The following is a 57,671-nucleotide window of genomic DNA, read 5'->3' on the forward strand; positions in this document are numbered from 1 at the left end:
CTATATAAAGAAAAAAATGCTGTTGGATCTGAACAATTTTTATTTTTTAATGTTTATCAAATCACAAATCAAACGTATCGACTCAAAATTCTCTAGTAAAAGTTCATCATTATTAAAATTAATGTCAAAGGTGCTTTCTAAGTTAACTATTAATTCAATTGTCTTTAACGAATCCATCCCTTTTGATCTTAAATTCTCCTCTAGTGAAATTTCTTCATGGGTTTGAAGAAGTTTTCTAATTATATCCGTTACTTCATTACTATATCCATTTTGAATTTCATCAATTCTTTCTTGTTTTTTATTCTTTTTGATCACTCCATCGATTTCACACAATAAATCCTGTCTGCATATGTCTCCTATCACGAAGGTGCTGCTAAAATGAGGTATGTTCATTTCCTGCATTACTTGTTGGAAGATTATGTAGTATTCTTCCGATTTAAAGAAACACGTCGATTGAACAAAATCTTTAAATGTAAGATCATGAACACTTAATAAACTTTCAATATTTGTTAAAGTTTTTTGGATCTGTTTATATGGGTCATCTTTAAATACAGTCTCTCCGTTTTGATCTACGCTTGCCGTACCTGAAAGTTGGATTTCAATATGATTATCTGAGTCAATACTTAAGGCTCGGGAGAAAGTGGGTTTGAACAAGTAGCTATCACCTTCTGCCTCATTTAAAAGTGGTGTGTATATTCTATCAATTTTAGCATATGTGCTCATTTTCTTAATGCACATTACATCAATCATAGCAGTTGACCTATTATCTGTTATACCATGTATACATGTACTTGCCGGTAGTACATTAGAAGATGAACTGTAATCTATGTTACTTTGTTCAAAGAAAATCCTGCGTGCTTCATTAAAATTAACATAATTATCTTTAATATCATTTAAGTAGATCCAAGTCCTTACTATGTCACCTTCTGAAAATTGAGAAATATTTAATATACCTTTTAACTGCTCAAACATTACATTAAATTCATTCGTTCCATACCTTGCATCAGATGCTAACCCCATTAGATATAAATATTCTTCGTTTAAATCTATCATTTTTGTCCCAATTATACGGTCTTCAAACTCAATATACTCAATTTTAACTTCTTTATTGAGACTACGTATCCCCATGATAGTTATACTGGACATAAAAGAGTTAAGGGCAGGATTTCCTTCTATGTAGGACAAAGGCCACTGGGGAAATTTTTCTCTTTCTACGCTTCTTTTAATATCAAGCACTTTGTCCTTGAAAGATAACTGTCCAAAACATTTTTCGTAAACTACCTGGATACCATTCTCCGTTAAATACTTATTCAAATTTGAGTATTCTTCATGAACCATTGATTCATTAAGTGCATGATTTAAATCTAATGTAATATAAAATTGTGTGAAATTCGGATATTCAAATAGGTTAATTTTGATATTGTTAAGCATGATAAAACATCCTCCTAAAGATTAATGACTTCTGCATCAGAGATATTAAACAAGCTTTTCTTATCTATTTTCCCGCTTAGTGTTCTCGGAAAATTAGAAATGAAGACTAGTTTGTTCGGTAACTTATAATCTGCAATTTCTAATTTACAGCCACTTAGTATATTTAAGTTATTTCCATCTTGGGTTTTGGCAATATATGCTGTGATCTTCTGGTCAGGATTTATCATAACTAAAACTTCTTCCACTCCATTAATAGTTTTAATTTGATTTTCGATATCAATCAAATAGTATTTTATCCCTCCCTTAATTATCAATGAATCTGATCTTCCTTTAAGGAAAAGTAGACCTGAGTGCTCATTTATTTCTCCCACATCACCGGTTTTTAGCCAACAGTCAGTAAAAACCCCGGTTTCTACACTTGTTAAATAAGGATTTTCCTTCAATTTGACCATTATTGCATTATCTACTATTTTTATTGGGAGCAGTGGTTTACCAACACTAGAAATGTCTTCACCTAAAAAATCTACTGCAATTACTCCAGCTTCAGACATACCATAGAGTTGACCTATGTTAACACCAAACTTCTCATGAAACTTTTCTTTTGTAATGTTTGATAGAGTTTCTCCAGCTGATATAGCCATTCTTATTTTCTTCACAAAAATCACATCACTATAGTTTATGGTCGATTCAATTAGTGAAAAATGATAAGGCACCCCATATACAATAGATACTTTATGAATTTTGATATTTTCAACAATTTCTCTGGTTTTGTAAGAAGTTAACACTATCTTTGCACCAGTAAATATGGAAGGTAATAACCCACTCATTAATCCAAAAGAAAAAGTAATAGGCGAAAGTATCATAACTACATCATCTTTTCTCACACTAATGGAAGGAGCAGTATAACGTATCAATTCTTCTTTTATGGAATCAAAAGACCTCCCAATAATTTTAGGTTTACCAGTAGATCCTGATGTAGATAATATCAAGGGAGGCCATTCATTATGATTCGTATCACTAATAGTATCAAACATGACGTTAAATTCATGTTCGAAAGTCAAGAAGTTAGTCCCTACTGCATATATGTGTGAATTTGGTCGAATTTCATCAAATAAATTCGCCCTCTCTTTATCTTTTATCCTGGCGTCTACAATGAGAACGCTAGCCCCAACTCCCCATATTGCGAATATAAGTTTGATAAACGAAAGGGAGCTAGGGATTTGAAGCGCCACTACATCCCCCTCTTGTATTCTCTTTTCTTTTAATGTGCTCATTGTTTCATTTACTGACTCAAAAAAGTCCGAATAAGAGATTTGGAATTCTAAACCAGAGTAGAAAGCATTCAAATTATTGATATTTTTTTCATATAACAATGTAAATAATTGTTTAGATTGATTACTAATCATGATTCTCTCCTTTTCAATTCCCTGTACTATTGTAATGACGTATAGAATACAACCAAAACAAGAATACTAGGGCAAAAAATAAAATTGATGGTAATATTGTAAATTGACCAATAAATCCGAATCCGTTCTCATCTTTATTTAGAATTGCATTTGCTGGGTAATAACTTATAAATGCTATAGGGAATACAGTGAATATCCATTTCGCCGTTTTGTTAAATACCTCTATAGGATAAGTAAGATAATTAGAATTTAGTGTCCAACCAAAACGCACTAAAGCACTAGTATCAACAATCCAAAAACTTAAAGAAGACCAAAAAAGCAATAAAGATGCTTGTATAATAGAAGCACCAACTATACCTTGAATCAATAAAAAGATATTCTTTAAACTCCACTCAATATGCAAATGATAATTGCACCAAACAAATAATACGATTCCACTTGCTATCTGAGCAATTGATGTAAGTTCTAATCTGCCACATAATACTTGAAATAATGTACTGTGTGGACGAACCAAGAGAATGTCAAAATCTCCGTTACGGACGAAAACTGAAAAATCTCTGAACCCTGCAAAAAAGGTAATCATTATCCCATAAGACAATACAAAGAACATATAAATGAAACTTATCTCATATATATTCCATCCGCGGATGTTATCATAGTGACTTAAAGTAAGCCAAATGGCAAAAAGTTGAACTGCATAATGGAATACAACAGTAAATATGGTTAGAAAATAATTAAATCTGTACTGTTGGCTAGACCTTACCTGTAAGATCATTGATCTAATGTATAATCTTAACCCGCTCATCTCATCCTCCATTTATAGCTAAATTGCTAACTATCTTTTTCCACATCATACTTCCGATAAATGTAGTAATCAGAATCCAAATGATTTGCAACATAAATGCCTCAATGGTTTCGGTAGTAGAAACTTTCCCCAGATAAATATTCAATGGTAAAAAAACAATCCCCGCAAACGGAAGATACTTAGTTATTGAAAAAAGCCAATCCGGGAAAAACCATAATGGAACAATCGCCCCTGAAAGCAAACGAATGGTCTGGTCTTTAAAGACACTTAAACTAAATAATTTAGTGATCCAGAATGCAGCCAATGCAGTTATATAGTTGAGATTGAATAGTAGAATATATGAAAGAAAGATACTAAGAATAAATAATAAAACCGCACTAAAACTTTTTGGCAGATCTATCCCAAACAAGAAATAGATCAACACATAAAGTGGAATCGTTTTAATTAACAGATTGTTAAAATACCTTCCCAGTTCCTGTGCAAACAGGTACGTCCTTAATTTAATGGGTCTAACCAATTCTATAGCTATTTCGCCGCTCAAAATTCTGCTCTGGATATCCCAAACGAATTTCATATCGATCTGTGCTACAATTTTGGTCAGCCCTACATAAGTAATTAAAGTTGCTAGACTAGTGATATTCTGAGAAGGATTATCTTTGAAAATTGTTGTCCAAAGCATTATGCTCAATAAAACAAAAATTAAGTCTACAACAATATCAATAATATAGTTTGTTCTAAAGACCATAGAATTCAAAAAAGTTTGCCGGGCGATTATCAAATTACTTTTTACTGATTTTGAAATCTCCCTCATCTCTTCAACTCCTAATTTCATAAACTTGTCTTACTAAATGTTCAATCTTAGGTTCTTCTAATTGAAAATCAATTACAGGGTACCTTGCGGATAAATCCTGCAGAATTTTTGGTGCTGATACTGCTGATTTTTCAAATAAAATTTTCACTATGTTTCCAGCTTGAGAATGAACTGTACCAAATGGAGTATAAATATTTTGTATAGGCTCTTCAAAATGAACAGTAATAACTCGCTCATTCCCAAAATCATCCATAAATCCCCTGACAAAACCGTCATAAATTAGTTCTCCTGAATTGATTAAAAGCAATCTTTCACACACCTGCTCAATATCATCCATGTCATGCGTAGTTAGTATAATAGTTGTTTTATGTTCTTTATTTATTTCTCTCAGAAATTTCCTTATCTGTTCTTTGGCCACTACGTCAAGCCCAATAGTTGGCTCGTCTAAAAAAACTATTGAAGGACTATGTAGAAAGGCAGCGGCTACCTCAGCTCTCATTCTCTGTCCCAAGCTTAATTGTCTTACTGGAGTTGAATAAAATTCATCCAGTCTCAATAATTCAATCATTTTTTCTTTATTCAGTTTAAATACATTATCAGGAACCCTATATATATGTTTAAAGAGTTCAAATGACTCACGGATGGCTAAATCCCACCATAGTTGAGTACGCTGACCAAATACAACACCTATATTTTTTGCATTTTTCATCCTATCTTTATAGGGTTCAAGTCCGTTGACGAGTACTCTGCCTTCAGTAGGAGTTAAAATACCTGTGAGCATTTTAATTGTAGTTGATTTTCCAGATCCATTTGATCCAATATATCCAACTGAATCTCCCAATTTAATCGAAAAATTTATATTTTTAACAGCATCTTTTTGTACCCAAACCGGTTTAAAAAGGTCTTTTAACCCTCCTAAAGTCCCCTCCCGTTGATCTTTTCTTAAATATGACTTACTTACATTTTCTACTTGTATTATGTCCATCCAATATGCTCTCCTTTACAGTTTTTTTAATTTTTCAAAGACCTCATTTCGATGAATAAATTCCTCTTCAGTGAATGGGGTATTTAGAATTATTTTATTCACGCCTAATTTTTTATACTCATTCAAGTAACATGCTACTTCATCATAGTCTCCTACCAAATAAGGATAAATATTCTTTCCACTCTTAAACACACCAAGCCAGTATACTTTGTCATAAACTTCATGTTCTAATGCTAAATCTGCTAAAAAACTTACCGAATTCATTTTAGAATTCTTTTTCATTAAAAGTTCTACTTCGTTCTTCCTGTTAGTTGGATAGAGTGAGCGAGCAATTTCCCAAGCTTCTTGACTGGTAGAACGAGCAATAATACCAAAGCATACCCCCATAGAACTTATAACTAAATTTTTATATTCATTTTTAAAGAGATCAATAGGCTTTGGAATCGTTAGATATGCATCAGCAGCAGCTTCTGTAGTCGTCTTAAATCCATCCAGTGAGGTTCCTGAAATAAAAAATTCAGCTGTAATTCGTTCAGTTTTAAATGAATGATTTTGAAAATTAGAAAAGTCATAGGACGGTTGGTTATTATACAAATTTTCTTTTATACTATTAATATAATCTTTGAGCCAGGCATATCTATTCGTTTGTTTAACAACTTCAATATTCTCTTCTAATCTTTTGGCAGTTCCATGAATTACATTTATTGCAACTTTTCTCTTATAGAGAACCTCTACACTTTGGATTAAATTAGCTAATGTACTGGCTGGAAGTGTTTCAGGCTGAACAGCAATAAGTAACTCAATGTCTTTCGAGGAATTTATTATGAAATTTATTATTATCCAAGGGTTTAGGCTTGTCGTAGAGTAAGTAACCAGAACGCCTCTGTAACCATACTTTTCTGCCAATGTAGTTAGTCTAGAGATATAATCTTCAAAATTATCTGTGCTTTGGCTATGCGGAGTTTGGGCATAAATTTCCACTTAAATTACCCTCCATAGTTTAAAAATTCTTGTTTTCACTTTTATTTGAGCAAGAAGCGCCACAAGCTTTCTTGATGTTTTTTATCTAATTCAAATTTTTTCACAGTAAGGGTTAAGTAGCTTATTTACTGATGCAGCATTTTTCAGAGTGGTTTAATAGAAATTATTTAGATCAACTAATAACCATTTTTGTAGGCTAGATTGAAACTATGATCTTTGAAATCCAGCCCCCACTCCTCCAAACTGTCTGAACGAGAAGTTTAGTCTCATGGAATTAAAATTATTAATACTTATGTCTGTATTAAGCGAAAAAGTAAGCAAGACCATTTAACTTCGTATGATGAAGTAATAATTTTTGATGTTTATTTGACTTCTGAATACGATTTACTTGTTGGTCTTATTACTTCTGCAACTCTGTAAATGGAGCTGGCCTCTGATTTAAAGGAAAATCCTCCTTATTTCCAGTAAATACATGATGAATCTCTCGAAACTTCAACTCCATATCATTCAATGTTCTCAAAAAATAGTTATTAAAATCAGATTCCGACAACCTTTTAGTCCGTTCATAAACTGTACGATTAACGCTTGTTTTAAAAAATGCTAATGGTGTTGTTAGATGAACAGCAGTGAAACTTGGCATATTAGTTTTTGTAGAAATCTTCATTCTATCTTTTAATGACAAAAAGACTAGGTTCTTTATCGTTCGGCCCTTCCAACTATAGCTTCAAGAATCTCTTTTTCAGTTTCGGTACTGCTAAATAACTTGGAATCAATCCAGTCTAGTATTTTTGTATCCTTTACCAAATTATATTTCAATGCATTATTTCTTATTAGTAACATTTCTTTTTCAATTTTTTTATATTCCTCTACATATGAATGTTCCCTGATAAGATTTTTCTGGTATAAGAATTCTAATCGCAAAGACATAAGTTTTTTATGTTCCCAAAGTAGATGGAATGCTCTAACATCAAGTTTTACTTTAGACTCTTTTCGATCAATCACGTTAAGACGAACCTGATTCAAAGCCTCCTGTCCGTAAACCACATCCACGTTGTATTCTAAATTGTTGGTTTTTCTAGAATCGATAAAATCTTGGAAGGAATTGAAAATCTGCTTAACATCTATTGAAGTGTCCTCAGCTCGCTTTTTCATAATATGAATCCCCGTAAAAAAGTCATTATCAGAATAGACGTTTTCAAATGCAGCAACAAAATCTGTAACATCTATCTCTACAGTTATATACTTTCCATTCGCAAGGTTGTCTGCAAGATAAAATACATTTTTTTCAAGATCAAAGCCAAACACTAAAACCTCATGATAGTTGTGTTCTTTATGGAAAGAAGTTGAACTAGGTAAATAAAATCTGTCGACATAGCAATATATATAATATTCTTCTTCTATTGTTTGTATAAAGAAGTCTTTTTTCTCGTCCCATTTTTCATTAACCAAATTTATAGGGATTCGGTATTTAGCCAACCATGGACAATTATCCAAAAGTTGGTGATGCTTATCAAAGAACAGCGTATTCCAATCATGCACATACTGAATCTGTATAAAATTGTTATAAACCCAATCCAGCATGTTTTGCTCATCCGCAATAATTGAGAATATACTTCCATATATGTTATATGTATTTATTAATGGGTCACCCATTGGTAATATTTTTCTCTTCATGTAACGACCTCCTTTTGAGTAACTCTAATACTATATTATGTAAGCGCATTAAATGTCAATATATGCTTTTTTTATTTTAAATATTTGTAAAATCAAGTGTGGAAGTTCCTTTGTGAATTAAGCAAATTAATACTCAAAAAAACAGCTCGCATCTATTTACTTCGCGCACAAATTTCGCTACGCATACGATCTCTTGAATCGCATCGCTTTTCTAGATGTGCGGAGTTGACGCTTACATTGTTTCCTGGTTTTCCGGGTAAGTTGAAAGAAAAAAAACCGAACAGCCGGCCTTTATTACCTGTTCGGTTTAGTTATTCTTTCAACTTTTATATCTTAAACACTAATTCCTTCGCTTTATTGACCGCTCTTTTTCCGAGAGTTATACAACTCAATTTCCTTTTTTATTCTCATTTGATTAATTGCATCCTTGACACTTAGTTTATGATTATTATCCCATTCAATCAGATTCTCCATAAGGACTCTCACATTTGGATTCATACGATCTAAGTATCCATCTAATCTCATCTCTCCAAACGAAGTATGTCCTCCATAGTTCTGATCTTTCGCTTGAATACTGTAATGGAGAGTCATACGTTCTGTTCCAGCGCTACAACTTCCCCTGTGCAGAGTATGAGCGTTCATAAACAAAATATCTCCTGGCTCACATGTAAGCCTTACCTGATTATCAAAATACTTCGTTCCATCGTTGTCTACTTCTTGTTGCTCTTCGACAGTTAATTGTCTTTTGTGAGAGCCTGCAATTGCAATAAAACAACTATCTTTCACTAGAGGAATGTTAAACTGTACATGGTTCGACTCCCCAGTCGGGTTATAATACGAGTTGTCCCCATAATCTCGATGCCACCTAAGTTCATAATCGCTCTTCTTTGGCGCCCATAACGCATGAGCTCCCCAAAACCTTAATTCATCACCCAATATTGACGTGAGGATTTGCATGACTGTATTGACGTTATAGATTTCACCGAATGACTCCTCATATAAGTTAAAATCAAAAATGTTGTTTACTCCCCAAGTATCCTTGTCAGTCTGTGAATTCAGAGTGTATCTCGTTTTATAACTTATAGGATCATCGTCCACTTTGCTCATGAGTCTAATAAATGAATTCTTTAGTTGAGAAATAGTCTTTTCATCAAGAATATTTTTAACAAGTACAAATCCCTCTTGAACAAAACTGTTTCTCCATCCTTGAATTTCATTTGCGCTAATTAATTGATTGCTCTCCATGTTGGATCTGCAACCTCCTCCCACCTGTTTCTAATATAATGATAAATCTCTTCTGGTAATGCCCCCTCTAGTAGATATGCCTCATTTTCCTTCCATCTTGATGGATTAGTGGTTCCGATAATAGCAATATCAACAGCCGGAATTGATAGCGTGAAACGAAGCGCTATATTGGATAATTCCACTTCATGCTTCATAAGATGACTAAAGTCATAGTTTAGTTTGTTTAATCTATCGTAATATGTGACTACTGCCTTCGGAGGAATATTTAGTTTCTTACCTAACTTAGATGACATATCTAACATCTGCAGATATTTTTTATGTTCATTTTCACCTTTAATCCATGCAACATTGGCTATTGGTCTCTTGGCAATTAATCCAATATTCCGTTCTTCAACTGCAGGCAATAAGAAAGAAACAGATTCCTGATCGGCAATATTAATCGTAGTTTGCAATGTATCAAATACTCCGCTCTGTATTGCATAAAGTGCATCTTCCCCATCACCACTGTAACCAATGTATCTGCACGCACCAGACTCTTTGATCTTTATCAATGAATCTATAATATTCGTCTGCTCCATTACATCTCTAGGACAGCCATGTAGATGCAATATATCAATATAATCCGTTCTTAAATTGTTAAGACTTCTGTATACACTTTGGTTAATTAATTCTGAACTCCAATCAGGATAATCCAAACCGCTCTTATGCCCACACTTCGTAAATAGATAGTATTCTTCCCTCCTGTGTGAGATCGCCTCCCCTATTAAAGCCTCGCTTGATAAATAACATTCTGCTGTATCGATAACGTTCAAACCATCATCCAGAGCACTATTAAGTAAGTCTCTCACTTCATCTACACTTTTATTCTCAAAACCAATTTCGGCACCGCCAAATCCAACTCTTTTTACTTTAAGATCGGTTTTACCTAGTTGTCTATAACTCATACCGCACCTCATTTCTTTATATCTTGTCCTGTTGTTCGGCAATACTCCCGTTTACATTATAGATAATAATGACTCAGAAGTTTCTCGTTAATCTCCACGCTTTCCAACTGTGAAATCAAGTGACTTAATGCATCCTCTTCTACACTTTTAATCATTGTCATTTTTTCTATTATAAAAGTTATAATAGTGGGGTTTTCATTTATGTTGTACATCATAGCCATGTTTCTTAAAATTAATGAATCCGATTTAATTTCAGAATAAATTTTTATAAGCTCGTCATCATCTTCTAAATAATGATGTTTTTTCAGATAATCTAATCTAGATAGCATCACACTCTTATGCTCCCACATTGTATGAAAGATTCGGAAATCGATCTTTTCCTTTAATACACTAATTTGATTATTTAGATATTTAATAATATGATCATAAATTGATAATCCAAATATCCAATTGGAAGGAGTGCTCATCGAACGATAATGATAGGATGAATTAAGACTAAATCTAAGTTCTTTTAAAGATCTAATAACTAAGTTTAGATCAAAGTGGTAGTTATGCTCCTCGTTATAAGACAATAAACATAAATATTCTCTATTTTTAGTTTTATCACAATTGTTGAAAGCTAATAGAAATTCTTCAAAGTCTACCTCGTATTCTCCAAATATGACATTTGAATTATATCCTGACACATGAAATTTCATTGTCTCTTTGTTATACCCAAAAATCAGCATCTCATGAGGCAAAGCATTATTTTTATACGCCTTTTTGTGTGCTATATAACTTTCATCTACATACAAATGAACATATTGATTTTGATCAATAGAATCACAAATAAAGCCTATAATCCCACCTATATATTTTTCCACAAAGCGTTGATTAATTTTCTGATAATTAATGAGAGGACAACTCATAAAGAAATCGTACCAAGGCAAGTTAGATGTATAAAACGAAAAGAATTTACCTTCTGGAAAGTTCCCAGCACAAATCAATTGAATATAATTGCTGTAAAACCAAGCTTCAGATTGACTGTGCTGCATTACAATTGAGAGTGGATAGGCGTTACATAGGTAGCCATGTACAGAAGGTCTTATCATTGGCAATTTTACATCATTCATAGCTTCTACCTCCAAATTACATCCGCAAATTATCAACTTGATCTTACTCTTGTTAATAATGAAACTATAGTATTGATGGTTCCAAAATTATCAAGCAACAGATCATTATTATCAAAAACAATATCAAATTCATTCTCTAAGATAACGATGAGTTCTATCGTCTTTAAGGAATCGAGTCCCCATTTTGATAGACTCTCTTCCGCCATAATTTTTTCTTGAGTATTTAATAGATTCCCTAATACTACTTCCAATTTACCTAAAACAGTTTCATTATTACCCATCAAAATCGCTCCTCTTCAAGAAATTATTTAATTTATCTTTCTCAACAAAAATTTCGGAAACCTGTTCAATTCTATAGTTCATTGATTACGTTTTCAAAAATAGATCAGGAATCTTTGATAAAAATTTCATAAGAAATATGTTATTTTGAGTAACCTGAAAAATCCTACAACTGCTTTCAATTCATTTAATTAATATTTGTATACCCTTGCAATTAGGTGGGGTACTTCATGTTACAATTCATCGCATAAAAATCATTTATTTCTATGATGGTTAATGATTTTTAGAATTAATTCTTGGGATATTTCGGAACTTGCCTTTACTTTATTATTATAATAGGGATTCAATAGTCTGTTTGCTTGTGCAGACTTCATACTCTTATAAGCATAATTAGAATTCAGCTGCTTTATTAAATACGTTTGAAAATCTTTTTGAAAGTTATGCCTCTTAGCCAATTCTATCCTGCTATAAACCCCATCTCCGCGTTTTAATACAATGGCGCTCTTACCAGAGTAACCAAACATACCTGCTCCACCTGTATCTCCAAATAATCTAATGGATATATTTATATCAAGAATGTCACTTTTTGAGCGATCAGAAGATATTAATTTACTAATAGAGAAAGTATACGCTAATCCATTTAATATGTTATGAGAAATGAGCATATCGAGGTGGTGCTTCCTCATAAACAACTTATCTGAAGCTGGTCTTAGTTTCATAATCGCTTCTTCGAGACCCTGAAAACTCTTTGCCGATAACCAACTTATTCTAGATAAGTTTTCTAAAACGGTCTTTTTGTTCAATACACCATGACGCTTTAATAGTTTCGCTGGCGAAGTTTCACCTGTTATTGCCAGATAGAGTTCGTTATACGAATGGTCAATAAGTGCATTCAAGTTAACTATGTACTTCCTCAAACTTGCTTTGTCTGTTGTAGCACCTATAGTAGAAAGTTTTACATTTAACCCCAATGGCAGTCCTTTTTCAATGGTTTGTTCAGGATCAGGTTCCGTAACTTGAATACAAAGATCAGTTGTCTTCAGTAAGTTACTATGTATATCAAATAAAATACTCGCTCCTAGAAAACTAAAAGGATCTACAATTCTCCTTCTTTCATATTTATCTTTTAACTCTCCATAAACGGTAGAATTCTTTTGTATCTGATCTTCAACTTGGTTATTTACAATGTAAAAATGGGTATGAAATCGTTTAACAGGTTGCAATCCATCGCGATCTAGTGTCCAGGGGTCATGATTAAATACAATTCTTGCTGTTGTATCGTTTAGATCATATTTTTCAATGACCTCTTCTTCATGAATAAAGTCAATGAATGATGATAATAAATCAAAATATAGAAGATTTTCCTCTCCTGAAAGTTGATTTATTGTCCTCTTCTCTTTCTTACTGTTTTCAATAACCATGACTTCCAGTAAACTATGAGCAAGTTTTTTATCCATAATTGCCAACTCTCCACCATTCTTTGTCATAAAAACTAGTGGATTAACAATATGAGCCTCAGGCACAGTAGGGACGGTTATACCAACTGCGACTCTCATTTCTCGTAGATTTTCAGGCGAAAGAAAAATATCGTTTGACACTTAAATACTCCTTCCAAAGAATGATGCAAATAAATACAAAGTATAATATATCCCAAATAAATACTTTTTTCAAATACAAACTTAAACTTATCATTTGATTTCCTAAATAAAGTTTCTATTACTTAATTAGTAATAATGACATTATGATAAATAATCATATTATTTTGTTGTCTTTCAAATATGGTATTAAGTTAGCTTGATTGATTTTTCTCTCGTTTTTGAAGGGGCATTAGTGAGCAGCACAAATCAAATCTGATCAGGCATGTAGCAAAATAGATGAGAATCGGATATTCTTCAAGGAATAATTTGCAACGTTCTCCCACTTACGATTCGTCTTCCGAACAGGGAGAGCAATCTTCACCTTTAAGAGCGAAGCGGCTGTTCCAGTGGCCGATAACGACTTCCGTCCGGCTTGCAGCAGAAACATCATATCTACTTTCATAAATTTCAGGCTGGCCAACATACTCTCAAAAGTATTTAGGTTATTCGCTTCCAATCTATTTTTCTTCAAAATGTCTCCCACTCGCGTATACGTCTCGTTGGAGGTGTGATCTTTTCAGTGTAGTACCATTCCTGGTATGTCCCATATCTAGAACATTTTCTGTTGCGCCGCGTCCGCCCGTTTGAACGGTTTCCGTTTCCCCACCTTTGGAAACCAGCAATACCATGCGCGTCGCAGCATCCCAATCAATTTCATAACAACCTACAGCATCTCCAACAATACGGATCGGCGCGAAAGTTGCTTTTCAAAGTAATCGTCTTTCCGTTAACCATGGCCGTAATCGTATCATCTGTTGCTGCCGTGAGCTTCACATCCATTGCGCCCAGCATGGATCGCAGCAGCACAAGTATTGTTCCTTTATCCAAAAGCATATGTTTCCATTTTATTCACATTATGTATTCTCTTTTAAGTATAATAGTAGTTTGAAATTTGTATAATAATAGAAGGTCCCATCTAAATTTAATACAATAAAGATTAAGATTGGGTGACACTCTGTTCCAGCGCAGCAAATCCCTCTTCATTTACTTAATTCCAGCACGCCACAATCTGATACACCACTAATAGAGCCTGTACCCATCAGGGCATCCTTTAACGCAGATCACTTTTGTAACAAACAAGTATCACTGTTGCAATATGTTATTTGTTTTATAGCTGGTACCATGTTAACAAAATACATAAAGCACATTATACAACAGAAAATGCAGTATCACTGTGGATACTGCATTCTGTTGAAAGAACATTACGTAATTATTTATTACTCATTGAATAATTGGAGTTTGCGTGTTTGCTGACAACATAAAATAAAACTACCGACAAAATACTAAAAAGTTACCGACATTATAATATAAAATAAACATCAGTAATTCATCTAGAACGATAAGCTTCCTTATTTCATCGACTCAGACAGCTCTGTGAAAATAACACCTAACGCATATGCGCCAGCGTCAGGGTAGCCCAGACTACGATCGCCGACGGCACCTGCACGTCCCATACGTGCCACGATGTCTTCCGTTTTCTTCGCACCTTCAACGGCTGCTGCTGCACCTTTGGCAAATGCTGTTTTGAAGTCATCGCCAGACTCCGCACTTTGAGTCCAGGAATCGGCACACGGAACGAGTGCATCGATCAAGGTTTTATCACCTACAACGGCGCCACGTCCGAAGGAACGTTCTCCTGTAGACTGAATCCCTTGCACCGCTGCATGGATCATCTCGGCGAATTCAGCAACGTTTAATTGCTGTTTATCCCCTACTGCTTTGCCAGCCGCACGGAATGCCGAACCCCAGATTGGGCCGGATGCGCCGCCACAATATTCCATGATGACCAAGGAACATGCATCGAGGAATGATCCGATGTCTTTTTTATCTTCGTTAATGATGTGATTCCATTCGCGTTTCAACTGGCGGAAGCCTTTTGCAACACTCATACCGAAATCGCCATCACCGGCATGGGAATCCAATTCACAGAATGGTACTTCATTCTTGATGATGATCTCACCCATTTTATCGATCAGATAGACGACATTGTCCAGTGAAAATTGATTGCCTTCGATGACCGCAGCTGATGCATCCGTCTCCACTTCGTAAGATACGGGAGCGTCTTCACCCACAACAGCTTCCAGCGCTTCGGAATACGCCACTTGTGCTGCTGGAGGGCCGGATACTTTAAATGCAGGTGTATCACTTTCCTTGAACAACAGCGTTTTTAGTTCCTCATCCAATTTCAGGATCGTAACCGATGCACCCGCCATATCGATACTTGTCATGTAGTTGCCAACAAACGTAGTAGCGACCTTCAGACCTGCATGTCCAGCAAGCTCACGCTGAACGGAATTGTTGAGCAGGTACAGTTCTTGTAGTGGCGTTGCACCAAAACCATTCACGAGCACCGCAATCTCAGCGGATGCATCCTTATCCAACTTCATGTCTGCGAGCAATGCTTCGACCATACGTCCTGCCAATTCATCAGCCGATACGATTTTCTCCCGGCGAATCCCTGGCTCACCATGAATCCCTACGCCGAATTCCATCTCATCTTCAGCAATTTCGAATGTAGGCGTGCCTTTGGCGGGTACGGTACAGGATGTGAATCCAAAACCAATACTGCGCACGTTCTGAGCTGCTTTCTCGGCAACGGATTTCACATCTGCCAGACTGCGGCCTTCTTCGGCTGCTGCTCCGGCGATCTTGTGAACCAGTACAGTTCCGGCAACGCCGCGACGCCCAACGGTATACAAACTGTCTTGTACAGCGATGTCATCCTCAACACGTACATACTGTACGTTGATGCCATCTTCTTCAGCCAGATGTGCTGCATTCTTGAAATTCATCATGTCGCCGCTGTAGTTCTTGATGATCAGGAGTGTACCCTTGTTGCTGGCTGTTGCCTTGATCGCTTGATACACCTGGATTTGGGAAGGAGATGCGAATACATCTCCACACACCGCTGCATCCAGCATGCCTTTACCCACATAACCAGCGTGAGCCGGTTCATGTCCGCTGCCTCCGCCACTGATCAGGCTGACTTTATCGGCCTGAACCTCTCTGCGTTTGATGACTTTATATTTTTTCAGAAATTCAAGCTCCGGGTGGGCAAGCGCAATCCCGTTGCACATTTCCATAACAACATGTTCGGCCTGGTTAATAATTTTCTTCATTATTTTACCTCCCTGCGAGCTGCTTTGTACTCACGGCCCATGCGATCAGCCGCTGCAATGGCAGCAGCCACTTCAGGAACGGTGATTGGGAATGGCATCGCGTGAATGGATTCTTCCGGAATACAAGCGATCTCTGCCACTTTCAACAACTCTTCCTGACTAATCGTGTCTACACCGATATCCGCCAAGCTGATCGGCAGTCCCACTTCAAGACAGAAGTCCATGACTTCATGCAGCTCTTCGGTTGGTGCATTTTCCAGTACAAGTTGTGCAATCGTACCGAATGATACTTTTTCACCGTGGAAGAAATGATGTGTGCCTTCCAGAACAGTCAAACCGTTGTGGATTGCATGTGCTGCGGCCAGACCTCCACTTTCGAATCCAAGACCTGACAACAGAATGTTGGTCTCAACGATGTTTTCCAGCGCTTGTGTCACGACGTTACTGTCACTTGCTACTTTTGCTTTTGCACCGTCAGTCAGCAGCATTTCATAACACAGTTTTGCCAGTGCAAGTGCCGCATTGGTACCTACTGCAGATGGGGTATACCCTTCGCGGGAACCCATTGGCAGACTTGCGTTTACACGGGAATAAGATTTCGCTGTTGCTCTTGCTTCGAAGTATGTAGAGAGCGCATCTCCCATACCGGATACGAGGAAACGGGTTGGTGCATTAGCAATTACCGTTGTATCAACGAGAACCACACTTGGGCTTTGTTTGAAGTAAGCATAGTCATCGAAAGAACCGTCCGGTGTGTACAATACAGCCGAGTGACTTGTCGGTGCGTCTGTTGCCGCAATCGTTGGACAGATGATCAGTGCTTCGCCTTCTGCTACACATTTTGCCGCATCAATGGCTTTACCGCCACCAAGACCGATCGTAGAGTCACATCCCTTTTCCTTTGCGATCGCTTGCAGACGAGCAACTTCCTCACGGGAACATTCCCCTTTAAAACCGCTTTCAACAAACGTAATATTAAATTTCTCGGCTGTTGCATCCAGCTTTGCTTTGACACGCTGTACATCATCGGGATGTGCAATCAGCAAAGCAGATTCTCCGAAGGATTTAACAAAGTACCCTAGGTTCAACAACTCGTCTTCGCCTTGTACATATTTGGTTGGGCTGATAAATGCTTTTCTCATAATATTATATGCCTCCTAAGGATATGAAATAGTGTAGTGATTACATCAAATTTTAATTTCTTACAATTGACCTTAATATAACGCATGAGCAGCAGGTTTACAGTGGACTTTGATAACAAATTATTATAATTTACAATCGTAATTTTTTGCTTTTTGGCACAATCATGGTATGTTATTGTCATGAGATGGTTGAATTTTGACCTCCCATTATACATTACCCGTCATCATTACATCTTAATATGTACAACTTGCTAACTTTTAACGGCCTAAATTATGAATCAGGTTAGCCTATGGAGGTTGCACCAATGATTAAAGAATATCTGCATATCAACAAAATTCTCGACCTTAATAAATGGAAGCGTCTACAAGATTCTCTCGCAACAGTAACCAAACTTGCGATCCTCACCGTTGATTATAAAGGCATTCCCGTAACCAGTCACAGCAGCTGTCAGGCTTTCTGCCAGAATGTACGTAAAGACCCCGAGCTGCTCCCCTACTGCCAAAAATGTGATTCACGCGGTGGTCTGGAAGCGGTCCGGTTGAATGAACCTTATGTATATTTATGCCATTTCAATATTATTGATATCGCGATTCCAATCACGATTGATGGCAAATATATCGGCGCCGTCATGGCAGGACAAGTGAAACTCGCCGATCCGGAAAAGGGTAGCGACTTGGAGCAAATTGTCACGTCCAAAAACGTACCCATGCATGCAGCCAAACTGGAGGAATTAAAGGATGATTACGCCCAACTGCCTGTGATGACCTATGAAGAGATTGTGAAAATCTCCAACATGTTATCCCTGCTCTGCAACTACATTGTAGAAGAAGCGCTCAACAAAAATCTGTTAGTGGAAATGTTCGAGAAAGCTTCAGGCAATCAAGAGACTCTAAACCTCTCCACCATTCTGCCGGGTTACTCCATTCGTAATATCGAGTCGATCAAAAAAGAGATGACCAATGCGATAGCGGATGCTTATCTGAAGAACAGCCCAAGTGACACGGAAAGCTCCAGCCCGGTGCTTCAGCCTGCTTTTGAATACATTCACAGTCACAAGAGTGAGCAGGTTTCGCTCAAACAAATGGCCGATCTGTGCCACCTAAGTCCGAGTTATTTCAGCAGACTGTTTGCCAAGGAAACGGGTGAGAACTTCACAACCTACTTGGCAAAACTCAAGATAAAGTGGGCCAAGCAATTGCTTGAGGTTACCGACATGCCTGTCTCACAGATCAGTGATGAGTTGGGATTTAATGAATCGGGATATTTTATCAAAATATTCAAAAAGTTTGAGGAGATTACGCCTGCCCTCTATCGCAAATACATCCAGGAGAAAATGTAGGTCCACTGATACTTTTTTCGTATCAAAGATGAGGTTAAAAGATATTTCACCTATTAATCTACCATTGCTACAATGGAGTCCAGATGACTTAGGGAGGCGACATGAATGGAATATCGCAAATTAGGAAACAGTGGATTAACCGTCAGTGAGATTTCACTCGGCAACTGGATTACGCATGGAGCGCAAGTCGAGGATGGTATAGCAGAAGCTTGTGTTCAGGCTGCATTGGAGGCAGGCATTACTACATTTGATACCGCAGACGTGTACTCCAATACCAAGGCAGAAACCGTACTGGGACAGGCTCTTAAGGATGTAAGAAGAGAAAGTATTGAACTGTGCACCAAAGTCTGTCACCCAACCGGCACAGGTCATAATGACCGCGGACTTTCACGTAAACACATCATGGAAGCCTGCAATGGTTCATTACAACGTTTACAGACGGATTATATCGATGTCTATTACGCTCACCGTTATGACTACAATACTCCGCTGGAAGAGACGTTTCTGGCATTCTCCGATCTGGTGCGTCAGGGCAAAGTTCATTACATTGGCGTAAGTGAATGGAACGCGGATCAGATTGCACGAGCAGCCGCTTTGGCGAAGGAACTTCATATACCCTTCATTGCAAGTCAGCCCCAATATTCGATGTTGTGGCGTGTGATTGAGCAAGAAGTCGTACCTGCAAGCGATCAAGCAGGACTGGGACAGATCACATGGTCTCCTCTTGCTCAGGGTATACTATCAGGAAAATATGCGCCTAACGCAGCATTGCCCACCGGATCACGCGCAGCTGCTGAGGCAGGAGCACCCTTTTTCAATAAACTGGCTGGACAGTGGTTACGTGAAGATGTTCTTACCGCTGTGCAACAGCTTGTTCCACTCGCTAAAGAGATTGGTCTAACTCTTCCTCAACTCGCTGTGGCTTGGGTTCTACAACATTCGTATGTCAGTTCCGTCATTATCGGCGCATCCCGGCCGGAGCAGGTATTGGAGAATGTGAAAGCTTCTGGTGTGAAACTGGACCCTGCGATCATGACTCGTATTGATGAAATATTGAATCCATGGATTGAGCGTGATCCAGCCAAGACGGGATAGTTTCTTTTTTTACTACTCACAACATAACTAAGTTGTACTAATCATTTACACGAGAACGGAGAGGACAGAAAAAACCTGAAAAAGCGGAGCGTTCGCCTTTATCACCAGATTTTCCCCTTGAGAAAAGGGATCGAAAAAAATCTGGGGATAACAGCGATTGGAAGGTTGTTCTGTCATCGCAGTGTAAGTGTAAATAACCTTTAGCGCAACTCATATTCCCCATCAACAAAGTTCATAAAACGTGATACCACTTCCTGATTCATATCCGTCCGCCATGCCGTGTACAACGGTACGGAGGGCGGATTTTCTTGTAATGGAAGAAAGACTACACCCTTTCGCTGGAACACATCCACCGATGACGGAACAATGGAAATGCCCATGCCCGCCGCAACGAGATTCACAATCGTATACATCTGGATCGCTTCCTGCGTAATTCGAGGATCTACGCCATGCTCCCTGCAATAATCCAGAACGAGACGATGGAACGGAGAACCCAGATGCCGTGGGAATAAAATAAAATCTTCATCCGCCAGTTCTCGAATTGAAACTTGAGTCTGAGAAGCCAACGGGTGATGATCTGGCAATACGGCAATCAACGTTTCCATCTGACAGGGGCGGAACGAGACATGACGAGTATCTTCCTGATATCGCAAAAATCCAATATGGATCTGTCCGTCTTCCAGAGCCTGCAATTGTTGGGACGAAGTCATCTCACGCAGCGTCAATTCAATCTGCGGATACGCAGCGCGAAATTTCCTAAGGACATCCACCATAATGCTCCCCGAAGCCGAATCCACAAAGGCTATGGTTATATGCCCGATGATGCCCTGATCTGCCTTTTGCGTAAGCTGAATGGATCGTTCGAGTTGGGCCATGATCAGTCTGGCCTGTTCCAGAAATACGGCACCTGCCGGGGTGAGACGAACCATTTTTCTGGTGCGCTCCAACAACTTCACGCCAAGCTCATCCTCTAAATTCTGAATCTGCTGGCTCAGCGGTGGTTGCGTCATATTTAATTTTTCCGCTGCACGGTGGAAATGAAGTTCTTCTGCCACCGTGATAAAGTATCTTAACTTTCGAATATCCATAAGCCGATTGCGCATCCTTCCGTCTACCTTGTTAATTCATTTGTTCCTGAACCCAGATTGCCGACTCAGCCAGCATTGTCATCAATTCATTAAAATCCACAGCAATCTCCCGCAGAGGAGTTTCCCCTGCATCGTGAATCAACATCATTATCTTGCCTGAACTTTGATCCAGTATAGCCGTACTTCCTTCACCAAATCCACCAATCAGGAAAGGCTGGAGGTCAGCTGGCAGCTCGTATTCTTTCTCAACTTCACGGTAAGCTTCCAGAAAATCCGGATAAGCCCAGTTCAGTTCTTTCACCGAATACAAGGCAGGATCGCCAAAATTACATGCACCGAATTCAAGCAAAAGTGCGCGATACGCTGCGGGCAGTTTTACATTATACTTTTGCTCAAAATCCTCAATGCTCTGTTGCGTTTCAGGAGTACACCCATCTCCCATTGTTGTATCGTAGGCTTTTACCAAAAGATCACGAATCGGTTCTAATTCCATCGACTTCACTTGAACTCCCCCTTTTAGGTATCTTTCTCCACTGATCAGCCGTTGTGAATTCAATAGTTCTCCTTGAAGCGCAACACCTTACCCAAACAAGAGTCGAGCATTAAAATCAACTTTTTATCTCACCTGTTTACGCAACTCTTGATCCAGCCATTCCAGTGCTGCACGCAGCTTGTCCTGAGGAACTTTCTCATAACGATCACCCGTAGACAATTCAAAGGCACAGCTGTTCCCACTTGTTTTGTTCAGATATGAAGTCATTCCTATGCCATACTGCTGAGCCATTTGCACAAGAATTAGTTCAACTTCGGCAGCAGCCAGCGCAAAGTGCACATGGAACATATTGGATACAGGTACCTCGGGCAACGTTTGTATCCCGTGACACGCATTCAGTAGGGAGGCGAGTTCTTGAGCCTGCTCGTAATACAGTTCCATTTTGCCAATCCGCTCATTGTAATAATACTGAGAACTGAGAATGTACGGATACAGACCGATCAGATCGCCCCCGTGCCGACGTTTCCATACTTTCGATTCCTGCATCACATCGGGATCTCCCGCCAATATAGCCCCCGCAATACCTCCAATGCCTTTATAAAAGGACACATACACCGTATCAAACAAACTGCAAATCTCCGCAGGCGTTTTCTGATAATAGGGAGTAATCTCAAACAGGCGTGCCCCGTCCAGATGCAGCTTAATCCCGCGTTCACGACAATAGGCCGAGATCGCTTCCAGTTCTTCATACGCCGGTAATTGCCCACCAATCTCGCGTTGCGGAAGTTCCAACAGCAGACAGGCAATGTCCTGATCAAGCGCTTGTACATCTTCCAAACGAATCAAACGATCCTTGTCCGCAAGTAAAATTGATTCAATCTGATGCAACTCTTTCAGTCCGTCTTCCTCATGGATTTCCAGATGACACAGAGGGTGATAAGCTACTCGTTTTACATCTTTGCGGTCACACCAGATCCGTAATGCTATCTGCTGCGCCATTGTTCCACTTGGAAAAAATACCGCCGATTCCTTGCCAAGAACGTCAGCCATCTGTTGCTGAAATTCTTCAATGAGTGGGCCGTTCCCGTAGTGGTCACTGAACAACTCCCCATCGATCTGGTCCAGTACGTTCTGAAGTACCTTCACTTGGCGACTGCCATGACCACCTACAATAATGTCTGCCTGATTAAAGGCATCAGCCAACGTTAACACAGTTTCTTTCAAGATCACTCACTCCTTTATAGTGCATGTTCATAAACGGACTTTTGAACAACCTCTTATAGGTCTGGTTCTGTAATAATCTCAACCAAAGCGCTGAGTGCACTAGATATATGTTCACCACGGGAATACACAAATCCTACTTCCAACCGACAATAGGGATCAGGCAAAGACATCACCGCGATCTCACCTCTTAATTCTGCTTTGGTAACCGAAGAACGTGGCAGCAATGATACGCCGAGCCCGGCAGATACACCATTCAGAATCGTGTCCAGTGTTCCATATTCCATGATGTTAAGCGTGTGGATACCCTGATCGTTCAAAAAGGATTCCGCCTGAGTTCGATGAGTGCATCCAATCTCAAAAAACAACATCGGCCTGGACAATAACGTGTACATCTCATGTACTCCAGGTTCAGCGATCAACACCAATTCCTCGTCATACATCTTCATATAATTCAGCTCAGGATGATCAATTGGGCCATATATTAAGGCTCCATGCAATTCATGTTGGATGACCTTCTGGTTCAGTTCATGGGTCCCACCCGTGACAAGCGAATGCTGTACTTCCGGGTAACATGAAGTATATTCAGCCAAGAGCGGCGTCAGAAAAGTAGAAGCTGCTGTCTCTATGGCACCCAGACGAAGCATGCCAGCTGGTGGGTTACCCACTTGTGTGGCCTGCTCTGCTTCATATAATAATTCCAATATTCTATCCGTATACCCAAGCAGGTTCTCGCCCGCTGGTGTAAGCGACATCCCCCGATTGGAACGATGAAATAGCGGTACTTGCAGTTGGGTCTCCAACTGTTTAATCCGTGCTGTTACATTGGACTGCACATAATTAAGTGAGAGCGCAGCTTTACTGATACTACCTTCGCGGGCAACCGCCTGAAATATTTTCAAATCACCTGCATCCATATCCTGATCACCTGCCCGTCGTTATATCGGCATTCTGCATCATCCGATTCATGCAAAGTGCTTATCTATTATTTTCAATGATACTGACAATCATTTTTGTTCATTTTACGTGAATCTGCTCCGTCTGTACAATGAGGCTCAGTAGTGAAATCTGGCTACACAGACAGGAGGAATATTGAACATGAAAGCTATTATCCATTCGGGCCAGAGTGGCCTTGCAGGTCTTCAATATACAGAGTCAATCTCTCGGGCACCAGAAGCCGGGGAAGTGCAGATTCAATTAAAATCCGCTGGTATCAACCATCGGGATCTATTCATCATGGCAGGACGCGGAACCCAGGACACCCCGCTCATTCCCGGTTCCGATGGAGCAGGGATTATCGTAGCGATTGGCGAAAGCGTAAGAGGGTTCGCAATAGGAGATGAAGTCATTATCCATCCTACGCTCGGTTGGGAACATGCATCTGAAGTGCCGACCGTACCTGATATTGTTGGTGGCCCTACGGATGGAACGCTCGCACAATATATAACGTTGCCTGCTGCAAATGCCCTGCCTAAGCCAACCCACCTATCCTGGGAGGAAGCAGGCGTGCTGTCCCTTTCAGCCCTGACGGCCTATCGCGCCTTATTTACTCGCGGCGTAATGAAGCAAGGTGAACATGTGCTCATTCCCGGTATTGGCGGTGGTGTAGCGACCTATGCCCTCCTCATGGCAGTGGCGGCTGGTGCCAAGGTGACCGTCACCTCCAGAAGTGAAGCCAAAAGAAATGAAGCTCTGCGTTTGGGCGCTGCCCAGGCACTGGATAGTCATACCGATTGGCGTATGCAGAACGATATGGAACCTGTGGACATCATCTTGGATAGCATCGGACAAGCCATGTTCCCAAAATATTTTGATATAATCAGACCAGGTGGACGTATCGTGATGTATGGTGCAAGCTCGGGGGATGATCTGACCCTACCGATTCGCTCTATCTTCTTCCCGCAGATCAGTCTGATCGGCACCTCTATGGGCAGCCGTGAGGAGTTTATCCAGATGCTGCAATGGGTGGAGCAACATGATATACATCCTGTAATTGATGGCGTATATCCATTGCAAGACGTAGCAAAAGCATTCGAACGCATGGAAAAAGGCGCGCAATTTGGTAATCTGGCTATCCTTATGGAGTGACATCTATTTTGGAGATGGGCCTTCATGAATTGTTGAAAATTGATTTACGATAATGGGGTGAATCCATCTGACCCGTCTAGCTAAACGTATACTAATTTTTCTTGTTGCTATTATGCTTTTGGCCCAAATTCCTATGTTAAAAGAAACCTTAGCCCGCGGAGTTACTACGTTATATGTGAAGATAAAGTATCCCGAACATTCCTTTCAATTCCAAGACTTCAACTACGAGTCTCATTTCGGGAACTATATCATTTCATATACTGATCAAGACGAACAACTCATTAGTCTGATGCTTGAGCCCAAATTTTTTCCGGTGCTCATTATATATGATCCTTTGAATCAGCCCATTAAAGACTAGTTAGTTCACACTCTGAATCATTCAGGAGGTATCGATATGGACAATCGATTGCATTTGGTCGAATTGGTTCGCAAACTGATGGACTCTGAAGGAACGGAAGCCGAGTTGGATGACATGTTGACGGAGTTACAGCAGCGGGTTCCACATGCGGAGATCAGTAATCTGATTTTCTGGGATGATCGAGACCTGACGCCTGAACAGATTGTGGAAGAAGCCTTGGCTGCCCGTCCAATCATTCTTCCGCCCCAATCTTAATATTCTTCAGGAGGTGAACGATAGGATATGTCTGACATGTCTGATTTAAATCATAATAAAAACAATGAACACCCTGATTTTAACGAATTCAGGGGTGAAGAAAAACTACAGGCACTTCGTGATCTGATTGAGCTGACCGATAGCCATCTTACTCAGCAAGTTCTATCTATCGGTATGGATACACATGAAGAGGATCTAATCCGTATTGAAGCATGGCGAGCTTTAGGCATGGCAGGGTCTTCCCCACTTTTGGATGAGATTCGTCATGCTGCCTCGCAACTCGTTCGTGACTCGGAAGAAGATGAGGATGTACAGAATTATGCTTTACAGACTCTGGCCTTGTTACCTGCTACCGAAGCTGAGATTACGTTGGCTCAGGACGTGCTCGAGGGAGATGCCTACATTTTACTTCAAGGTGCAGCTTTTGCAATTCTTACTGCTCACAAACATATCCCAAGGGCTATCCTTGCGCTGGAATCGCTTCAATCTCATCCGAATTTCGGCGCTTCCGCCAAGCGAGAACTGCATTCCATATCAGGAAGTGATGATTTATGAATCAGGACCATGAACCATTTTCACCGGGAACATCAGAAGCATCAGGAGAGCATACTACGAAACCCATTTACCTCACCCAAGGTGAAATCAACGTCCTACAGAAGGCTATTCTGTTCCTCAAGTTTGAATCTGAAGAGACGGCTTCCTTGCTCTATGCAGGCAGTCCTCTACTGAACAGTGTGCTAGAAAAGGTACGGGACGTCTGCGCATTTGGTGAGTACGCCAAAGAACTTCACTCTCGCCCGAACGAATATGCAGAACGTTTCATGCGCGCCAAGTTGGAGCGTTCATATGCAGAAGAATTGGCACCGCGTGAACGAACGGAAGAACAGAACATTGAGATTCTCAGATCCTGCATGTATCCCTATCCGGTTAAATGAAAAAATCCTCCATACTCTCTTTCAGAGCATGGAGGATTTTTATTTCGTTATTGAGACGTAACATCTGTTAAACTGAACGTCATTGTAGCAAATACAATTCTACGGTGTATGTCTACCCACGTACTGTAAAGTTCCTTTAGGGAACTCATTCCATTCACCGGTTAATGAGAACTGTTGTGAACCCGTATATATCCCGCGTTTTCGGATAAACGTCCCTCCAGCAGGCATGAATTGATCATGTGAAGTTGGATCTCCTAACACATCTACAATTCGTCCATCCTTTTTGAGAACCAAAGCAACGACATTATACTCATTCGGGTTATACAATTCCAATTCATCATTGTAATACTGGGCTGTAGTTATATCGAAAAAGTCGTAAAAAGTATAATTGATGTTTAAATAAGGTAACCCTGGCGTAACATCAAGTATGTTTTTGGTTGTCACTTTCATTGTGGATGTCTTTTTCATCCACTGATGAACTTCCAACTGATACCCGCTTGCTTTATGTGAGGGATCACCATCACCTGTGTAATAAAGTTGAACTACACTGCGTCCGTCCCCTGCATCAGCATACTGAGAAAAAGACAACTCTGACGCGCCCTGATTTTTCGAGTTTACCTGAACAACAACGGCCCTACCGTCATTCCCTATGATCCAGAATAATAATGGAGATACACTCAAAGGGATCTGGGAAGAATTAATCGTATCCGGCCCTGTAAACGTCGAATCTGGCGTACCACTATATACTTTAAAACTCGTCTGTCCAGGGAACCAATTGGACGCTGTAAGGGTCAGAGGATCTATGACACCGGACTTCGTATTGATCTGCATGACCCCACCGTTAACCAGAGAAGCAGTACGAACGTTGAAGGTGTAATCTACCTGTCCACCTTTTCCATCCTTTGCTGTTATGGTTAGAGGAGCGACTACATTCCCTGTTCCCGGTTTTAGTATGATCTGGTTACCATTAATGCTTGCATTCACTGCTTCGTTTGAGCTATTGCTTATCGTGAATTGCAACACATCTCCATCGGGGTCACTGAATAGTTGACTCAGATCATACATGCGCTCATTCGTTACATTAGGTGTCAATACTTGTTCGTAAATGGTACTTACTACCTCAGGGGCCAAGTTAGGGCCAGCAAGCTCGCCTTGTATAGTTACGCCAAAGGACGCTTGTTCAGTACGCCCCTTCTGGTCATATACCGTTAAAGTCACTGTCGTATTTCCTTCAGCAACTGGAGCAACAGCTATCTGTGAATCATTGGCAGAGACTGTCGCTATATTGGGATCTGCTGAGGAAGCATCCACTGTTAACGTAGCTGTATCAAAATTCATCAAGTACGATGTCAGGTCAAGATTCAGAGTTGACCAAGGCCATGTTACCGTTTGATCCGGAATTGAACTGATATTCCCAGATTCAAGAACTTCAATGTCAATATAGGTTGACGCTTCTTTTCCATACATATCTTTTGCTTTGATGTTAGCTTGAAATTTACCAACCTGTTTTGGATGAATAATCAGCCTGTTTTCTTGAATATCCATCGCTGCGATCAGGAGATTATTGAAATCAAGTGGTGTATGAAACTCCAATGCATCTCCATCGGGATCATTAAAATATTTTGAGAGATCAATGACTGAATCTTCCTTGCCTACAAACAGCGTTTGAGCAGGCAGATTCTGAGTAAGCACCGGAGCGGCATTAGGCTTAGGATTGACCCTTATCTGAAATGCGGTTGAAATGAAACCACCTTTTCCATCCTCAACTGAATAATAAATGAGATATTCTCCAAATTCTAGAGCGGTAAAGCTCAGTACACCCGCTTCCTCCTTAACAATTAAGTGAGGATTAGAGGAGTATGCACTGAATGTGAGCGGGTCACCATCCGGATCTGAATAATAATCATTTAAGTTCACCGAGGGGATAGGATCTGTCAGGAAACCCAGATATGCTTCAACCCATCCTGGTGAGTTTCCTACCGGATTATGATTTGGCACTAATAGTATATCGATGTCAAAGGAATCTTCAGTGATTCCTCCGTTACCGTCATTCACTGTGTAAGATATCGTATACGTCCCATTTTGCAGTGATGTTAACTTCAGTTCACCATCATTCTCCTCTACTGTTACCCCGTCTGGATTGGATGAAGTCGCCGTATACGTCAAAGAATCACCGTCTGGATCAGTATATATAGCGTTCAATTTCACTACAGGGATATCATCCCCCAGGTATACCTCTATTTTCGATGGAGCTTCCCCCACAGGCGCACGATTGAGTGGTGGCAACACAACAACTTTCATGTCGAGTTCAGTAATTCCCGTACTGCCATCATCTGCAATTTGCCCATCATCCACCTTAATTTTAAGAATAACTTCCCCTGCCTTTTTAGGCGTTAACCTCAACACAGATTCAGCATAGTTCGATTTCACGATTTCAGTGTCCACGATTTCCGGGGCACTGTTTGTTACACTGTATAGCAACTCCGATTCATACTTCACATCATCCATAACATAGACCATGAGATCCACATCCTTGCTACCTGACTCAGCTATCAATTCCTGATCAGGAATTGGTGATGCAAGAGGAGGTCTATTCACGTAGACTTCGAATGTGGATCTCAGCCTTTTACCACGACCGTCATTTGAAGTTACTGTTATGGTAGTCGTGCCATCCTCCAAGGGAACAACATCCAATTGCGATCCATTCAGGATAACCTTTGCAACGGCAGGTTTGGATGAACTGATCGTATAAGTTACCAAGTCACCGTCCGGATCAGTCACATAATTGTTTAGGTTTAACGTTGCTCCTTGTCCATTCTGCGTAAACTTGCGACTTTCGAATGGTTTGAGTAATTCAGGAGCACGATTGGCAACAACAGGAGATGTTCCGCCTCCACTCCCCCCACTTACTCCCCCTAACGAAGGAGATACCGGATTTGGAGATGATGTTCCTGTATTTCCACTTACAACTGAAGACGAGACTCCAGCAGCCAAAGAAATCTCCGAAACTTTCACATTGCCCGCCACATTAACCTGCGCGGAAGGGTTATTCACTTGAAGCTGCTGAACGGAGCCTGCTGCATTAATGTTGACAGCGCCTGTCCCATCCACATGGAGTTGCTGTAAAGTAATGTTACCGTTGAGTTGCAGAGACTTGGATGAATTCACATGGACCGTCTCAATGGCTCCTTGTAGCTCCACTTTGCTTGCACCTTCGAGAATATTTAATAACGGGAGATTAGCCGTTTTCTCGATATCAAGCATACTGTCTGATCTAACGTTAACTTCTTGAGTACGGGTATTCCCTGTTAGTGCCACATGTACATCGCTTTTATTTACACCCACAGTATTGAGAATGGAATTTTCAAATACAACCGTATTATTATCGCCGCCATAAACGAAGACAGACTGTGCCACATTGATATTTTTGGCATAAAAATCATGTTTCACCTCGGGGGCAATCGTCAGTTTGCCCTTGACTGTAAGTCCTTGCACTGAAACAAAGTCTGCTTTCGTGGTTAGATCCCCCTGAATTACAGTGTCTCCGCCATCCAATAGCAGATTGCCGCTAAATTCAGCTTTTCCTGGGGCTGCATCCTGACCTCCCGTTCTAATTTCCAACCCGTTAATTTCGTTGAGCGTGTGATTTTGACTCTTAAACCGTATTCCAGCCTGAGCCAGTACAGCCTTATTGCGATTATTCAGAAGACCTGCCACTTGTTCAGAGATCTGATAGATAACACCGTTGATCTGAATCTGCTTTCCTTCGATGGACTGAATGACAGACAAGCGATTTTCCGGGAATAGGGCCGACAACAACATGCCTATGGCTTCGCCACGAACAAGTCCTTGTTTAACTTTATTCTCTCCCTGATATTCGCTTAGAAGTTCAGCCTTCTCAGCAGTTCGAATATATGGAGCAGCCCACGTACTCGCTCCTTTCCAATCTGAAGGAAGAGGATCTCCCTGAACTTCTTGTTTAGCCAAAGCCGTGGCTCTTACCAGAACTGTTACCAGTTCCTGTCCAGTGATCTGGGCCTGTGGACGGAAACTCCCTGTTGCATCTCCTTGCAAAATCCCCGCCTTCTTGACCGCCTGAATCGAAGGTGCTGACCAGCTAGTAGATTTCACATCCGTAAAAGATGCTGAGACTGACTTGTCCTGTGTGAGACCCAGAGCTTGAGCAAGAACAACTGCCAGTTCCTGACGGGTGATTGGGTCAGCTGCACGAACATTCCCATCTGGATCCCCTTTGATGAACCCCATGGTTACGGCCCTATTCATAACTTCGTTTAATTTGCTATTCTTATTATCATCTGAGGATATGTCAGACACAGACATAGTCTGTGCCTCCGACTTATCATGTTGTGCAGATACAGGCACAGTGTCAGTGTTGGAAAGAAGCAACGCAATCAAAGCGAGCTGCACAGTCCTTCTTATTTTTGGCATAGAGGTTCTCCTTCATGATGTGAGATATTTCAAAAATTAAGGAATGGAAGGTGAGGATGTGTAATTACCCAGACCGTTGTAGTAGTTCTCTCCTTGTTGGATCCACCGTGCCCCGTCATAATTTGCATCACCATGAACATTACCTGACGTTCTTGTTAAAGATTGCGCAGGCTTCAAGATGGCTGTATCCATAGGTTCTCCATCGCTAATCTGATAGAGTATCAAAGTGATGTCATGGGGTTGATCAATATCAAAATTAAAGGACACATAGTAGATTTCGTCCTCATTGATCGGGAAATCCGTAGAGTCATCGGCAATGACCAATGTTTTATAAGGTGCAATGGTTGTTCCGGAAGCAAACGTAATCGGATCGTCTATATCACTACGTTTAATCTCAAATTGACTAAGTTCAATTGGCTTGGACGTTGGATTATACAGTTCGATCGCCTGAGTAGTGCCTTCTCCCCAGACCACCTCGGAAATAAACAGGCCCTTTCCTGCATCCGGGTCCTCCACCTTAACCGTAAATGTCGTCTCAACATCTTTACCAGCAGGATCAGTAGCCTTAACGGTAACAGTTGCGGAACCAACAACGTTCTTGAGGTCTAAAGTCAATATATCTCCTTGGACACTCACTTCTACCACAGCTGGATCAGAAGATTGTGCTGTATACGTTAGAATGTCGCCATCCATATCTGTGAACACACCAGCCAAATCAACCGTCTTACTCACGGTACCCAATTCAACTCCAACAGTTGGCAGTGTTTTTACCACTTCAGGAGCATGGTTGATTGGTGGTTGTGGAATGATGATTGGTGGAAATGGCGGAATTGGCGGTAAAGGTGGTGGAATTAAGACCGGTTTGACCACATAAATGAATGAAGCCGATACACTTCCTCCTTTTCCATCTGCAGCTTTCACCGTAACTGTTGTTTGGCCTGTAGCAGTTGCCATAATTTTTAATTTTGAACCCTGAATATCCGCTGTAGCGATGTTAGAATCGATCTCCGTAATCTCATAGCTCAGCTCATCCGCATCCGCATCAGTAAATACAGCACTGAGATCAATCTCTTGCATGCCCTCTCCGAGATATACCATCATGTCAGAAATGCTAGACTGAACAACAGGCGGTTGATTCTCGGGAGACGGAGGTACAATAACCGGCGGCTCAGGTTCTGGAGTTGGTGTCGGCGTAGGAGTCGGTGTAGGAGCTGGTGTTGAAGATCCCGAGCCAGAATTGGAGTTGCTTGCCCCAGTATTGCTGGATTGTGTGGTCAGTGGCGGTGCACTGCGAATGATCTGTGAGGCTACGCCGCCCTTTGGAAGAATAACTGTATTCGTTTTCACACTTGCCGGTAATTGAATAATGGATTTCACGTCTTTCAACACAACTTCCTTCCACGTCCCACTTCCAAGAACAGTGACTTTGTCAGTCGTATCTACGGTTACCGCATCGATATCTCCATCAATCGTTATCGCACTTACGCCTGTTTTTAATACAACCTTGGACAAGGTATCGGCCTTGAGAGCAACATGATTTGAAGAGACTGTGACCATACCTTGATAGGAGGTACCGACCAAATTCAATGTCACGTAATTTTGAAGTGTGCCTTTTTGGGTAATCTGGATTTCTGATAAGGCAGACAGGTTACGTGTACGTGCATCATAAGTAATTACTGCGTTCTGCAATGCTTCTTTGTTCTCATCATTCAAAATCCTTTGCAATTCCTGACTGATCACAAAAGGACGTCCATCCATATAGGCAACGTCTCCGTCCAATGCAGTCAAAGAAGCTGTTCGTTCACCCGTCTGGAAAACATCTACGAGAACCTTAGCTATATCTTGTCGTTGTACCAGAGCTCTGGATTCAAATTTCCCCTCATTGGAATCCAATAACCCCAATTTCAACGCAGTATGTACCTGTTCTTTAGCCCAGCCACTCACCGTGGATTCATCTGCAAGCGTCTGTTGTTGTCCTCCTTTTGCTCCTTGTGTTCCTGTCACTCTTACCAAAATGGAAGCAAGCTCTTCCCGACGAATCGGATCGTTAGCACGGAAATTGCCTCTTGCATCTCCAGTCATCCATCCCTCTTGACGAATTGCTTCAATATAAGGAGTCGCCCAATCTGAATGTTTAAGTCCAGTGTTGGAAGTCTTATCAATCTCTAATTGTGATGCTTTGGCCAGCAACACGGCCATTTCTCTTCGAGTCAAAGGCTGGTCAGGGTGAAATGATCCATCTGGATAACCTGAGATCAACCCTTTCTCTACTGCTTCCTTTACCGCTTGAAGAGAGGTCGAGCGGATATCGTTCTGATCTGTAAAAACCGATGATATGGAGTCTGTTGATTCTCCAGTTTGCTCTGCTGCGTTGACAAATTGAGTCCCCCATAGCATTCCTACTACCAGTGAAGTCAGCAACACCTTTTTCCAATCCTGATTCATATTTGTTCCTCCCAATAAAACTTCATTTTCCGCACAAAGTTTATCAAGATGCTCTGAACAATTTCTGAACAAAACAACTAGTAAAAAAACCAGATAAAAGAAGATTATATCGATGTAACCCATACAAATTTCACTTAACATGGGGATACATTGTTCTATATAAATTTTGGAATTTTGGAACGAGAAAAATATGCAAATAACTGATCAAAAAGTGCAAACAATATGAACACATATTATATGTTTACACCCAAAATAAACTTAAACTGGTTAAAGATATTCTTTTTCTGAAAAAGCGTGTTACTATCTCAAAAATCGTTATAATAAAAGGACCTTGGTGAGATTTGTAAGTTAATGCAATCATTCAACTTAACTATTGGAGGAGAATTATGGAAACAGAAGCTTTACGCAATGTGGAACAACTAGCTCTGAAGAAACACAAGATTTATAAACAAAGTTTAATCAGGTACCTTGCACGCTCCATGCTGGCCAGTATGTTTATCGGATTCGGCGTCATCGTGGCGTTTAAGACAGGTAACTTCTTTTATATGGAGCAGTCCCCGTTTACCTATCCGATGGCAGCAATTACGTTTGGCGCGGCCATCATTCTGATCGCCTATGGCGGGGGTGACCTGTTCACGGGCAATACGTTTTATTACACGTATGCGGCGCTGCGCAAGAAACTGCGCTGGTTCGAAGTGATCAAGCTGTGGATTGCAAGTTATAGCGGAAACCTGATGGGCGCAGCTGTGTTTGCCCTGTTAATTTACCTGACGGGATTGTTCGACTCGTCTCAGGTGAATGGTTTTCTGTTAAGCGTGGTGGAGCACAAGATGGAAGTTCCGACGATGCAGCTCTTTTTCCGGGGAATTTTGTGTAACTGGCTTGTATGTATGGCGTTCTTTGTGCCGATGTTCATGAAGGAGAATGGAGCCAAAATGTTTGCCATGATGCTCTTTGTGTTCTGCTTCTTCATCTCGGGATACGAGCACAGCATCGCCAATATGTGTACGTTCGCGATTGCACTTGTGCTGAACCACCCGGGGACAATTTCATTTGATGGTGTGCTTCACAACCTGGTGCCAGTGACCTTGGGTAATCTGGTGGGTGGTGTGCTGTTGATGGGCTTTATGTATTACGCGGTGAACAAACCGTTTCTGGATGAAGAGACGCATTAATCTCTGGCAAAAAAAGATCCCCTTCCGGCCCGGTCCATTCCGTGGCTACTCGGTAAGAGAAACGCAAAACACCCCGGCAACCTTTCCATCTCAGGGAGAAGGTTGCCGGGGTGTTTCTATTGGATCTCCAAATGCAATAGCGGAAACGGATTACCGGAACTATCCAATTCGGAACGACCTGTCTGTACAAATCCCATCTTTTCATAGAATCGGGCTGCTCCAGTATTCTGCTCATTAACATCCACCTTGAGGTGACGGCCTTTGATTTTGAAGGTATGGTTTATTAGCAGACGTCCCAGACCCTGTCCGTGTTGGCTCGGATCTACAAATAACATCTCGATAAAGTTATCATCCAGACCAATAAAACCCACGGGTTGTTGCTCCGTATTCAGCGCTTCCCAAACCTCGACTTGCCTTTGTTGCAACACATCACTCACCACTTGTTTATAGAACTGAATGTGATGCTCTTCCAAAAACGTATGGGTTGCCCGCACAGCACTCTCCCAGATTCCAACCAACTTGTCATGATCCTGTTCCCGATATGCAGCGACTAACATGTCCAACGTATGCTCCTTCTCTAGTAAAAGTAAAAGGTTATGTAAAAGCCCGATCCTGAGATCGAACTTGTTTAACACTTCAAATTTAAAATAACTCTACGTATATTTTACCATGTCCATCATTCAATCTGTATCCATAATTTCCAATCTTGAGTCAACGTTCTACCTCCGTTTTTGGCTTCCAACGGAAGGTTGCTGCCGATTGGGGAGGCAGTATATATCGAAACGAATCTCCGCTCATGACTACATCAAAGGAAACTTCTGCCTCACCCGTGTTAGCTGCAACCAGCACCATCGTTCCATCCGAATTGCGGAAGGTTACGTTCTCGATCTTGCCCTGTTCTTGCGTGGAAGCAACTCTTACGGCTCCCGGACGTACATAACGGCTGATGTGGCCTAACACATAATACTCGACATTTCTAGTGATTTCATTATTCTCCGGGTCAATCGTCACAACCCCACGACAGTTCTCACAGCCACCGTTCGTGGGTCCACCTTGCGGATCAAGTGCGATGTTCCAGAGCAGTACATTTTTCGCCCAGTTGCGAGGTGCACCAATGATGAGATTGGACATCTGCCAGCTCAGATTCTCGCCAAAATCAGGACTCCACTCCCCACCACTACATTCGGTAAAATAGATATTTTTGTCCGGGAAGCGCTCATGCACTTCCGACATGGCCGATGGATCACCTGCATAACAGTGAAAAGCAGATCCATCGATATAGGTAGCAGCCTGTTCATCACCAAGCACGTTGCTGGTATATTCGACCGCCTGATCCCAATTATGATCATACACGATGATTCGCGTATCCAGTCCCACGTCCTGTAGCGCAGGGCCTAGATAATCCCGTATGAACATCGCTTGTTCATCGGCACCCATACTCATACTCGGATATTTGTCCGAGGTGAACTCCGGTTCATTTTGCAACGTGATCCCGTAGATGGGAATGCCCTTTGCCTGATACGCTTTGATATATTTCACAAAATATCTCGCGTACGCTTCATACACCTGGGGATCGTTGTAATCCAGATACCAACCGTTCGTGGTCTTCTCCCCATACTTCATCCAGGCCGGGGCCGTCCACGGTGTGCCCAGTACGTTAAGATCCGGTTTCAAACCAGCTACACGCTCCAGTATATTCACAACTTCCTGATCCTTTTCGATCGAAAATTGCTCCATGTCATAGTCCATGCCGGACTCGATATCATCATAGGTATAACTTGAAGCCACACCTGATTCATCTACCGAATAATCGGAGGCACCAATCGTATGACGCACCATATCCATGTTCAGTCCTTCCGTCGAGAACATCTCCTTGAGTAGTTGTTCTTGCTGCTCCTCTGAAAGCTGATTAATCAGATGTGCCGACGAACCCGTCATCGCTGCGCCAAATCCATCCATGGTCTGATACGTCTTGTCCGAATCAATCTGTATGGTGAACGCCGACGAAGACGTGTCTGACTCCTGCGTTGAAGAAACTGAAGAACTTATGTCTGCATCATGGTGATCGGTAATTGGAATGGGCTTCTGTGGCGTAAGCAGATTTTGCTGATCTCCCGTGGTTAACCAGACTTCGGCCGTTCTCTGCTTATCCACAACCGGTGGCGGAGCGGGTTGTTCACTTCGGCTGAGGATAAGCCAGATTCCTATACCAATACAACAAACAGCGATTAACAGGATCATCCATCGTTTGGGATGCTCTCGCCAGCCTATGTTCATCACGCTTCACTCTCCTTTCATTGTGGAAAAAGCCGCGGCCACTAGGCCACGACTCAATTTCCTAATCTATATAAAGTAGAACCAACTGCATTTGACGCAAATAACTTCACTAGGAGAACAACCTTCCAATCTCCCTGATTGCAGTTTTATTTACCGGACTTGCTTCCGATATTCACACTGCCTGTCAGACGGATATCATCCGATGCACTGCCGACATACACTTGAACTTTACCCTTAGGCATTACCCATTCATGTGATGCTTCATCCCAGTAGGACAATGCGCTGCGATCCAGTTGAATATTGACCCGTTGCTGCTTGCCTGCTTTGAGATCAACTTTCGCCCAGCCAGCAAGTTGCTTCTCTGGCGTTTCAACTTTGGTTGGCAGATTACCGACATAGACCTGTACAACTTCCGCACCGGAAACTTTACCGGTATTACGCAGGTTGAGGGATACTTCTACGGTTGCCTTATCGCCTTTACCAGTGTTTTTCACATGCAGATTACGATAATTAAAATTGGTATACGACAGTCCGTGTCCAAAGGCAAACGCCGGTGTCATGCCTTCTTTGTCATATCCTTTATACCCTACAAAGATACCCTCGGAATAGTTACCCACCCCGTTAACACCCGGGAATTGTTCCGCAGTGGATACCGGGGTCTGGGTATCATCTGATGGGAACGTCACCGGCAACTTACCGGATGGATTCACATCACCAAACAGCACACGTGCCACTGCATTACCTTGTTCCTGACCTGCATACCAAGCCTGAACGATGGATGGCACTTCTTTTTGCCAGGAATCCATTTCAACAGCGCGACCACTCATTTGCACCACAATCGTTTTTGGATTGGCTGCTGCTACCTTGCGGATCAGCTGCTCCTGGTTATTCGGCAGCTCCAGGTCGGAACGGTCGACGTAACCTTCACTGTCATACGTACGAGTTACCACGACGGCAACATCTGATTTTTTTGCCAGATCAACTGCTTTTTGCATTTTAATATCCACAGCGTCGTCTGGAGCTTCCCAGCCAAAACGAACCTGTGCACCCATATCATGATTAGTCTGTACCGGGAAATCCGTACGATACTCAATTCGAATATTGTGGGACTCGCCTTCTTTGAACGTGATTTCTTTCTTCGTTGTACTCAGTGTTTCACCTTGATTGTCTACGAGTAACTCATCATCCACATACAGTTTTGCGGAACCGAGACTGGTCAGGGACAGTTTATATTCACCCGTTTGAGGTGCTGTGATCGCCCCTGTCCAACGAGCAGACATCTTGGCATTGAACTTCGTTGGTGTCACTGGAAGCTTGGAAGATTGTGCGTTAAAACCTTCATAGTTGTAGAATCCAAGATTCATATTAACCTGATGATCTGTTCGGACCAAAGAAGGATTACCCTCCATATCTTTATTCGTCCAGTATTCAGCACGCAGACCGTATTCCGCACGATCTGTACCATAGTCTCTTTCACTTTCCTGAGCATCCGCTGGTGATAAAAGAGTAGAAGGTACGGCGGATGGTCCATTAAATGCATCTCCTGCGGAGATAGGATCCGTTCCGGCAGCATATTTTACATCCACACCGTTACCAGCACGGTTACGAATGCCTTGAAGCGGACTTACAGTATACGTCGGATTAACCAGACTGCTACCTCCACCAGCAGCCGATGCGTTATCTGCATCCGGACCGATGACAGCGATGGATTTCACGTTTTTCTTGGACAGAGGCAGCACATTATCGTTGTTTTGCAAAAGAACCATGCTCTCTTCTGCAATTTCACGTGCCTGTTTGCCGTCTTTCTTGGCATTAATTTGTGTATTCGTTACAGGGTTGTCGAACAGCCCTTTATCGAACATTTGAAGCAAAATTCGTCTGACCTTCTCATCAATGGTTTGCTCGCTCACTTCGCCATTATTCACGGCTTCCAGTAGCTTACTTCCCCATTTGCCGTAAGGCTCTCCAGGTGTCTCCAGATCCAGACCCGCATTAGCAGATTTGGCCGTGCTGAAGTTTGCGCCGTAGTCACTCATGACAAACCCTTCGAAGCCAAACTGATTCTTAAGGACATCTGTCAGCATCTCTTTGTTCTCACAAGCATATGTACCGTTCACCTGGTTAAATGAACACATAGCCGAACCAAGATCCGCTTTTTCGACCATCGCCTGGAACGGACGTGCATAGACTTCCTGAATGGCACGTTCGCTGGCTGTTGCATTGGTCGTGAAACGTTCCGTCTCCTGGTTGTTCAGGATATAGTGTTTCGCTGTAGCAATAACTGGATTACTTTGAATCCCGTTCACATACGCTGCACCCATGCCGGAAGCCAGTAGCGGATCTTCCCCGAGAGATTCGAAGTTCCGGGAACCCCATGGTGTACGTGCAATATCCAGCCCAGGGCCGAGCACTACATTATGTGTTGTATCATGTGCTTCCTGACCGATCAGATCGCCATATTTCTTGGCCAGATTGGTATCCCAGGAAGCGGCAAGCGCGATGGGTGCAGGCAATGCCGTGGACTTTTTGTCCTGCACATCCGGGTTAGCCACACGTACTCCTGCGGGTCCATCTGCCATCTGTAATGCCGGAATGCCGAGGCGCTCCAATCCATCATTATAGAAACCATAATAGTTGTTGACTTTACCAGTTACGAATCCAACTTTCTCCTCCAGCGTCATCTCCTTGAGCAGCAGCTCGGTGCGTTCTTCCGCAGATAGAGATGTGTTCATCCAAGGAGGATTGGCCCCGGATTCCGCCTCCGCGGCGAAGGCGTGTAACGGCATAGCCGCCACCGCCACGATGATTAATAGCATAAACCATCGTTTGAGGAAAATCAGATTGAGTCTTCTGTTCATGTTGTAAGCTCTCCTTCTCTCTTGATCATTTTTCTTGTGCACATATTGAATACATGTATACAAGGGAATGCAAACTGGCTTGATCCCAGTCTTTCAAGCATTCAGGTCGTCCTGCACATGGCTTCCGAAACTGCAGCCTGCAAGCCAGTCAGCAGATTTCGCTTTCTAACGATAGCCGACATGATCATGAATTACATCCCCTTATATTTGGTAAATGACCGATTAGAACAAGCCTAGTTCTTTGGAATCACCACATTAAAAATTCATATAACAAGACAAGAAAACGAATTATTTACATTTCCGTAACTACTTTAGAACAGATTCTTAACTTTTAAAAACAGTCGGTTCGACCCACTCCCGTTCAACCAATTAATGCAATTAATTATCAGATTAAGGAATATACCCACACACCCTGGGTCCTAAGTCTATTTGAAAACGGAACCAATCCGGTCCATTGAAATATCCAAAAATATAAAAGCAACTGAAGTCCCTTTTAACAGGTTCTTCAGCTGCCTTTATGTTGAAATTTCTACATATTGTCCACTATCCAGCCATGATCCTTGTTCTACACTCGTTATATTGAGATTTGAAGTTACATTGAAAATCGGAGTAACAAATAAAAAAACCGCCCAACGGGGCGGTTCAATTCTAGTTTGTTCACTCTAGTTCGTTCACTTCTAATTCTGTAACTGTGCAAGAATCTGCGGGTCCTTGATCTTTTTATCTTCGGCGAGCAACATCACCTTGGACAGAATCTCAGCTGTTCTCGGATCTTCATCCAGGAATGGCAGGAAGATTCGACCCCGATGCTGACTGTGCACCGGAACAATATGCAGTGCACCTGTGGCTTGTTTGAACACATTACCACTCCCCAGATGAACAGCATACTCACCCAATTCACCATCAATTCGTGCGTAATTCCCGTCCAAACGTACATTGTCGATCTTCAGCAGACGCAACGATTCATTCACAATGACGTGGCGCATCTCAATTGTTGTCAGACTGGCTTCCGGATCTACGCCTCCCACATGTGCAACGCTGACCACCAGATCGATATCACGCATAACTTCGGAGAAGAACGTCAGCGGCACATCTTGCAGCGCTACAGGTTTGTAGCTCTTGCGATCGTAGAACTGCACCGTCTCCAAGGTAGGTGCCTCGGTATCTGCTGGTGAGAACCAATCTGCCATGGCATAGAGATTCGCAATCAGATTATGCTCATAACTTACCTTCTGCAGACCTTCTTCATAACTGACAGTCCATTGGCGTCCTTTAAGCAGAGCTACTGCTTTTTTCGGTTGAATCTGATACCCGGCATATCGGCGAGACACCGTACCATTAGCCAATTCGTCCTCGTTAGGAAGATACAGCTCACGGAATACCTGCTTGAACGGCTGACGCTCCTGACGGGTGAACAGATCCCGCTGGAATTCACTCCAGCTTCCGCTCTGATACAGATGAAGCGGATGAGCAATCAACAGTTGATCCTGTTCCGATAGTGCCTGGATCGTACCCTCCGGCCCTGGAGCAACCAAACCACTGGACGATACATCGAATCTTCCAGTCTTGTCACCTGACTGGAAGACAAGTGTTCTTACCAGCGGTTGTATAACCGGATTTTGCATCAGACTGGCAATTTCCTCACGTGTAAATGACGTTCCAGCAGTCATCGAACGTTCCAGCTCCTGCCGTGCCCGGCGATACTGATCCACCAGATCCGATTTCAGCTCTTTCAGTTCAGCGATATATCCATCTTTTTTGAACCGGGCAGGTACAGATTTGAGTGTCTTGCCTTTGCTAACGATAACCATCTCGGGTTGGCCTTCCTCATCAATGACCAATTGTGCCGTCGTGTCAGCATCCAATGCATGAGGTTCAAAGAAGGATTTCATCTCATCCAACTTACGTGCTTCCATGTCCCACATCAGCCGCGTAACATCGGCATAACCTGCATTACGAGCAAGATTGCCCAGTGCAATCTGTGATGCCACACCTTCACTGGTACGGCGTTGTGCACCGAATTGTTTGCTCTGCATCAGGAACTTCTGAATGAAGTCGTATCGCTCACGCAGATCCTGTTCGCGATTTACAGCGAATGGAATTAAACTGTAGGTTAACAAATGATCCTTGTTTCGCTTGTCTGACACGGACTCACGCATATCGTCCAATCGAAGCTTGCCTAGTGCAGCATCTGCGAACAATTGGGATCTGCGGTGGTTAGATCCCCCGGAAATGTACTTGGCACAATCGTATAACAGATTGAACCGTTCCTCCCCGACAGCAGCATACGCCTCTTCGAACCACGCGATATCAAACGCACCTTCATTAAAGTCCTGCGGTGAGATTGGAGAATAGTGGGCCACGATGGTTTCTTTCTCCGCAGTAAAGCGTTCATTAATATGAGCATGGAAGTACCAGGCCGCACTGCGTAGACCTTCCCATCCCAGATGTCTCGCTACAATCTCCATCCACTGCGGGGCGTACATGGCTGCTTCCAGCAATTTTTTCTCATTCACCGGATACTTCTGGAGCAATTCCCCAAGACGCTTCTCATCTTCTCCATCTCGTGGATGACAATTCTGAATTAGATAGCTAAACGTCTCTTTACGTGTTGTGTTGTCCCCATAACTATAGATATAGCCACGGACAAATGTATCCTGATCCATCGCCGAGACCAGATGTACCCAGTGTTCCATGCCTTCAATTCGATCCAGTTTCATGGCAAGTGTGCTTACTTCTGTAGAGAGTTCTCCCCGGGTCAGCTCAATCTCCAGAATGCGATCGACCACCGCATCTCGCAATTGAACAAGCTTCGGATCACTCGCGATCATTTCTGTACGAGTGGATGTTAAGTCCCGAATAAACAACAGACGATTCCCACCGACCAGCACCTGTCGATATATCTCTTGATCATCAATCAGGTTCAACTGGTACGCACGCAGGAAATCTTCAAGTGACAGTAAAGACAGCGGTTGACTACTCTCTACAAGACTGGTGAACTGGTAAGCTGTCTGGAAGAAACGTTTGAAGCTGTTATCGTCATGGATTTTGCCACGAACTACATAATTCCAAGGTCCAGTCAGAATATGAAGCATGCCTGACTCTTTTTCGAGTTGATCAGCAGGCATACTCGCGATGATGGAGGCCCAGGTTTTCTCAGCTATCTCAAACGTATCGATCGGATCGCTATCCAGAAATGCCGCCGATATCAGTGCCACTACCTGATCCTTATACGTTAACGAATCCAGCATCTGCTGCAGCTTTTCGATGTCATCCACAGGATAGATCTGTTCGGCAAACGACTTGCGCCAGCCTTCCAATAACGGAATCTTCTGCAATTCGTCATAGCCATACTGCTCACGGAAATAACTGTAATGGTCGCTCAAATTGCCATTGAAATCCCGGAGCTGTATACCCATATACAACTGCATTAGTTCCACACTGCTAAATCCGGCATGTTGAATATAGTTCTCCCATACGTCATGAAGCGGGAACTGTTCCATCTGCTTCATTTCATTCCGCTCTCCATACGGAACCTTGGAGCGAAGAATCGCTCCGACTAACAATGTGTCTTTATAGCCAGCGTAGTATTCCACTTGATACTCATAATCCCTGTGTTCATGCACTAATTCACTAAGTCCCTCCAGAAATGGTCTGGTCTTATCCAGAGAGAGTGTAAAGATATCCTTCGGATTATGGCCCTTGAGGTCACGCTTCTCATCCAGCAATGGCTCACGTCGCTTCGGATCGAATAAACCAAATCCATTAGAGGCTGTGTAACGACTCCCCTGATCTGTCAGCTTATCCAGCAGTTTCTGTTCCTTGGCAGTGGGTGTCTCAATCAGCTGCGCCAATGGCTGCAATGCCTCCTGCTGATCTATCCGTTCTGGATCTGCCGCAATCTCGGTCAGTAGTTCGAGCGCGCCCAGACGCTGCAGTTCACTCTTGGCCTGCAAAAGTCGCTTCAGTGAGACCGCCAATTGGTCCACGGGTTGCAGTAACAATACATGAATGACCTTCTGACGAAGCGAGCCCGTCTTGAGCTTCATCAACGCCTCCATCTGTTTCATCTCATCAACCGTCAACGTGAGCAGCTTCGCCTTGGCGAGTGCACTCTCCCGGTTACTAATGCTTTTATCAGACAAGCTCTCAAACACAAACTGTCTTTGTACCTCATTATCAGGATGCTGAACAAACTGGGACAACAGTTCTCCGCGCAGTTCCGGGCTCAATCGGTCCTTGATTGCAATGACTTCGCCGATCCATTCCGGGTCCATATCATAGGCGGCCAGATATAACATTTTCTTGACTACATCATCCGTATCGATTCGGTAGTGAACATACTCAAGTACACCCGATGGTCCACCTGACCCGCCTTTTGGAATGGCAGCCACCATCTCTTTGAACCGATCAAAGTCCTGACGCCGCAAGGCCTTATCTCCAAGAGCAGGCAATGGCCACACGTAGACGCTACGCTGATTCTCTCCATTCTCGAAACTCCAGTTGTACATATACATCGCATCATAGTTGGTCACAATCCAGTGCATCAACTCGGTGTCCTGCGCCTCCAGATAACGACGTGCAATGTCCAAACGAAGCTCTCTGTTCTGGCTGTTAGCCAGTACATATTGGGCAACAATCTTCTGATATAACTGACCTTGATCCATAATCTCGATTATCTTGCTCTTCAATTCATTCTCTTCAATGACCGCTGTCGCCCAAAGACTGATAAAGAGTTTGTTGGCGTTAGCTTCCTGCTGCCAGGCCTCGCGTACTTCTGCTTGCACAAGCGCCTGATAGGCCTGCTCAATCAACTGTGCGGCAACACGCTGGTTGGCTGCTTCTAGGCCGATCCCCGTCCATACGGCAAGCGCTCTTACCACAGAACTGAAACGAATCAGGTTGTTGTCGATAATGATTTTTAATATGTAAATATAGGCTTCCAGTGTCCCTTCATCCATCCGCTCCACAATGCTTTGGCGCAGCCCTTCCTGCAACCTTGCTGCAACGAGCAGCTCACCCACCATCTGATAGGCATCCGCCTGATCGCTCATGAATATACCTTTGATCATTTCATGGGTTAACAGCGCCGTCTGATTGTCACCATAGATAATATCATGCAGCGCCTGCTTCATATCTCCGCCCTGATGATCCAGTTCATAAGCGATACAATCCGCCAGGACCCAACGGATCTCATGCAGATAATCCAGCTTGTACTCACGAAGTGACACGTATTCTTCCAAGGAGAAATTTTTCATTTCCATACGGAACAACCCCATCAGTTTGCGAATGACTTGTTCTACATGCTGCTCCGGATCGGATGTGCGAAAAGGCCGGCGTTCATAGTTGTTACTGTATGGGAAACGAGTCGCACGCTCTGCAATATAACGAAATCGCGCAACCAATGACTCGCTCGCCAGATGCTGGAGCACACCCAACAGTGGCTCGAATAATGGTTTCTGCGTTTCTGCAGCCAACCTTCCAAGCAACTTATCAGTATTCAAAAACATCTTTTCGTCTCCACGCAAATACGTAGACCCGGCGATCTCCACAACATAGCCTGCCAGCTCAAGCTGTACCCCTGTTAACGACTTGGCTCTTTCCTGCAATCCATCCATATACACCTGTACTTGCTCTTCCTGATTCATCCTGTTCTCCTCCTTCATCGCTCTCTACCAAAGACGTCCGGCAAGCATTGTAAAACGGATAAACACCACGTTATCTCCGTCTTTTACAACAAGTGACTCATCCAGTTCCTGCAATTCTTCATCGTTGAGAAACACTTTATACAACCCATCCTCATAGGCGGTTATCGCTGTATCCATCGCAACTTGCAGATCAGGAACGCCCTCATTGTATACTGCGCCAAACCCGACTTTCCCCGCCGCTCCCTGCACCTCAATCTCATCCGGCATCAGGTAGGCGAGCAATTCTGTCTGTTGTTTCTTGTCCTGAAGAGCTTTTACTTGCAGAGTCACCATGTTCTCAATGAGCTGCCTTAACGTATGAGTTGTTTCCGGAAGTTCGGCAGCTTGCTTGGCAAGTACCGGCTTGCGTTTGCCCAGACTTTTTACCGTTATCCATACGTTCACTGTCTTGCCCCCTCTGTCCTGCCCTATTTGAAGAAGCTTCCATAAGCCCCGATATCTATACCACAATGCGGAATAACCTAAACTCGAAATGACTATCTGTCTCTAAAATAAAATAAAAATACGTACATATGTACCCCTAATAAACATCATAACTAAAATTCAATCCATATTCATGAGCCAATCCTCATGTTTACGTGGAACCACGGAACTATGGCCTACTTGCGTACATATACGCAAAAAAAGCCGCACAGTCTCATATAAATATGGACTGCGCAGCCGCTTGCTACCATTAGAGTAGCTTATGACACGTTGAAATCTGTAATCTGAAACCTGTATAAATCATCTGACCAATCGCAACGGTCGAATGGTTACAGCTGCTGTCTTGAACCCAGGCATCCGGCAGAACGGATCTAGCTCTGGTCTGGTGGCCCGATTCACATTCTGAATGCCGCCCCAATGCATCGGCACGAACAAGGTATCCTCCCGAATCGAATCTTTGATGCGCGAACGAACCGTGAAGCTTCCGTACGTCGATTGAATCTCAACCCACTCTCCATCGTGAATACGATAACGGGCAGCGGTAGCCGGGTGAAGTTCAACAAAGTTCTCCAATTCACGAGCTGCCAGTGCCGGACTGCGATGTGTCTGCACCCCTGTAAGATAGTGAGGCAGCACACGCCCATTGGTGAGAATTAAGGGGAATTTCGGCGATATATCATTCCATCCCGGGCTGGATTCAAATGTGAATGCCGCTTTGCCGTCCGGGTGAGCGAATCGTTCACCGAACAGCAGTCCTTCTCCCTGATCCTCCAGGGCAGAACACGGCCAGTATACCCCTTTCTCGTTACGCAAACGCTCATAGGTAATGCCATAGTAATCAGCAACTCCGCCACGACTCGCCACCCGAAGCTCATTAAAGATATCCTCAGCAGTGCCATATTCAAAGTAAGAAGCTTTACCCAATTGCGCGGCAATCCGGCATAATATATCCCAATCATCAAGCGTTTCTCCCGGCGCAGGCCGCCCCTGTTCACGGAGCAGAACACGCCCCTCCAGATTGGTCAATGTACCTTCATTCTCCATATAAGATGTAACCGGCAGAACCAGATCAGCCATTCGTGCTGTCTCCGACAGGAACATGTCTGCCACGATCAGAAAGTCCAGCTTGCGCAGACCTTCTTCCACCAAACGCACATTGGGGTTGGATACGACCGGGTTGGAGCCCATTACAAGCAACGCCCGAATCTCCTGATCGTGGACCTTCTCCATCATCTCGTAGGCAGATGCCCCTTTGCCTGGCAAACTTGCAGGGTCTACAACCCAGACGGATGCCACATAGGCACGATCGGCTTCATTTTCAATGGATCGATAGCCCGGCAGCTGGTCAGCCTTCTGCCCATGCTCCCGTCCGCCCTGCCCATTGCCTTGACCTGTGATGGCACCATATCCGCAGCCTTCTCGGCCAATTTTGCCAGTCGCGAGCACCAGGTTCAAAAAGTGCCTCACTGCCATATGTCCATCCGTCTGCTGCTCCACACCACGTGCTGTCATGATCATGCCTGTCTCAGCCTCACCGTAAGCCATCGCCGCCTGACGAATCAGCGCCAGATCAACCCCGCACGCTTGTGCAGCCTGTTCGAGTTGCAGATCAGCCAACCCTTGTATCAATTGCTCGTAACCATGCGTTCGTTCGCCTATAAAATGAGGATCCACCAATCCGGCATCCATAATCACCTTCAACATGCTATCTGCCAGCAGAGCATCCATGCCAGGCTTCACCTGCAAATGAAGGTCCGCAATGGCAGCGGTTGCCGTTTTGCGTGGATCAATAACGATAATGAAGGCCCCGTTCTCCTTGGCCTGATTGAAGTAGGGTAACAGGGTAGGTTGGCATTCGGCAATATTGGTACCTGCAAGTACAATGCAGCCCGCCTTGGGAATATCGGACAGACGGAACGTCAATCCACGATCCATCCCGAACACTTTACTGCCAGCTGAAGCCGCAGCTGACATGCAGAACCGTCCATTATAGTCGATATATTTTGTCCCCAATGCAACTCTGGCGAACTTGCCGAGCAGATAGGCTGTTTCATTTGTCAAAGATCCGCCTCCGTAGACTCCGACCGTATCTGCTCCGTATGAATCTTTCAAGTCCTGACACCGCTCTGCGATGGTCTGAATGGCCTCCTCCCAGGAACAGGGTTCAAGCTCGCCATTGCGACGAATGAGCGGATGCATTAATCGTTGACCACTAAGCGCATGTTGATGAGCATTCATGCCCTTCACACACAACCTGCCCTGAGAGGCTTCATTCGGAACACCCTGAACCGTATACTCACCACGACGCTGGCCTGCAACAGGTGCAGCGAGTTCTTCAACAGTCATCTTGCACTGCACACTGCAATACGGACACTGGGTTTCCTTTACATACAGCTTGGAGGCTGTTAGTTCTGAACTCACGGATAATCCCATCTTTCCATCCCCGCCTTTCATCTATATATCAGCTTGAAGTGTAGCTGCAAGTTCCTTCTGTAACTGGTCATCCAGCATCGTTTCCCGAATGGACATGAATCCCAATCGTTCCGTCCATGCCCATAACGGCTCATCATACCAAGCGGTTTGGCGATACCATTGAAGGCAGGCTGATGCGAGTGCTGCCGCTTGTACCTCTGTTTCAGCCACCCCGAGCAAGCCACCTTGTTTGACCGGATGCTCTGCATGACCGCCTGCATAGATCTCCCACCCAGCTGGTGAAGCCAGCAGGCCGATATCTTGCACCAGTGCGCTCACCAACGAACCGGGCCCTGGTGCAACGCCCATATTCACCGGCGATGGCATCGCAGCACCGATCCAACTCGCACGAAGCTGTGCAGCCAACCCTCTGGCATCTCTTGCATAGGATGAAAGCGGGATCTGATCATCCCAGCGTACCTGAACCTCTGAGTGACCTTCGATCTCTCGAGCAACTATCGTTCCACCGGATACCTTTAAGTAATAATGAATTACGGGGCGACATGCCGAGCAACCATGTTCCGAACCCCAACCCAGCTTCTGCAAGATCAAAGATATCTCTGGTAGCCCTGTCTCCAGAACATCGATGTCAGCCAGGATTTCCTTCAACTCTGCATGCCCAAGCGCCGTACAACTGCACACAGGCATTGGAGCAGGTTTGTCTGGTGTGGCTACCACGCCAGTACCCCCGTTATTTTTCAGGTTATGCGTATGTTTCAACAGAGCAGCCACCATCGGGCGACAGCCACCGCATGAACCAGAAGCCTTGGTCTGTTCCTTCACCTGATCTGCTGTCTCAAGATCCTGTTCTTGAATAGCCTTCATAATGGCAGCCTTGGTCACATTGTTGCATGCACATACGGTCTCCTGAGCCGGTAATGCCGCCGCAGCCACTTCAGCTGGATCCGGGGCCCCTTCACGCGGAGCCAATTCCGCTACATCTGCACCTCGTTGCACCAGTCCAAGCAAAGCCGTTCCTTCAGCTGTATCTCCAAATAAAATGGCGCCGCGTACTTTGCCAGCCTGCATCAGTACTTTTTTGTATGTACCCCGAATGCCATCCAGATGTTGAATTGCAGTCTGCATGCCTTCCCCGCTAATCTCACCCGCCGAGAAAACATCAACTCCTGATACCTTCAGTTGTGAATAAGGAATTGAACCCTTATATTCAGAAGTTTCCTGTCCACAGAGTGTACGTGCGAGTACTTTTCCTTGCTCGTATAAGGGGGCCACCAGACCATAACTGATTCCCCGATGTTCAGCACATTCCCCAACTGCGTAGATATCCGGTACACTGGTGCGCATATAGTCATCTACCATAATTGCCCGATTCGTAGCGATTCCACTTCGTCTGGCTAGGTCCACATTTGGTCGAATCCCTACAGCGACAATGACAACCTGAGCTTCAAGCTTGGAACCATCCGTGAACTGAAGGCCCTGAACCTGTGATCGCCCGGTAATTTTCTGCGTATTTTTGGCCAAAAGAAAGGACATACCCTGCCCTTCAAGTTCCTGTTGAAGCATCGCGGCAGCATTCTGATCCAACTGCCGGTTCATAATGTAATGTGCGTTATGGACCACCACAGCTTCCATGCCCAAATGCAGCAACCCGCGCGCAGCCTCCAGCCCAAGCAATCCGCCACCAATGACGGCGGCCTTGCGATAGGTTTTGGAATAATCAGACATGCGCGTACAATCATCAATCGTTCGGAAGGACATGACCCGCTCTTTATCAATCCCCGGAATCGGTGGGATAAAAGGTGAAGAACCTGTCGCCAGAATCAGGACATCATAGGTTTCTTTTAGTCCAGATTCAGTCTCTATATATTTTCCACGGATATCAATGCGGTGTACCGTTTCACCTGTACATAGCCGGATATGATGCTCGGCATACCAAGTCCAATCATTGATAATGATATCCTGTAACGAATGCTCGCCCTGCAATACTTTTGATAACATGATCCGATTGTAGTTGGGACGGGGTTCATTACCGTAGATTACAATCTCATACGTATCAGGCTCCAGTGCGATAATCTCTTCGACACACTTCACTCCAGCCATGCCATTCCCGATAATTACCAGTTTGCTTCTGCTCATGGGCTGCCCCCTATCTCTCTCACCTGAAAATAAACAGAAAAATCCCTTCTCCATGATTCGGAAAAGGGCACCGTTGCCTCCGGAATCCACACGCCTTTGTGTGGATTCATATTAGATTCAGATTAAGGGAATCCGAATCTAATGTCAACTAAATTAACATTAAAATTGTGAACAACGATTAAAAAATGAATTATTTAAAATCCCATGTAATTTTTGTTGACATATACATTTTCTCTTGATTATAATTTGAATCAAAATCACAGTGCTGTGATCAACTCAGATGCGGGAACACAATGACGTGTACCGCCTGTCGGCAACGGGGCCGCAAATCGTTCAGATCTGGACGAATTGCGGCCTTTTTCTGCCTTAACAAGCACATAGACAAATCACGAAGATCTCAATTGGATGAGGAGCGATGATGGATGATGGAGAGCAAAAGTTTTTGGAAAAGCGGGCATAAGCCCACCCTATTCGGAGCGTTTATGTATTTTGACATCAGTTTTATGATATGGGGAATGTTGGGTCCACTCGCAGTTGTGATAGCATTGGACTATCCGATGACTCCACTGGAAAAGGCCAATCTGGTCGCATTGCCTATCCTTGGTGGCTCCATCCTGCGGCTTGTGCTTGGCTTCATGTCTGATTATATAGGTCCGAAATTGACCGCACAGATTGGAATGCTCGTCACGCTGGTTCCTTTATTACTCGGCTGGTTATGGGTTGACTCTTTAAGCCAACTTTATGTGGTGGCACTCTTGCTGGGTGTCGCAGGCGCTTCCTTTGCTGCTGCGCTACCTCTGGCAGGCCAATGGTATGGCAAAGAGCATCAGGGTCTGGCCATGGGTATTGCCGGGGCGGGTAACAGTGGAACCGTACTCGCGACGTTGTTTGCCAATCGTTTGGCTACGCATTTTGGCAGCTGGGAAGTTGTGTTTGGACTTGCTATTATACCGATCGCTATCGTATTCATCCTCTTTTCTATCTTTGCCAAGAATAGCCCTAACCGGCCTGAACCCAAGAAATTGTCCCAATACGGAAGTCTGCTTAAACAAAAAGATGCTTGGGTATTCTGTGCCTTCTATTGTGTGACCTTTGGTGGTTTCGTTGGATTATGTAACTATCTCACCATCTTCTTCAATACCCAGTACGGGCTCTCTCCTGTTCGTGCAGCTGACATTACCACGTTCTGTGTGATCGCAGGTAGTTTCTTCCGGCCTGTCGGGGGTTATCTGGCGGACAAAATTGGCGGAACACGTATGCTGACTTTCCTGTACACAGGAGCCTGTATCATGCTAATTGGCGTATCCTTCATGCCACCTCTGCCTGTAGTGGTAGTCATGCTGTTCCTCGGTATGATGTGTCTGGGAGCCGGAAATGGCTCCGTGTTTCAACTGGTTCCGCAACGTTTCGGCAACGAGATTGGTCTGATGACAGGTATTGTAGGTGCCGCTGGCGGATTGGGCGGGTACGCACTGCCGCTGATTCTCGGCCAACTGTACAGCAGCTATCAATCCTATACACCAGGCTTTGTCATTCTTAGCCTGATTGCAGCAGCTTCCCTGTTCCTGGTTCTCTTCATGCAATCCCGCTGGCGTGTGAGCTGGTTGAGCCGAGGTAACAAAGGCATGGCGGAATCGACGTCCCTTTCTTCCTGAGCAACCACTCGGCCGTTAACCAATGGTACAGTGTTTACGAGTGATCCATAAGTAACCAAAGAAACAGCGCAGCCCCATAAGGCAGCGCTGTTCTTTGCTTACGATGTCTTTCTAATTAAGATGAATACTTTTGAAAAACAATAACTGCATTATGACCGCCAAAACCAAAGGAATTAGACATCCCAATCCGCAACTCTGCTTTTCTTGCCTCGTTTGGTACATAATCCAAATCACATTCGGGGTCCCTCTGCTTCTGATTGATAGTTGGAGGAATGATACCATGCCGCAGGGTTTGAATAAGTGAGATCGCCTCCGCACCACCTGCTGCACCAAGCATATGTCCCGTCATGGACTTATTCGCTGTGACCGGAATATCATAGGCACCTGTCCCAAAAAGTTGTTTGATCGCTCTCGTCTCGGACAGGTCACCTGCCTCAGTACTGGTGGCATGAGCGTTAATCACATCAATGTCCTCAGGTCCAATCTGAGCCTCTCTCAGTGATGCTTTCATCGCCAGATATGCACCCCGTCCTTCCGGGTGGGTAGCTACCATATGATACGCATCTGAACTGGCACCATATCCAATCACTTCGGCAAGAATATTCGCCCCTCTTGCCAGTGCATGAGATAGTGACTCAACGATCAGAATTCCGGCGCCCTCCGCCATGACAAAACCATCTCTCCCCGCATCAAATGGACGGCTTGCTGTTTGGAACGCTTCATTTCGTGTAGACAACGCTGTCGCATTACCGAAGCTTGCCAGCGACACTTCGGTTACAGCCGCTTCTGTTCCGCCAGCAATAATGACATCGGCTCCGCCATGACGAATTAACCGGAAAGCCTCTCCAATGGCTGTATTTCCAATGGAACAAGCGGTTACTGGCGACAATGTCGGTCCCCAGCAACCAAACCTCATGCTGACCATAGCTGCCGCCATATTGGATATCATCATGGGTACCAGGGTTGGGCTGACTCGCGCAGGTCCCCGATCGGACAGAACCTTGCCTTGTTCCATCAATGTCTGGATTCCGCCTATGCCTGAACCAATATATACACCTACCCGTTCACGGTCCAGTTCATCCATCACAAGACCCGATTGCGATACAGCCTGATCCGCAGCAGCAACAGCAAATTGAACGAATCGATCCATACGCCTTGCTTCCTTGCGTCCAAATCGCTCCTCACCATCAAAATCACGAACCACACCAGCGATTCTGGTTTTGTACGAAGCTGTATCAAAATGTTCTATATGCGATATACCTGATCTACCCTCAATCAATCCGTTCCAGAATGTATCTACATTATTTCCCAAAGGAGAGATAACTCCCATTCCCGTAATCACGACTCGTTCCATGTCCATTCCATCCTCCTTCAATGCTGTTGTCTACCTTACGCTTACGCTCTTCTACTAATAGTGCACTTTCGAATATCCTATTACAAGTTGCCAATTATAATAGTATAATGACTACCATGATAACGAGGATTGAAGGTGATGGATTGAACTACGATGTCAGGTTACAGGCATTGTCCACTTTTCTGAAAACACAGCGTTCCAAAATTTCTCCCGAATCGGTCGGTTTACCCACTGGAAGTCGGAGAAGAACGCCTGGGCTGAGGAGAGAAGAGGTTTCCCAACTGGCAGGAGTGAGTACAACATGGTATACCTGGCTTGAACAAGGTCGGGATATTCAGGTATCCCATTCCGTGTTGGATAACATTGCTTCAGCACTGAGGCTTACTGCAGATGAACGAAAGTATCTGTTTTCGCTCGCCATGGAGCATCATACAGAGCTGCCCACACTGGAAGAAGAACCGGTTCAACTTCACCCTTCCTTGCAGAAAATTTTGCAAGAACTTCATCACTGCCCTACCGTGATCTCGGATCGGCGTTGTTACATTGTCGGCTGGAATGATGCAGCGCGGCATGTTTTTATGGATTTTGAACAGATTGCCCCCGAACAGCGGAATATGATCAGTCTGTTATTTGATCGCAAGGAATTTCGCAGGCTTGCGGTGAACTGGGAGGACTTTGTTAGCGGATTTCTGGCGATTTTCCGTGCCTATTATGGTCAGTATGTAGATGATGAGTGGTATAATTTATTTCTGGATGACATGATGAACAGACATCCCGATTTCCATACCCTTTGGAAACAAAGCAGTGTCAGCAGTGCTCCGGATGTCTTAATCGAATTCAGACATTCCAAAGCAGGCAAAATGTTGTTTGATCTGACTTCGTTGCAGGTTCAAGGTAGCTCCGATCTGCGTTGCAGTGTTTACACTCCTGCGCCAGAGAGCGCTACCGAGCGCAAACTGATGCGCCTGATCGAGCGTGAAGCGGATCCACATGTTGGCAAGCATTGACTCAGAATCTCAGGTCTTGCCCAATCATGTTAGAATCCTGACATCCTTTTGTTGCATATTTTAATTATCAGGGTATACATGATCAAGTATATTAAGCTAACCCATGGATCCTAGACCTTCTACACGAAGTCGATTCAGAAAGGAATATCATGACCAAAGTGCTTATCATTGAGGACGATAACATGTTAGGAGATACATTATCCCTGTATTTGCAAGGTGAGGGGTATGATGTTATCCGTGTCGCTAACGCAAGAGATGGTCTTCTACAACTTCAAGCGCGGCCTGATATCCTGCTTCTTGACCTGTTGCTCCCTGATTCGGAAGGCAAGAATCCCTGTTCTCTCATGCGTCAGCATACAGCAATTCCCATCATTGTCATCTCTTCGTTAACCGAAGTCTCGGAGCGAATTCGATCATTAATAGATGGAGCTGATGATTATGTATGCAAGCCTTTCAGCATGCAGGAAGTGAAAGCACGTATTGAGGCTGTATTACGTCGTTACTCCATATTGAACAGCTCCATTGTCACTGTACAGGATTGCGGAATTTCTCTCGATTTGGCTCGGCGAGCCGTCCTGTTGAATAACCAGCGAGTGGAGATGACATTCTCCGAATTTGAGATCATGAAGCTATTTGTCCTTAATCCCGGCAAAGTCTATAGTCGTTATGCCTTGATTGAAGCCATTCGTGGTATTGATGCTTATATTAATGATCGCACCATCGATGTGCACATTACCAAGCTTCGTAAAAAAATTGAAGAAAACCCGAAAAACCCCCAATATATTCAAACCATCTGGGGGGTCGGATATAAGTTCACACCTTAACACATCAGCTTCATTCATGTCACCAGGGCAGAGACCCGGTAATGATATCAATCTCTTTTTGTACCTTCTCCAATACCGAACTCAGTTCCTCTTCTTCGAATAACGCACGGGACAAAAGCGATTCCAGTTGAAAAACCAGACGTAACAGCTCCACTGCATGCAGATTGGCAGCCACGCCTCGGAGAGAATGAACGCTGCGGATCGCACCAGCAATCTGCTGCTGGCGAAGCTGAGTGGTCAGTTTGTTCTGAAACGAGTCATACTCCATCCTGAATTTCGTGAGCGCATATTGCAGAATATGTGGCTTACCGTCCATCTGCCTGATCGCCTTATCTACATCAATTCCGCTAATCTTCCGCATACCTCTCAGATCAATCCATGTTGCCAATATGTCTGCCATCTGTTGTTCATGGATGGGTTTGGTCAGGATGGCATTCATCCCAGCCTCCATACATCTCTCATGATCTATTTGTAGGGCATTTGCTGTAAGCGCGATTATGGGCGTACGATCGTATTCCCTCATCTTGCGAATATGTCGCGTTGCTTCCACTCCATTCATGTCAGGCATGTACAGATCCATTAGAATCAATTCCCATACCTGTTCGTCTAACTTTCTCAGAACCTCTGTGCCACTGGCTGCCAGCGTCACTTGGAACCCCTTATGTTCCAGCATCGCCCGAATCGCCAGTTGATTGATCTCATGATCCTCAGCTATCAGGATGTGTCCTTTCTGATCAAGCGAATAGGGGTCGTCGCCTTCAGCCAATTGACTTTTGACCAGCGGCCCTTCACCCTGAAGTGCAAGAATGACTTCGAATAATCCCAGACGTGTAATCGGTTTGACCATCATGATATCAGGGTGTACGGATCTCTCCTCAATCCACAGCGCATTTTCGCTAAATGCCCGTGTGTACCCCAACACCTGAATTTTCGTTCGATCCAAACGCTTCATAAAGTTGTCCCATAACGAACCATTGACTGTGTCCTCTATATCCATATCCAACATGATCAACATCGAACTTGTCCCTTCGGCTTCAGGAGTATACCCATCACTCTCCATCATATGGTTTAAGGAAGTATACAGCGTCGGATTCATCCCGAATGAATAAAGCAGCTGCTTCAGGTTTTCGCCCATCCGTTCATCATCTTCAATGATAACCACATCATTCGCACCATATAGGAGAGGGTGTGTCTGCAGGGAGAAACTCTCTTCTTCTTCCGAATCCGCAAGTTCAAATATCAAGTCGAATGAAAATAGACTGTACTCTCCAAGCACGCTGTCCACCCGCAAGTCTCCTCCCAATGAGCTTACCAGCAGGTAACAGATGACCAGCCCAAGTCCTGAGCCACCATATGTTCGATAAGTGGAAGGCTCCGCTTGCGTAAACGGGACAAAAATATGCTCCAGTTGTTCAGGTGAAATTCCAATCCCCGTGTCTTCGATCTCAAAACGAACCTGTACTCGCTCGGCCTCCAATGAAATTACCTCTGCCTGCAAGATAACATATCCATGTTCTGTGAATTTAATCGCGTTACTGAGCAGATTCAATAACACCTGCTCAAGTCGAAAAGGATCACCAATTACCGTTAATGGCAGATCGGGGTCGGTTGTAAAGATCACTTCGATATCTTTGTGCCCGATGGCCACACCGATCTGATCTGCCACACGTTTGAACACATCCTCTGGTGCAAAGGGTACTTTCTCCAAAATCAGTTTACCTGCCTCCATTTTCGAGAAATCAAGAATATCATTCACCAGAGTAAGCAGGGTTTGTGAGGATGCATTGATTTTACTCAAATAATCTAATTGTTGTGAGGTTAGATCTGTCCGTTGCAGCAACAACGAAAAGCTGATAATTCCGCTCAGTGGGGTACGAATCTCATGACTCATGAATGCAAGAAACTCACTCTTTGCCTGACTGGCTTTGTCCGCCTTGACACGTCGGTACTGATCCGAAATGTCATGAATAACTGCCTTGACTTTCTCACACGAGTTAGGGGATTTTACAGGGTAAAGGTGAACCCGAACATGTTGTTCTTTTCCCTTCCCAACAATGAGACTCAATTCCGTATCCTGAGGTACATTGTGGTGTAAAACTTTTTGAAAAGATAACACCCAGTTCGCCGACTGCTCAATGAATATCAATTCTTCAAGCTCACGGCCCATGACTTCATGCCTGTCGAGATCAAGAACATCCAGAAACTTCTGATTAACTGACACCACACATCTGTTGCCATCCAAACCGACAAACCAGTCTGTCGACACTCGTTCAAGTGTACGGTATCGTTCCTCACTCTCTTGAATCCTTCGTTTAACTGCTCTGTGTTCCGTAATATCAAGTCCATACCCTATGACATACTTCACCATACCTTCTTCTCGCAGCGGACGAAGCTTCACCAGTGAATAGTAACCTCCATGCTCAATCTCGTAAAAGAAAGACTCCCCTTTCCATGCCCGGTCGAACTGCTTCCGCAGGAACTCT

General features: G+C 43.4%; 41 protein-coding genes (1 of these 41 running past the window's edge). 10 read left to right on the top strand and 31 right to left on the bottom strand.

The genetic code is table 11. The annotated features are described in order from the left end of the window. Positions 1–39 precede the first annotated feature (39 nt). The 16 genes from AC6CIF_RS29020 to AC6CIF_RS29095 form a co-directional block, all read right to left on the bottom strand. Complete coding sequence (locus tag AC6CIF_RS29020; protein WP_340910087.1) at positions 40–1,431, bottom strand: Rid family hydrolase; 1,392 nt, start codon at positions 1,429–1,431, stop codon at positions 40–42. A 14-nt stretch (positions 1,432–1,445) separates the two neighbouring features. Then, entirely contained in the window at positions 1,446–2,837 is a 1,392-nt protein-coding gene (locus AC6CIF_RS29025; protein WP_498202480.1) for a class I adenylate-forming enzyme family protein, read from the bottom strand. A 13-nt stretch (positions 2,838–2,850) separates the two neighbouring features. Next, positions 2,851–3,642 (bottom strand): ABC transporter permease, encoded by a 792-nt coding sequence (locus AC6CIF_RS29030; protein WP_442033816.1) that lies wholly within the window; start codon positions 3,640–3,642, stop codon positions 2,851–2,853. A 1-nt stretch (position 3,643) separates the two neighbouring features. Beyond that, complete coding sequence (locus AC6CIF_RS29035; protein ID WP_442033817.1) at positions 3,644–4,453, bottom strand: ABC transporter permease; 810 nt, start codon at positions 4,451–4,453, stop codon at positions 3,644–3,646. A gap of 4 nt (positions 4,454–4,457) precedes the next feature. Then, positions 4,458–5,438, bottom strand: coding sequence for an ABC transporter ATP-binding protein (locus tag AC6CIF_RS29040; protein WP_498202481.1), 981 nt, complete (start codon positions 5,436–5,438; stop codon positions 4,458–4,460). A 15-nt stretch (positions 5,439–5,453) separates the two neighbouring features. Continuing rightward, on the bottom strand, positions 5,454–6,419 hold the full coding sequence (locus tag AC6CIF_RS29045) for an LLM class flavin-dependent oxidoreductase (RefSeq protein ID WP_340910096.1): 966 nt from the start codon (positions 6,417–6,419) through the stop codon (positions 5,454–5,456). Positions 6,420–7,115: 696 nt separating this feature from the next. Continuing rightward, a complete protein-coding gene (locus tag AC6CIF_RS29050; protein ID WP_498202482.1) occupies positions 7,116–8,093 on the bottom strand; it encodes a hypothetical protein in 978 nt (325 codons plus the stop codon). A gap of 354 nt (positions 8,094–8,447) precedes the next feature. Continuing rightward, positions 8,448–9,338, bottom strand: coding sequence for a phytanoyl-CoA dioxygenase family protein (locus AC6CIF_RS29055; protein ID WP_498202483.1), 891 nt, complete (start codon positions 9,336–9,338; stop codon positions 8,448–8,450). Continuing rightward, entirely contained in the window at positions 9,320–10,282 is a 963-nt protein-coding gene (locus tag AC6CIF_RS29060) for an aldo/keto reductase (protein WP_340910104.1), read from the bottom strand. Before AC6CIF_RS29060 ends, AC6CIF_RS29055 begins: the two co-directional genes overlap by 19 nt. 56 nt (positions 10,283–10,338) lie before the next feature. After that, on the bottom strand, positions 10,339–11,394 hold the full coding sequence (locus tag AC6CIF_RS29065) for a hypothetical protein (protein WP_498202484.1): 1,056 nt from the start codon (positions 11,392–11,394) through the stop codon (positions 10,339–10,341). Positions 11,395–11,426: 32 nt separating this feature from the next. Continuing rightward, positions 11,427–11,675: a phosphopantetheine-binding protein gene (locus AC6CIF_RS29070; RefSeq protein ID WP_442033824.1), complete on the bottom strand. Its 249-nt coding sequence runs from the start codon at positions 11,673–11,675 to the stop codon at positions 11,427–11,429. A 252-nt stretch (positions 11,676–11,927) separates the two neighbouring features. Next, on the bottom strand, positions 11,928–13,271 hold the full coding sequence (locus tag AC6CIF_RS29075; RefSeq protein WP_442033826.1) for a hypothetical protein: 1,344 nt from the start codon (positions 13,269–13,271) through the stop codon (positions 11,928–11,930). Between the two features lie 256 nt (positions 13,272–13,527). Further along, positions 13,528–13,782 (bottom strand): hypothetical protein, encoded by a 255-nt coding sequence (locus AC6CIF_RS29080; protein WP_442033828.1) that lies wholly within the window; start codon positions 13,780–13,782, stop codon positions 13,528–13,530. 182 nt (positions 13,783–13,964) lie between these two features. Beyond that, a complete protein-coding gene (locus tag AC6CIF_RS29085; RefSeq protein WP_340910116.1) occupies positions 13,965–14,138 on the bottom strand; it encodes a hypothetical protein in 174 nt (57 codons plus the stop codon). A 521-nt stretch (positions 14,139–14,659) separates the two neighbouring features. Further along, entirely contained in the window at positions 14,660–16,429 is a 1,770-nt protein-coding gene (gene dhaK / locus AC6CIF_RS29090; RefSeq protein ID WP_498202485.1) for a dihydroxyacetone kinase subunit DhaK, read from the bottom strand. Further along, entirely contained in the window at positions 16,429–17,571 is a 1,143-nt protein-coding gene (locus AC6CIF_RS29095; RefSeq protein ID WP_017690500.1) for a glycerol dehydrogenase, read from the bottom strand. Before AC6CIF_RS29095 ends, dhaK begins: the two co-directional genes overlap by 1 nt. 305 nt (positions 17,572–17,876) lie before the next feature. Between AC6CIF_RS29095 and AC6CIF_RS29100 the strand changes: the two genes are divergently transcribed. Then, entirely contained in the window at positions 17,877–18,911 is a 1,035-nt protein-coding gene (locus AC6CIF_RS29100; protein ID WP_315938113.1) for a PocR ligand-binding domain-containing protein, read from the top strand. Between the two features lie 105 nt (positions 18,912–19,016). Beyond that, complete coding sequence (locus AC6CIF_RS29105) at positions 19,017–20,006, top strand: aldo/keto reductase family protein (RefSeq protein ID WP_498202486.1); 990 nt, start codon at positions 19,017–19,019, stop codon at positions 20,004–20,006. Positions 20,007–20,206: 200 nt separating this feature from the next. Here AC6CIF_RS29105 and AC6CIF_RS29110 read toward each other — a convergent pair whose 3' ends face one another. The 4 genes from AC6CIF_RS29110 to AC6CIF_RS29125 all read right to left on the bottom strand — a co-directional run bounded on the left by AC6CIF_RS29110 (position 20,207) and on the right by AC6CIF_RS29125 (position 23,725). Then, complete coding sequence (locus AC6CIF_RS29110) at positions 20,207–21,094, bottom strand: LysR family transcriptional regulator (RefSeq protein WP_076213579.1); 888 nt, start codon at positions 21,092–21,094, stop codon at positions 20,207–20,209. Positions 21,095–21,125: 31 nt separating this feature from the next. Next, the gene (locus tag AC6CIF_RS29115) at positions 21,126–21,587 is read right to left on the bottom strand and encodes an SMI1/KNR4 family protein (RefSeq protein WP_498202519.1); all 462 of its coding nucleotides are present in this window, start codon (positions 21,585–21,587) and stop codon (positions 21,126–21,128) included. Positions 21,588–21,710: 123 nt separating this feature from the next. After that, positions 21,711–22,811, bottom strand: coding sequence for a threonine aldolase family protein (locus AC6CIF_RS29120; RefSeq protein WP_498202487.1), 1,101 nt, complete (start codon positions 22,809–22,811; stop codon positions 21,711–21,713). Positions 22,812–22,864: 53 nt separating this feature from the next. Continuing rightward, positions 22,865–23,725: a LysR family transcriptional regulator gene (locus AC6CIF_RS29125; RefSeq protein WP_498202488.1), complete on the bottom strand. Its 861-nt coding sequence runs from the start codon at positions 23,723–23,725 to the stop codon at positions 22,865–22,867. Positions 23,726–23,906: 181 nt separating this feature from the next. On the opposite strand from AC6CIF_RS29125, the gene AC6CIF_RS29130 reads away from it, so the two are divergent. From AC6CIF_RS29130 to AC6CIF_RS29145, 4 genes are all read left to right on the top strand, one after another. Continuing rightward, positions 23,907–24,896, top strand: a complete 990-nt coding sequence (locus tag AC6CIF_RS29130; protein ID WP_498202489.1) for a quinone oxidoreductase family protein — start codon at positions 23,907–23,909, stop codon at positions 24,894–24,896. A 394-nt stretch (positions 24,897–25,290) separates the two neighbouring features. Beyond that, positions 25,291–25,509, top strand: coding sequence for a bacteriocin immunity protein (locus tag AC6CIF_RS29135; RefSeq protein ID WP_498202490.1), 219 nt, complete (start codon positions 25,291–25,293; stop codon positions 25,507–25,509). 36 nt (positions 25,510–25,545) lie between these two features. Next, positions 25,546–26,064: a HEAT repeat domain-containing protein gene (locus AC6CIF_RS29140; protein WP_498202491.1), complete on the top strand. Its 519-nt coding sequence runs from the start codon at positions 25,546–25,548 to the stop codon at positions 26,062–26,064. Continuing rightward, positions 26,061–26,444, top strand: coding sequence for a hypothetical protein (locus AC6CIF_RS29145; protein WP_498202492.1), 384 nt, complete (start codon positions 26,061–26,063; stop codon positions 26,442–26,444). Before AC6CIF_RS29140 ends, AC6CIF_RS29145 begins: the two co-directional genes overlap by 4 nt. Before the next feature lie 99 nt (positions 26,445–26,543). Here AC6CIF_RS29145 and AC6CIF_RS29150 read toward each other — a convergent pair whose 3' ends face one another. Both AC6CIF_RS29150 and AC6CIF_RS29155 read right to left on the bottom strand, forming a co-directional pair. Beyond that, positions 26,544–30,893 (bottom strand): S-layer homology domain-containing protein, encoded by a 4,350-nt coding sequence (locus tag AC6CIF_RS29150; protein WP_498202493.1) that lies wholly within the window; start codon positions 30,891–30,893, stop codon positions 26,544–26,546. A gap of 36 nt (positions 30,894–30,929) precedes the next feature. Continuing rightward, positions 30,930–33,338 (bottom strand): S-layer homology domain-containing protein, encoded by a 2,409-nt coding sequence (locus tag AC6CIF_RS29155; RefSeq protein ID WP_498202494.1) that lies wholly within the window; start codon positions 33,336–33,338, stop codon positions 30,930–30,932. A 386-nt stretch (positions 33,339–33,724) separates the two neighbouring features. On the opposite strand from AC6CIF_RS29155, the gene AC6CIF_RS29160 reads away from it, so the two are divergent. Beyond that, positions 33,725–34,513: a formate/nitrite transporter family protein gene (locus tag AC6CIF_RS29160; protein ID WP_433750862.1), complete on the top strand. Its 789-nt coding sequence runs from the start codon at positions 33,725–33,727 to the stop codon at positions 34,511–34,513. Positions 34,514–34,629: 116 nt separating this feature from the next. Here AC6CIF_RS29160 and AC6CIF_RS29165 read toward each other — a convergent pair whose 3' ends face one another. The 7 genes from AC6CIF_RS29165 to nirB form a co-directional block, all read right to left on the bottom strand. After that, a complete protein-coding gene (locus AC6CIF_RS29165; protein ID WP_498202520.1) occupies positions 34,630–35,070 on the bottom strand; it encodes an acetyltransferase in 441 nt (146 codons plus the stop codon). Positions 35,071–35,224: 154 nt separating this feature from the next. Next, positions 35,225–36,790 (bottom strand): glycoside hydrolase family 30 protein, encoded by a 1,566-nt coding sequence (locus AC6CIF_RS29170; protein WP_498202495.1) that lies wholly within the window; start codon positions 36,788–36,790, stop codon positions 35,225–35,227. 146 nt (positions 36,791–36,936) lie between these two features. After that, positions 36,937–39,648, bottom strand: coding sequence for a glycoside hydrolase family 3 C-terminal domain-containing protein (locus AC6CIF_RS29175; protein ID WP_498202496.1), 2,712 nt, complete (start codon positions 39,646–39,648; stop codon positions 36,937–36,939). A 677-nt stretch (positions 39,649–40,325) separates the two neighbouring features. Continuing rightward, positions 40,326–45,296 carry a DUF4132 domain-containing protein gene (locus tag AC6CIF_RS29180; RefSeq protein WP_498202497.1) on the bottom strand — a complete coding sequence of 1,657 codons (4,971 nt, stop codon included), beginning with the start codon at positions 45,294–45,296 and terminating at the stop codon, positions 40,326–40,328. Positions 45,297–45,320: 24 nt separating this feature from the next. After that, on the bottom strand, positions 45,321–45,740 hold the full coding sequence (locus AC6CIF_RS29185) for a hypothetical protein (RefSeq protein ID WP_498202498.1): 420 nt from the start codon (positions 45,738–45,740) through the stop codon (positions 45,321–45,323). Positions 45,741–46,079: 339 nt separating this feature from the next. Further along, positions 46,080–48,212 (bottom strand): assimilatory nitrate reductase catalytic subunit NasC, encoded by a 2,133-nt coding sequence (gene nasC, locus AC6CIF_RS29190; protein WP_498202499.1) that lies wholly within the window; start codon positions 48,210–48,212, stop codon positions 46,080–46,082. A 21-nt stretch (positions 48,213–48,233) separates the two neighbouring features. Further along, positions 48,234–50,348 carry a nitrite reductase large subunit NirB gene (gene nirB / locus AC6CIF_RS29195; protein ID WP_498202500.1) on the bottom strand — a complete coding sequence of 705 codons (2,115 nt, stop codon included), beginning with the start codon at positions 50,346–50,348 and terminating at the stop codon, positions 48,234–48,236. A 425-nt stretch (positions 50,349–50,773) separates the two neighbouring features. Here nirB and AC6CIF_RS29200 point away from each other — a divergent pair, with 425 nt between their 5' ends. Continuing rightward, a complete protein-coding gene (locus AC6CIF_RS29200; protein ID WP_076213570.1) occupies positions 50,774–52,003 on the top strand; it encodes a nitrate/nitrite transporter in 1,230 nt (409 codons plus the stop codon). Positions 52,004–52,118: 115 nt separating this feature from the next. Here the strand turns inward: AC6CIF_RS29200 and fabF are convergent, their stop codons facing one another. Continuing rightward, positions 52,119–53,357, bottom strand: coding sequence for a beta-ketoacyl-ACP synthase II (fabF, locus tag AC6CIF_RS29205; RefSeq protein ID WP_498202521.1), 1,239 nt, complete (start codon positions 53,355–53,357; stop codon positions 52,119–52,121). 143 nt (positions 53,358–53,500) lie between these two features. On the opposite strand from fabF, the gene AC6CIF_RS29210 reads away from it, so the two are divergent. Together AC6CIF_RS29210 and AC6CIF_RS29215 are read left to right on the top strand one after the other, a co-directional pair. Next, positions 53,501–54,364, top strand: coding sequence for a helix-turn-helix transcriptional regulator (locus AC6CIF_RS29210; RefSeq protein ID WP_498202501.1), 864 nt, complete (start codon positions 53,501–53,503; stop codon positions 54,362–54,364). Between the two features lie 149 nt (positions 54,365–54,513). Further along, the gene (locus AC6CIF_RS29215; protein ID WP_221818820.1) at positions 54,514–55,188 is read left to right on the top strand and encodes a response regulator transcription factor; all 675 of its coding nucleotides are present in this window, start codon (positions 54,514–54,516) and stop codon (positions 55,186–55,188) included. A gap of 19 nt (positions 55,189–55,207) precedes the next feature. Here AC6CIF_RS29215 and AC6CIF_RS29220 read toward each other — a convergent pair whose 3' ends face one another. Beyond that, a protein-coding gene (locus tag AC6CIF_RS29220) for a response regulator (protein WP_498202502.1) crosses the window boundary here: on the bottom strand, positions 55,208–57,671 show its 3' portion. Its footprint extends 764 nt past the window's final position; the window shows 2,464 of its 3,228 coding nt (coding positions 765–3,228); the start codon falls outside the window, past its right edge; the stop codon is at positions 55,208–55,210.

It is taken from the genome of Paenibacillus sp. GQ49 (assembly GCF_059759055.1).

Excerpts from the sequence above, each read along its gene's own strand:
- AC6CIF_RS29180 (WP_498202497.1), bottom strand. The coding sequence starts at position 45,296 with ATGAATCAGGAAGAGCAAGTACAGGTGTATATGGATGGATTGCAGGAA.
- AC6CIF_RS29025 (WP_498202480.1), bottom strand. The coding sequence starts at position 2,837 with ATGATTAGTAATCAATCTAAACAATTATTTACATTGTTATATGAAAAA.
- AC6CIF_RS29050 (WP_498202482.1), bottom strand. The coding sequence starts at position 8,093 with ATGAAGAGAAAAATATTACCAATGGGTGACCCATTAATAAATACATAT.
- AC6CIF_RS29030 (WP_442033816.1), bottom strand. The coding sequence starts at position 3,642 with ATGAGCGGGTTAAGATTATACATTAGATCAATGATCTTACAGGTAAGG.
- AC6CIF_RS29100 (WP_315938113.1), top strand. The coding sequence starts at position 17,877 with ATGATTAAAGAATATCTGCATATCAACAAAATTCTCGACCTTAATAAA.
- AC6CIF_RS29065 (WP_498202484.1), bottom strand. The coding sequence starts at position 11,394 with ATGAATGATGTAAAATTGCCAATGATAAGACCTTCTGTACATGGCTAC.
- AC6CIF_RS29170 (WP_498202495.1), bottom strand. The coding sequence starts at position 36,790 with ATGAACATAGGCTGGCGAGAGCATCCCAAACGATGGATGATCCTGTTA.
- AC6CIF_RS29175 (WP_498202496.1), bottom strand. The coding sequence starts at position 39,648 with ATGAACAGAAGACTCAATCTGATTTTCCTCAAACGATGGTTTATGCTA.
- AC6CIF_RS29110 (WP_076213579.1), bottom strand. The coding sequence starts at position 21,094 with ATGGATATTCGAAAGTTAAGATACTTTATCACGGTGGCAGAAGAACTT.
- AC6CIF_RS29130 (WP_498202489.1), top strand. The coding sequence starts at position 23,907 with ATGAAAGCTATTATCCATTCGGGCCAGAGTGGCCTTGCAGGTCTTCAA.
- AC6CIF_RS29035 (WP_442033817.1), bottom strand. The coding sequence starts at position 4,453 with ATGAGGGAGATTTCAAAATCAGTAAAAAGTAATTTGATAATCGCCCGG.
- AC6CIF_RS29095 (WP_017690500.1), bottom strand. The coding sequence starts at position 17,571 with ATGAGAAAAGCATTTATCAGCCCAACCAAATATGTACAAGGCGAAGAC.
- nasC (WP_498202499.1), bottom strand. The coding sequence starts at position 48,212 with ATGGGATTATCCGTGAGTTCAGAACTAACAGCCTCCAAGCTGTATGTA.
- AC6CIF_RS29160 (WP_433750862.1), top strand. The coding sequence starts at position 33,725 with ATGGAAACAGAAGCTTTACGCAATGTGGAACAACTAGCTCTGAAGAAA.
- AC6CIF_RS29165 (WP_498202520.1), bottom strand. The coding sequence starts at position 35,070 with ATGTTAGTCGCTGCATATCGGGAACAGGATCATGACAAGTTGGTTGGA.
- AC6CIF_RS29135 (WP_498202490.1), top strand. The coding sequence starts at position 25,291 with ATGGACAATCGATTGCATTTGGTCGAATTGGTTCGCAAACTGATGGAC.
- dhaK (WP_498202485.1), bottom strand. The coding sequence starts at position 16,429 with ATGAAGAAAATTATTAACCAGGCCGAACATGTTGTTATGGAAATGTGC.
- AC6CIF_RS29125 (WP_498202488.1), bottom strand. The coding sequence starts at position 23,725 with ATGGATGCAGGTGATTTGAAAATATTTCAGGCGGTTGCCCGCGAAGGT.
- AC6CIF_RS29145 (WP_498202492.1), top strand. The coding sequence starts at position 26,061 with ATGAATCAGGACCATGAACCATTTTCACCGGGAACATCAGAAGCATCA.
- fabF (WP_498202521.1), bottom strand. The coding sequence starts at position 53,357 with ATGGAACGAGTCGTGATTACGGGAATGGGAGTTATCTCTCCTTTGGGA.
- AC6CIF_RS29060 (WP_340910104.1), bottom strand. The coding sequence starts at position 10,282 with ATGAGTTATAGACAACTAGGTAAAACCGATCTTAAAGTAAAAAGAGTT.
- AC6CIF_RS29155 (WP_498202494.1), bottom strand. The coding sequence starts at position 33,338 with ATGAATCAGGATTGGAAAAAGGTGTTGCTGACTTCACTGGTAGTAGGA.
- AC6CIF_RS29070 (WP_442033824.1), bottom strand. The coding sequence starts at position 11,675 with ATGGGTAATAATGAAACTGTTTTAGGTAAATTGGAAGTAGTATTAGGG.
- AC6CIF_RS29200 (WP_076213570.1), top strand. The coding sequence starts at position 50,774 with ATGGAGAGCAAAAGTTTTTGGAAAAGCGGGCATAAGCCCACCCTATTC.
- AC6CIF_RS29215 (WP_221818820.1), top strand. The coding sequence starts at position 54,514 with ATGACCAAAGTGCTTATCATTGAGGACGATAACATGTTAGGAGATACA.
- AC6CIF_RS29055 (WP_498202483.1), bottom strand. The coding sequence starts at position 9,338 with ATGGAGAGCAATCAATTAATTAGCGCAAATGAAATTCAAGGATGGAGA.
- AC6CIF_RS29105 (WP_498202486.1), top strand. The coding sequence starts at position 19,017 with ATGGAATATCGCAAATTAGGAAACAGTGGATTAACCGTCAGTGAGATT.
- AC6CIF_RS29115 (WP_498202519.1), bottom strand. The coding sequence starts at position 21,587 with ATGGAATTAGAACCGATTCGTGATCTTTTGGTAAAAGCCTACGATACA.
- AC6CIF_RS29040 (WP_498202481.1), bottom strand. The coding sequence starts at position 5,438 with ATGGACATAATACAAGTAGAAAATGTAAGTAAGTCATATTTAAGAAAA.
- nirB (WP_498202500.1), bottom strand. The coding sequence starts at position 50,348 with ATGAGCAGAAGCAAACTGGTAATTATCGGGAATGGCATGGCTGGAGTG.
- AC6CIF_RS29140 (WP_498202491.1), top strand. The coding sequence starts at position 25,546 with ATGTCTGATTTAAATCATAATAAAAACAATGAACACCCTGATTTTAAC.
- AC6CIF_RS29020 (WP_340910087.1), bottom strand. The coding sequence starts at position 1,431 with ATGCTTAACAATATCAAAATTAACCTATTTGAATATCCGAATTTCACA.
- AC6CIF_RS29150 (WP_498202493.1), bottom strand. The coding sequence starts at position 30,893 with ATGCCAAAAATAAGAAGGACTGTGCAGCTCGCTTTGATTGCGTTGCTT.